Below are 56,959 nucleotides of genomic sequence, written 5' to 3'. Positions count from 1 at the left end.
CCTCGGTGACCCCGGAGATGGTCGCCGAGAAGATCTCCTGCGGCCCCGACCTGGACAAGCACGTCGCCGCCGTGAAGCAGTTCACCGACGCCGGATTCACCGACGTCGCCCTGATCCAGATCGGCGGCGACAGCCAGCGCGACTTCCTCGACTTCGCCGAGAAGCAGCTCCTGCCGGCGCTGGCCGCCGCCTGAACCGCGATCGCCGCCGACCAGGCTCATGCCTCCCATCGGCCGCGGCCCGCCCTTCCTGAGCAGCCAGCGCGCACCCGGCGCGTTAAGAAGGTGCCCTTCCGCTACGCGGAGCGTTGTGAAGGTGCCCTTCCTTTCGCGCCGGGGGCGCGGCGGGAGAGGCGGAGGATGCGCAGGACCATGGCGGGTTTGCGGAGGACGCCGGGTGGCATGAGCAGGTGCTGGACGGCGGTGAAGATGCGCCGGATCTCGGGGTCGGCCTGTGCGGCGAGCTGGATGCGGCGGGAGTAGCGGTTGCGCAAGGCGATGCCGCGCGGGCGTTCGCCCTGGGTCTGCGGGTAGGCGAAGTCGCCGCCGGCGGCGAAGCCCCAGGGGGTGGCGAGGATGTGGGCCGTCTCGCGGTAGAAGTCGGCGGCCAGGGCGGCGGTGGGTGCGCCGTGCGCGTCGAGCCGGCGGCCCAGGGCCTGGGACTCCAGGGCGGCGCAGGTCATGCCCTGGCCGTAGATGGGGTTGAAGCTGCAGACGGCGTCACCGAGGGCCAGGTAGCCGGCGGGGTGGGCGGGCAGGTCCTCGAAGTGGCGGCGGCGGTTGGACGGGAAGGTGAACGAGACCGCCTCGGTCACCGGCTCGCACCGCTCGATCAGGCCGGCGATGCCGGGGTGGGGCAGGCTGCGGGCGTGCGCGCCGAACGCGTCCTGGTCGCCCGCGGCCGGGAAGTCGCCGTGCCAGCCGCCCAGCGAGATCAGCCAGCGGTCGCCCTCGATCGGCAGGGCCAGCCCGACCCGGGTCTCGTACGGCGGCGCGGGCAGCACGAACACCGCGGTGGCGTCGGGCAGGTCGGCCGGCCCGCGCCGGTACAGCCGGGTGGTGTACCCGACGCCGACCTTGACCTCGGTGACGGCCGGTGCGGCGAAGCCCAGCTCGGCGAGCCAGCGGTCGGAGCGGCTGCCCCGCCCCGAGCAGTCGACCACCAGCCCGGACGGCAGCGTCGCGCCGTCGTCGAGCACCACGCCGGTGACGACGCCGTCGGCGCCGGCCAGCCCGGCCACCGCGACGCCGGCCCGGAACTCGACGTTCGGCAGCGCCGCCACCCGGCCGCGTACGGCGTGCTCCAGCAGCGGGCGGCTGAACGAGAGCAGGTCGATGCCGGTCGGCGACTTCGGCCAGACACTGCCGTACCGGTAGAAGATCATTTGGGTGCCCGGCTCGAACGGGGTGGCCCCCGCCGCGACCAGCTCGTCGACCAGGCCGTCGAACAGCTCGCCGAGCGCCCGCTGACCGGCCGCCAGCAGCACCGCCCCGTGGTTGCCCTGCGGCACACCGCGCCGCGGCGACGCGTCCGGCGGCAGGTGGTCCCGGTCCAGCACGATCACGCGGGCGTACCGGTCGGCCAGCACCCGGGCGGCGCACAGCCCGGCGATTCCGGCTCCGATCACGACGGCGGTGGACTCGGGCGCAGGCGGGACGTTCTCGGTCATCCGTCCATCTTCGACGCGCCTGCCCAAGATCGCCGACCCGGGTCCGGTCCACACCGCCGATGTGACTAATTCCCGCCAGCCCTAACGATCAACGTGGATCGATACTAGGGTGCTGGTGTGTCCAATTCCGCGGTGGTGCTGCTGGGCGGGCTGCCGTTCACGCTGCTCGCGGTGCTGTTCCTGGGGCTGCTCGCGCAGGCCCAGTCCCGGCGCGACGGCGTGCGCCGGGGCCGCCTCAGCGCGAACGACCGCGCGCAGCTCACCGCCGAGGCCCGCGAGCTGGAGGAGGTCGCCGCCGAAGTGCTCGAAGCGGCCCGCACCGCCGTGCTGCTGGCCGAGCGCACCGCCGCCGAGCTGGCGACGGCCGAGGCCGACCGCGACGCCGCCTGGCAGGCCCACCTGGCGGCGGCGAGACTGCTGGAAGACGCCGCCGAGACGCTGCCACCCGAACCCGCCGAGGGCACCGCGTCCACGGAGACCCTGCGCGAGGTCGCCCTGGCCGCGCGGGCGGCGTACAAACGCGGCGACCTGACCATGGAGCAACTGCGCGCCATCTGGTCGAAGGTCGACGGCTGGGACCAGTCCCGCCAGGACCGCTCGCACGAGCTGTCCCGCCTGCGCGCCGAGGACGCCGAAGCCGCCCGCCTCTACCACGTGGCCGCCTCCCGGGCCCGCAACGCCCGCCGCGCCGCCGAGGTCGCCCGCGTCTCCTCCCACGCCCTCACCCAGGAGGCCGCCGACGCCGCCTACGAGGCCCAGGCCGTCCAGACCGTCCTCCGCGACGGCCGCCGCTGACCCGCACCGCCCCCAACAGCAACAAATCAGGGCAGGACGCTTGAACCACCCCAACCCCGGGTACCCCTCCCCCATGCGCGACTACGACGAAGTGGTGGAGATCGTCTACGCCTGGCAGCAGCCCGAGCCGACCGGCGGCATACCCGCCCGCGACCTCCCCCACGAAGACCTGCTCCGCGAGCTGGCCGCAATCCACCGCACCCGGAACGAAACCCTCCGCCACGGCTCCGACCAGTCCCTCTCCCACCACACCGCCCGCCTGCTCGAACTGGAAACCGACTACCTCCGCCGCTTCCCCACCCGCGAAGTCGACCCAAACCGCCTACGCCCCAACCCCACCTGACCGCCCCGCGCCCATGATCGCGACGATCTTGCGTGAACTGTGCCGACGACACGCCCAAAACGCCCATAACGACCCCAGCTCGCGCAAGATCGTCGCGATCATGGGTGAGGGCGGGGCGGTGTGGGGTGGGTAACGGGGGTTCGGGGTGGTGGGGGTGGGCGTGAGATTGTTGGGGGCGTGACTGCGACGTTGATGTTGGGGCGGTACTCCGTTGATCCGCCTGTGGTGCTGGCGCCGATGGCGGGCATCACCAATGTCGCGTTTCGGCAGCTCTGTCGGGAGCAGGGGGCCGGGATCTACGTCTGCGAGATGATCACGACGGTCGCGCTCGCGGTGCGCAACCCGAAGACCGACAAGATGATCGAGTTCGGGCCGGATGAGCAGCCGCGCAGCATGCAGCTGTACGGCGTCGATCCGGACATCACCGCCAAGGCCGTGCGCCGGGTGGTGGACGAGAACCTGGCCGACCACATCGATCTCAACTTCGGGTGCAGCGTCAAGAAGATCACGAGTAAGGGCGGCGGGTCGGCGATCCCGTGGAAGCGCCGCCTGTTCGGGTCGATCATCAAAGCGGCGGTGGACGCGGCCGCGCCCGCCGGGATCCCGGTCACCATCAAGATGCGCAAGGGCATCGACGACGACCACCTGACGTACGTCGAGGCCGGCCTGATCGCGCAGGAGGCCGGGGCGAAGTGGGTGGCGCTGCACGCGCGCACCGCCGCCCAGCGCTACTCCGGCGAGGCCGACTGGGAGTCCATCGCCACCCTCAAGCAGGCCCTGGACGTGCCGGTGCTCGGCAACGGCGACATCTGGGAGGCCGACGACGCGCTGCGCATGGTGGCCGAGACCGGCTGCGACGGCGTCGTGGTCGGCCGGGGCTGCCTGGGCCGGCCGTGGCTGTTCGCCGACCTGGCCGCCGCGTTCGCCGGCCGCCCCGAGCGGGTGATGCCCGACCTGGGCGAGGTCGCGCAGGTCATGCGCCGCCACGCCGAGCTGCTCGTGCACTGGTGGGGGGCCGAGCGCGAAGCCGTCACCGACTTCCGCAAGCACGTCGCCTGGTATCTCAAGGGCTTCCCGGTGGGCTCGGAGCTGCGCCGCTCGATGGCCATGGCCTCGTCGCTGATGGAACTCGACGACCTGCTCGGCAAGCTGGACCACGCCGCGCCGTTCCCGGTGGCGAACCTCGGCCAGCCCCGCGGCCGTACCAACTCCCCCGCCAAGGTCGTGCTCCCCTACGGCTGGCTCGACGACCGCGACTCCGAACTCGTCCCCGAGGACGCCGAACACGACGACTCCGGCGGCTGACCCCGCCCCGCCCCGCGAAGATCGCTGTCTGCGGTCAGAACCTGCGGTCCCACCGCAGATCATGACCGTAGACAGCGATCTTCGCGGCTGACCCCCGGCTCAGCGGCGGAAGCTGTCGAGCAGGGCCCGGGTGTACGGTGCCCGGACCCGAGCGATCAGCGCGAACACCACCAGCAGCACCCCGGACATGATCGCGTTCGACGCCACTCCGGGCAGCACGAACAGGTTCATGATCGTCGCACCGGCCATCAGACCGGTCAGCCCGATCGCGGCCACCCCCGACAGCCGCGGCACCAGCAGCCCGATGCCGCCGGCCAGCTCGCAGGCGCCCACGAACCAGATGAACGCCATGCCCAGCCCGGCCTCGGCGAAGGCGGGCGGAGCCTCGAAGAACGGCAGGTACTTCGGCACCGAGACGCCGATGAAGAACAGGCCGAGCAGCACCTGCCCGATCCACACGGCGATGTTCACGGCGCGGTGGGGGCGGACGGTGGGGGCGGCGTACGTGGTCATGACGGGTTCCTTCTTCCGTGGAGTTCGGTCGTCGTGTTCATCCGTGTAGACGGATGGCGCGCGCGGAACTCATCGGTCCGGAAGGAAGGTTCCCGATCAGGATTGCAGCAGCGGGTCGACGATCACCGCGACAGCCCCGGGGAGGTTGCACTGGATGCGCAACCGCACGTGGAAGGCGTCGGTGAGGTCCGCATCGACCTTGGCGCTCCGGCCGATCTCCGCCTGCACGATGGCAGGCTTACCTTCGTTTCCTCCGTTGGGCAGCAGATCCTTCGGGGCGGGGAACACGCTCAGCTGGACGATCTGGTTGGTCGGCACCGGCGTCTGGTGTGCCGTCAGGGTCGCGGTGAACGTGGTCAGGTTGCGAGGGATCACGTAGGCGACCTCCGCCATGGTGTTGCCGGTCGTGTTGGGCGGACACTTCACCGCGAGCGCGTGGGCGTACTCAGGCAGCCCGGCCAGGTCCTTCGGCAGTGGGACCAACAGGCTCGACCCGGTCACCGCGGAGAGGGTGTCCAGATAGGTGCCGCCCTGGACGGGCGCGGGCGCGTGTGTCGTGCCCGCAGGCGCTACGGACACGGCGATCGGGCTCGTCCCGGCAGCGGGCTGTGGCGACTGCGGGGCCGCGCCGGCAGGAAAGAGGAGAGTCCAGGTCTGCGTCAACGTGCCGATGACGGTCACGACGCCGACGACGAACGCGCCGATGGTCGCCCACCGGATCTTGCGCGGTCCAGGGGGCTCGATAGGGGTGGACACGCTGCTCCTGAGGGAAGTCAAGGGGAGGAACGACGATTTTCGCACGGGGTCGGATAGATGAGAATCGGCCCAGCGGAACTGATATCCGACAACATCGGGGATCTGCCTTGGTGTTCCCCGAGGGCAGAATGCCCTTTCATGGCCGATACCCTCTCCACGCCCCCCGCTGCGCCCGAACCGCCCACCGGACCCGCCTCCACCAGCTCTTCCGCCCCGACCGCCACCCTGCGGCCCGGGGCAGCGGCACCAGCCGCTCCCGGCAAGGGCACGGCTCGCCTCGCGCTGCTCGTCGCCGCGGTGAGCCTCGTCGTGGCCCTGGTCGCGGTCGGCGTGGCCGGGGTGGCGCTGGTCCGCTCCGGTGAGGACACTCCGGACACCACGGCCGCGCCAGGAGCCACCAACAGCGCTCCGGCCTCTGCCGGCGCCGACGCGCCCGCGGCACCGGCGACCACCGAAGCGCAGGCGCAGCCGTCGCCGACCGCCGTGCTCGGCGTGCTCAACCCGCAGGCGGTGTTCTCCCCGGCGTACAAGGATCAGGAACTGATTCCGCAGGTGACCAGCCAGGCCAGCGCCTACCTGGACCTCAACGAGCCGCGCGTGGTCCAGCAGGGCAGCGACAAGGACGATGTCCGTCTGGAACTGCCCTACAACAGCACCGTGCCGGTGATCATCCTGCTGGACGGGGTCGAGGGCGCCGTGGTCCCGAAGACCATGTCCGACCCGCAGCCAGAGGACTGCGCGGACCTCATCCGCAAGAGCCCGGTGCCGCAGCGCGCCGAGACCGCAGCCCAGCGGGAGCTGATGATGTGCGTCGCGACATCGCCGGAGCAGGCCCGCGCCATCGGTCAGCCCCAGCGCATCGTGGTCCTCAAGGTGGCCGCACTGTCGAGCAACGCCAAGGTGACCCTCCAGCTGAAGGCCTGGGAAGTTCCGTCCTGACCGCCGGTCGGAGCGGCGGGGCCGGTGGACGGCCACCTGCCCCGCCGCCTTCACACCGTCAGCGGCCGCGGGCGGCGAAGTGCTCGACGATGCCCTGCAGCAGGCGGGTGTCGAAGGGCAGCGCGGCGCAGCTGTCCACCGCGGCGTCGCGGTGCTGCTCCATGAGCCGGCGCGCCTGCGCGAGCCCGTACACCCGAACCAGGTTGGCCTTGCCCACGTCGTTGCCGGAGTCCTTGCCGAGCTGCTCGCTGGACGCGGTCGCGTCGAGGATGTCGTCGCGGGCCTGGAACACGATGCCCGCGTGGTCGGCGTACCGCGTGATCAGCTCGATCTCGACACGCGGCCGGTCCAGCAGCATCAGCAGCGGCACCAGCGCGGCCTCGACCATCGTGGACGTCTTCAGCCGGTACATCTCCAGGATGTCCTCGCCGGTGACCGGCGACGCGTCCCGGGCGTAGCGCAGGTCCAGGTACTGCCCCCGGCACAGCCGCTGCGGGCCGAGCACGGTGCCGACGTACGCGACGACGTCGGTGACCCGCTGCGCCGGGTAGTGCCGGTCGAGCCGGGCCAGCATGCCGAACCCGGAGGACAGCATCGAGATCGCGGCGAGCTGCACGCTGCCCTCGTCGAACACGGTGTGCGCGGCCGGGCGGCCCCGGCGCAGCGTGGCGTCGTCCTGCGCGGGCAGGTCGTCGAAGATCAGGCTGGCGGTGTGGAACAGCTCGATCGCGCCGAGCAGCGACTCGGGCATGTCCCCGCGTACGCCGAGCCCTTCGGCCAGCATCAGGGTCAGCGCGGGCCGCAGCCGCTTGGCCGGGCCGTCCATCGTGTACGCCAGGATCGGCGCCAGCTCGGCGGCGTTGACCTCGGCGTGGCAGTTGTGCACGATCTCGTTGATGCGCGGCAGCCGGTCGAGCACGAACGTGCGCGCGTCGACGCTGTTCGGGTCGCGGCGGCCCATCACCGCGGCCGCCTCCCGCTTGAGCCGCAGGTCACCGGTGCTCAGCTGCGGCAGCACCCGCCGCGGCACCCCCGCCGCCGTACGCAGGAACGTGGCGATCTCCGGGGTGACCGGGTACTGGTCGAGCAGCCGCAGCGTGTTCTGCGGGTCCGCGCACAGGTGTATCCCCAGCTTGATCGCGCCGACGCCGGTCAGCGCGTCGCGAGCCACCGGGTCGCCGCCGTACACCTGCTCGACGACGTACGCGTCATAGGCGAACAGGTCGAGCAGCGGATTGGTGCGGCCGTCGCCGGGGTGCGTGAACGGGGTCATCCGGCCGGCCCGGCGGTCCTCGTCGCGATCGGCGAGGTCGTCCTTGAACTGGCTCAGGAAGATCGTGTTGAGGCAGCGGGCGTAGAAGCCCTCGTCGACGCTGCGCCGGCCCAGGATGTTGGCCACCACCCGGCTCAGCCCGGCCTTGAGGAAGATGTCCGGGTACGCCGACTCCAGCGGCTCGTCCGCGCCGCGGCCCGCGTCGCGGTGCTGGGCCAGGTACATCGACTCGGCCGCGTGGTAGAGGTGCCGGTGCGTGCCGAACGGGTAGACCTGCAGCGCGATGCCGTACAGCTCGTGCATCTCCTCGGCGAGCGGATGGTCGGGCACCTCCCGGGCGTCGATCGCGCCGCCGGTGGACAGGCCGCGCAGGATCAGCCGGTGCAGCCGGTCCCGCTCGCGCGGCAGCATGTGCTCGCCGGGCAGGTCCTGGAAGCTGTCGTCGATGACGGCGTACGCGGCCCCGTACGCGTACGCGCCGGGCAGGATCCGGGTGAGGTGTTCGCGCACCGCGGCCCGGCCCGCGTCGCGGGTGTCGTACCCCCCGATCGCCAGCACCCCCACCAGCGTGCGGACCACCTTGCCCATCGCCCCGGCCTGCACCACCGTCTCCGGCAGGGTGCGGTGCAGCCGGTCCAGCCGCCCGGCCAGCCAGCGCGTCTCGGCGACCTCGCGCAGCGCCGGGAAGCGCCGCTCCAGCGACTCCACCACCCCCGCCACACCGCGCCCGCGCTCGATCCCCTCGACGACCTCGCGGACCGTCCGGGCGTGCGCCCGCGCGAGCACCTCGCCCCGGGCCACGTCGGCCGGGTCGGGCACCTCGCTGAGGTTGTAGACGCCGAAGTAGTTCAGCTCCAGCAGCGCCTGCTCGCGCAGCTCCCGCCGCCGCCGCGGCGCGTACACCCCGCGCAGCAGCGCCGCCGCCGGGGTGTGCCGTCCGGCGATCGACCGCAGCTGCTCGGAGTATCGCTCCACATGCGACGCGATCGCGCCCGGCTGCGTGTCCCGCCACTGGGCGTAGTGCGCCAGCGTGTGCCGCACGCCCTGCTCGAGCCTGCCGTGCTCGAGGTCCTCCTGCCGGAACGGGAACGGCCCCAGCAGTTCCGTCACGACACCCATGAGGCCGACCACCTCCCCGCGGGCCCTTGACGACCCCGCGACCCCATGATCCCACCCCCGCGCCAGCCCCCGCCCGGACAGAAACAAGGAAGGGCACCTTCTTAACGCTCCGCGTCGCAGAAGGTGCCCTTCCTAACACGACAGACGCGCCACCAGCGCCGATGCCAGACCTGCGCGGCGCGTCGACCCCGCGCCTCGGCTGCCCTGGCCAACCGTCCTTGATCTGATCTGCCAGGATGTCCGCCATGCAGCCCCACCCCGACTTCACCGTCGTCCTGCGCGGCTTCGACCGCACCCAGGTCGACGCCCTGCTCGCCGAGGTAGACCGCGGCGAACTGAGCCTCGCCGACAATCCCCGCACCGACTTCACGGTCGTCATGCGCGGCTACGACCGCGAGCAGGTGCACGCGTACCTGGGCCTGCTGGCGGCGCAGCAGGCGGCCGAGGGCGAGCGTCCCGGAGCCGGCCCGGACGGCAGCATCCCGACCGTCCCCCTGGTCGCGCTGCGTGACCCGGCCTTCCCCCGCGCCGCGCTGTTCACCAAGGGGTACGACCCGGCCCAGGTGGACGCGCTGGTCGCCCGGATCGCCCCGGTGCTGGCGGGCGGCGGCGGCATCAGCTCCGCCGAGGTCGAGCAGGCCGCCTTCCCGCTGGTCCGCAAGGGCTACGACGTCGAGCAGGTCGACGCGTACCTGGGCGCGGTGGTGACCCGGTTGCGGGCCGAGGGGCGCTGAGGCTCGGCCCAGGATCCCGCATGACTCAGAAGGCGCGGGCGTACTGGTCCGGCCAGTGCGGCTGCCCGCCGAGCTTGGCCAGTGCCCGGCGCGGCCAGTACGGGTCACGCAGCAGCTCCCGCCCGATCAGCACCAGGTCGGCCTGGCCGTCGGCGACGATGCGCTCGGCCTGCTCGGGCTCGGTGATCAGGCCGACCGCCCCGGTGGGCACGCCGACGTCCCGGCGCACCCGCTCCGCGAGCGGAGCCTGGTAACCGGGGCCGATCGGTATGTCGGCGTGCGGGACCACTCCACCCGACGAGCAGTCGATCAGGTCGACGCCGGCCGCGAACAGGGCACGGGCCAGCTCGACGGTGTCGGCGACATCCCAGCCGCCCTCGACCCAGTCGGTGGCCGAAACCCGGGCCAGGACGGGCACGTCGGGGCCGACGGCGTCGCGCACGGCCGCCGCGACGGCCACAGCCAGGCGGGTACGCCCGGCGTGATCGCCGCCCCAGCCGTCGTCGCGGTGGTTGGTCAGCGGCGAGTAGAACTCGTGCAGCAGGTAGCCGTGCGCGGCGTGGATCTCCACGGCTTGGAAGCCGGCGTCGACCGCATACCCCGCGGCCTGCGCGAACGCGGCGATCACCGCGGCGATGCCGGCCTCCTCGAGCGCCCTGGGCGTGCGGTACGCCGGCACGAAGGGCAACTCGCCCGGCCCGACCGGCTGCCAGCCGCCGTCGGTGTCGGGCACCCCGCCCCGCTCCTGCGTGAACGGCCAGTAGGTGGAGGCCTTGAACCCGGCGTGGGCCAGCTGGATCGCGGGCACCGCCCCCTGCGCGGCGACGAACGCGGTGACCGGCCGCCAGGCGTCCACATGCGCCGGTGACCAGATGCCGGCGTCGCGTGGCGAGATCCGGCCCTCCGGCAGCACCGCGCTGGCCTCGGCGATGACGAGCCCGGCCCCGCCGACCGCGCGGGCGCCCAGGTGGGCCAGGTGCCAGTCGCCGGGCAGCCCGTCCGGGCCGGCGGAGTACTGGCACATCGGCGACATCGCGATGCGGTTGGGCAGCGTCACGCCGCGCAGTTCGAGGGGCTGGCCGAGTACCGTCACGGCGCAACAGTACGGCCGCCCGCGGGCGTCGTCCTGTGACACGGGTCGCACCATGCGAAGGGCCGCGAAGACCATGGTCTTCGCGGCCCTTCGGCTTCTGCGTTGCGTCCTACGAGAAGATGCTCACGCCCCCCGGCCCGACGAGCAGACCGATGACGATCAGCACGATGCCCCACAGGATCTGGCGTCGTGCCAGCGAGACGATCCCGGAAACGACCAGGACCACGGCGAGGATCCACAGTAAAAGCTCCATGGTTCCTTCCTGCCCCACGAACTCGGTGACGAAACCGCTACCATCCGTCGCTGATGTCAGTCCTCGGCCAGCATGCGCTCGCGCAGCTGCGCGAGGCACCGGCTGAGCAGGCGCGACACGTGCATCTGGGAGACCCCGATCTGCTCGGCGATCTGGGCCTGGTTGTGGCCCTGGACGAAGCGCAGCATGAGGATCTTCTGCTCACGTTCCGGCAGTTCCTTGACGTACTGCCGGACCGCGTGCACGTCCGGAATGGACTCCAGCACGGTGTCGGTCTCGCCGATCAGCTCACCGAGCTCCACATCGCCGTCCTCGCCGCTCACCGCGACGTTGAGGGAGTTGATGCGGTAGGCCTGCGCGCAGTGCATCCCGGCCACCACGTCCTCGACGGTGACGTTGAGATGCTCGGCCAGGTCCTCGGCGCTCGGCCACCGGCCCAGGTCCTGGCAGAGCTGCGGGGACACCCGGTTGATGTCCAGGTACAGCTCCTGCATGCGGCGACTGACCCGCATGCTCCAGCCCCGGTCACGGAAGTAGCGCTTGAGTTCGCCGACGATCGTCGGCACCGCGAAGTGCACGAACGCACTGCCGCGGGAGGGGTCGAACCGGTCCACGGCCTGGATCAGGCCGATGGTCGCCACCTGCACGAGGTCGTCGCCGTCCACGCCGCGGTGGCGGAAGCGGCGGGCCAGGCGCTCGGCCAGCGGCAGCCAGGCACAGATGGCCTCCTGCCGCACGTCCTCATGTGCGGGGTCTTGCTCGCTCAGCTCGCCGAGACGGCGCAGCAGCACATCGCCGGCAGTCGCGTCGAGAGTGTCGGTCAGGGACGAGGGGGACGCGGACACCACGGTCTCGCGAACGATCGTTGCAGTCATTGCAGGCCTCCGGCGCAGTGAACCGCGTGTGAACCCGGAGCGACGGGGGACGCCCTCGGACACGGTTCGCCTGTGACGGTCACAGCACCCGTTTCTTGAGCGCCGCAGACGGCTAGGCAGCCGGCTCGGCAAGCCGAGCACTGAAGACCTTACAAGAGGCTGACCGAAAGTACTAGTCCAAGAAGAGAAACGTACACGTTAAGGGTTCGGGTCAGTGGACTCAGAACGAGAAACCCGAGGTCACGGCCCGATGGTCGGTGCCCGGCGTACGGAGCACCCCGGCCTGCGTCGCGGTCAGTCCCCGGTACAGCACGTGATCGGGCCGCATCACCGGCAGCGACGACGGCCAGGTGAAGCCGTAACCCCAGCCCGCGTCGGCCTGCGCGTCGCGCAGCTGCGCCGACAGCGGCGCGATGGCCCGGTCGGTGGCCGCGGTGTTGAGGTCGCCCAGCACCAGCACCCGCTGCGCCTCGTCCTCGCGGACCGCCTGGGCCAGCATGTCGATGGTGTGGTCCCGGGTCGCCGTGTCGTTGATCCGGGCCGAGCCCAGGTGCACGACGTACACCGCCACGTCGCCCTGCGGCGCCTTGACCACCGCGCGCAGGGCCCGGGTCCAGTCCAGACCGGTGTCCACGTCGGTGATGCCCGTGATCGGATACCGGCTGAGCAGCCCGACCGTCGAGCGGACCGCGTAGTGCGGGTAGGTCTTCCCCAGCCGCTCGGCGACCGTCTCGATCGTCCCGCCGGAGGCCTCCTGCAGCGCGATCAGATCAGGGCCGCCCGCCGCGAGCGCCTCGACCGTGGTCTGCGGGTCGGGATTCTCGGCGTACAGGTTCTGCGTGACCACCCGCAGCTGCACCGGCCCGCCCGGGGGCGGCAGCAGCGCCCGGCCGAACATGGCGGCCCAGATCACCGCGGGCAGCAGCACCACCAGCAGCGCCTTACCGGAGCGGGCCAGCAGCGCGGCGATCGCCAGCACCGGCACGGCCAGGCCGAACAGCGGGGCGATGGTGTCGAGCACGCTGCCGATACCGTGCACATTGGGGATGAGGCGGTGACCCGCGAGCACGGCCGCCAGCAGCAGGGCGGCCGCGATGACCAGCCCCGCACGCCAAGCCGGGCGCCGGGGCGGCGTCTCGGCCGGGCCTCCGGGCGTCTTCTTCAGCTCGATGGTGGTCACTGTCCGTATGTTACCGGGGAGGACCCGAATCAAACTCGGCAAACGCGATAGTGCCGTGCCGGGAAGTCCCCAAACCACCCGGTTCGGGGACTTCCCACCACGTCAGCGTGTTCAGCAGCCGGGCAGGCGCTCGATCAGGTAGCGCTCCACCTGGTCCAGCGAGACGCGCTCCTGGACCATCGAATCACGATCACGTACGGTCACCGCGTTGTCTTCCAAGGTGTCGAAGTCGACGGTGACGCAGTACGGCGTGCCGATCTCGTCCTGGCGGCGGTAGCGCCGGCCGATCGCCTGGGCGTCGTCGAAGTCGACCACCCAGCGCTTGCGCAGGTCCGCGGCCAGACCACGGGCCTTCGGCGAGAGCTGCTCGTTGCGCGACAGCGGGAGCACGGCCACCTTCACCGGGGCGAGGCGCTTGTCGAAGCGCATCACGGTGCGCTTGTCGACGCCGCCCTTGGTGTTGGGGGCCTCGTCCTCGTCGTACGCCTCCAGCATGAACGCCAGCACGGCCCGGGTCAGACCCGCCGCCGGCTCGATGACGTACGGCACCCAGCGCTCGTTCTTCTCCTGGTCGAAGTACGACAGGTCGGTGCCCGAGTGCTTGCTGTGCGTGGTCAGGTCGAAGTCGGTGCGGTTGGCGATGCCCTCCAGCTCCGAGAACTCGGTGCCACCGAACCGGAAGCGGTACTCGATGTCGACCGTGCGCTTGGAGTAGTGCGACAGCTTCTCCTGCGGGTGCTCGAAGAAGCGCAGGTTCTCGGCCGAGATGCCCAGGTCGAGGTACCAGTTCCAGCGCTCGTTCAGCCAGTACTCGTGCCAGGTCTCGTCGGTGCCGGGCTCGACGAAGAACTCCATCTCCATCTGCTCGAACTCCCGCGTACGGAAGATGAAGTTGCCCGGGGTGATCTCGTTGCGGAAGCTCTTGCCGACCTGCGCGATGCCGAACGGCGGCTTCTTGCGCGCGGTGGTGGCGACGTTGGCGTAGTTCACGAAGATGCCCTGCGCCGTCTCCGGCCGCAGGTAGTGCACGCCCTCGGCGCTCTCGACCGGGCCGAGGAAGGTCTTCATCAGGCCGTTGAACATGCGCGGCTCGGTGAAGGTGCCCTTGTTGCCGCAGTTGGGGCAGTTCAGCTCGGACAGCACGAAGGTGGCGCCCGGCTTCTTCTCCAGGAACGCCTCCTCCAGGTGGTCGGCCCGGAAGCGCTTGTGGCAGCTGGTGCACTCGGTCAGCGGGTCGACGAACGCCTCGATGTGGCCGGAGGCCTCCCACACCTGGCGGGCCAGGATCACCGCGGAGTCCAGGCCGACGATGTCGTCGCGCTGCTGGACCATCGTCTTCCACCACTGCCGGCGGACGTTGTCCTTGAGCTCCACGCCCAGCGGACCGTAGTCCCACGCTGAACGGGTGCCGCCGTAGATCTCACTCGACGGGTAGACGAAGCCCCGGCGCTTGGCCAGGCTGACGACGGAGTCGATGCGGTCCGCGGGCATGATCAGGTCTCCATTCCGTTGGAGGTTGCCGCCGGCTGGCTGTCGGCGGAGGTCGGCGGAAGATCCGCTCGACGTGGATACGGTACGGGCCGCTCAGGCAACCCGCATGCGGTTAAACGCTACTGCACACGCAACGTGGTGAGTCCGCCGGTGCGCCGCGCCGGCAGCCCGGCTACTCGCGCCCGCAGACTTCGAGGTCGGTCGTCTTCGGGTCCTGCGCGAGGCGGTACACGACCCGCTCGGTGTCGCCGTCGGTGTAGCGCTCGGTGACCGGCAGGGTGATCCCGGACGTGCCCTGCAGCTCGACCTCGCCCAGCTCGTACGACTGGATGCGCTCCGGCCGGGACTGCTCCTGGCTGGTGAAGCGCTCCAGGTCCAGCCGCCGCTGCTCGTCCTCGCAGAGCAGCTCGTAGGCCTGGTCGTACTTCTTCTCCCTCAGCGCGTCGAGGTAGGTCCCCACCGCGACGTGGGCGCGCTCGTTGATCGCCTGGACCCCGGTGACGGCCAGGCCGACCCCGGCCACCAGGCCGCCGCCGCAGCACAGCGCCAGCAGCCCGCCCGCGATGCCGAGCGCCCAGCCCAGCCGGGTCCCGCCGCCCTCCGACGGCGCGGCCGGGAACGGCGGCGCGGCGCCCGGACCGGGCGGCACGGGCGATGGCGCGGGCGCGTGGGTCATGGCCGCGATCATATTGCGTTCTTCCCACCCGCCGCCGCCGCGCCCGAAACCGGGCGGACCGTCCACTGCCCGGCACGCTGCCAGGGACGGCGAATCAGGCCCGATCGCTGGCCCGGGTCTGCACCGCGCCGCCCGGCTCGGCCTCGGCGAGGGTCTCGAACGCGCACGGCTCCATCAGCGATTCGGCCAGCAGGGGCGTCGCCGTCATCTTCACGTCGAAACCGCCCAGCGCCCGCCGGTACGCCCCGACGCTCTCCCACTCGGTGAGCAGGCACCAGTGCTCCGGCTCGTCCAGCGAGCGGGTCAGCTCCCCGCGCAGGTAGCCGGGCCGGGCCGCGAGGGCCGCCAGCGCCGCGTGGGCGCGCTCGACGAACGCCTCCTCGTTGGCGGCGATCACGAATCGATTGAGCATCAGCACCTCACTACAGTAAGGAGGGGCACCTTCTTATCGTTTTACGGGGTAAAGGGTGCCCTTCTTAACGCCCTGTCGGAGAGGACCGCCGCCGTGCCCCAGGATGTCGCGAACAACCCCCTGCTGCGCCGGCTGGCCCGGATCCCGAAGTCCGTCGCGCTGCTCGGCACGCTCGCGCTGCTGCTGGTGGCGGTGCTGCTGCCGAACCCGTACAGCGGCGTACTGCTCCTGGCGCTGGCCGCCGCCCTGGCCGCGCTCCTGGTCACCACCTGGCCGGTTCAGCCGCCCGCGACCCGGGCCCTGCGCGTGATCGTCCTCACCCTGCTCACCGCCGCCGCCCTGACCCGCCTGTTCTGACCCGCACCCCGCACCCCGCACCCGCGCGGCCCGCGCGGCCCGCAGCGCGCGCACAAGATCGCCCGACTTGCCTGGCACCTGTGCGTATCTTGAGCCCGAATACGCCCACCTGCCAGGCAAGTCGGGTGATCCTGGCGAACGGGTGTCGCTTTTGCGACGAAAAGAACCCAGCCACGCCCGCGAAGGCGACCTTGCGCGAGGCCGCCGAAGCGCCGAGCGGCCCGGTGAGCCCGCAGAAGTCCCCGCGAGATTCCACCCCCGCGCCGCGCTGACCTGCACCTCCGCACCCCATCTGTTAACAAGGTGCCCTTCCTCTACGCAGAGCGTTAAGAAGGTGCCCTTCCTTCGCCCCCGGGCGGTGGATCATGGAGGCGGGAGGTGGGGGCGGGCAGGGATATGCACCTATGCGTTTTTGACAATCGTTCTCATTTTCAGGGAGAGTTGACGCCATGCTGAGCCGATCTCTCCAGCGCGCCGCCGTCGTCGGCGTCGCCGCGCTGCTGGCCCTGGGCACCCTCACCGCCTGCTCCGACTCCCCCGCCGACAGCTCCGGCCGTTTCAGCGTCGTCACCGGCTTCTACCCCCTGCAGTTCGTCACCGAGAAGGTCGGCGGCCCCGACGCCCACGTGGTCAACCTGGCCCAGCCGGGCGCGGAACCGCACGACATGGAACTGTCCCCCGCCCAGGTCGCGCAGGTCGCCAACGCCGGGCTGATCGTCTACCTCAAGGGCTTCCAGCCGCAGCTCGACGAGGCCGTCGCGCAGAACGCCGCGGACCGCGCGTTCGACGTGGCCACGGTCAACCCGCTGATCGGCGGCCCCAACCACGAGGGCGCGACCGAAGAGGGCGGCAACGCCCCCGACCCGCACGTCTGGCTGGACCCGACCCGCCTGGCCGCGATCGCCGGCAGCGTGTCGCACAAGCTCGCCGAACTCGACCCGGCGCACGCGGCGGGCTACGCCGAGCGCGGCGGCGCCCTGGTCGCCGAGCTGAACAAGCTGGACGCCGAGTTCACCGCCGGGCTGGCTAACTGCCAGCGGCACGAGATCGTGACCAGCCACGCCGCGTTCGGCTACCTCGCCGACCGGTACAAGCTCAAGCAGATCGCGCTGTCCGGGCTGACCCCGGAGACCGAACCCACCCCGCAGCAGGTCGCCGCGGTCGCCGCCGAGGCGCGCAAGTACGGCGCGACGACGATCTTCTTCGAGACGCTGGTCTCGCCGAAGGTCGCCGAGACGCTGGCCGAGCAGGTCGGCGCGAAGACCGCCGTGCTGGACCCGCTGGAGGGGCTCGCCGAGGGCGGTACAGGTGACTACTTCTCGGTCATGCGGGCCAATCTCGCGACCCTGCGCACCGCGTTGGGCTGTTCATGAGCCACGCCGCCGACGGACGGGACTAGGAGCAGACGTGAACTCCCCGGTTCTCGAAATCAAGCACGGGGCGGTCGCCTACGACCGTCCCGTGCTCCGCGACGTCAACCTGACCGTACGCAGCGGTGAGGTGGTCGCCGTACTGGGTGCGAACGGCAGCGGCAAGTCCACGATGATCCGGGCCGGGCTCGGCCTGGTGCCGCTGGCGGAAGGTCAAGTCGAGCTGTTCGGCGTCCCGCTGCGGCGCTTCCGCGACTGGAGACGCATCGGGTACGTGCCGCAGCGGCTGGGCGCGGGCGGCGGCGTGCCCGCCACCGTCGGCGAGGTCGTCTCCTCCGGCCGGCTCGCCCGGCGCGGCTTCCCGGGGCTGCTGCGCGCCGGTGACCGGCAGGCCGTCGCGAAGGCGCTGGCCGCGGTCGACCTGACCGACCGGGTCCACGACCCGGTCGCCGCCCTGTCCGGCGGCCAGCAGCAGCGCACCCTGATCGCGCGGGCGCTGGCCGGCGAACCCGACCTGCTGGTGCTCGACGAGCCCACGGCCGGGGTGGACGCCAAGTCGCAGGAGGCGTTCGCGCAGGCGCTGCGCGACTTCGTCCGGCACGGCGGCACGGTGCTGCTGGTCGCGCACGAGCTGGGCCCGCTGCAGCCGGTCATCACCCGTGCCGTGGTCGTGCACGACGGGGTCATCGCGCACGACGGCGCGGTGCCCCACCCCGCCGGGCACCACGCCGAACCCGGCCACGACCACGTGCACCCGCACGCACCACAGGACCCGCCGAGCATCTGGGGACGCCAGTGAACGTGAACCTCATCGAGATCATGTCCCTGCCGTTCATGCAGCGGGCCCTGCTGGGCGCGCTGATCACCGGCCTGATCGCCCCCTCGCTGGGCATCTACCTGGTGCAGCGGCGCATGTCGCTGATCGGCGACGGCATCGGCCACATCGCCCTGACCGGCGTCGGCGTCGGCCTGCTCACCGGCACGTCGCCCGTGCTCACCGCGATCATCGTGTCGGCGCTGGGCGCGGTCGCCGTCGAGCTGATCCGCGAGCGCGGCCGCACCTCGGGCGACATCGCGCTGGCGATCCTGTTCTACGGCGGCATCGCGGGCGGCGTCTTCCTGGTCGGGCTCGCCCCCGGCAAGGGCAGCGCCAACCTGACGTCGTACCTGTTCGGCTCGCTGCTCACCACGTCCGCCATGGATCTGATCACGATCGCGATCCTCGGCGCGTGCGTGCTCGCGGTCACCGTCGGGCTGCGGCCCTGGCTGTTCGCGATCTGCCAGGACGAGGAGTACGCCAAGGTCTCCGGCCTGCCGGTGCGCACCCTGAACCTGCTGCTCGCCGTGATGACCGCGGTCACCGTCACCGTGGCCATGCGCTCGGTCGGCCTACTGCTGGTCAGCGCCCTGATGGTGGTGCCCGTCGCGGCGGCGCAGCTGGTCTCGCGCGGCTTCGGCGGCACCATGACGCTGGCCATGCTCGGCGGGGTGATCAGCGCGGGAGTCGGCATCCTCACGTCCGCCGGATACGACACCGCGCCCGGCGCGACCATCGTGCTCGCCGCCATCGCACTGTTCGTCCTGGTCGCGGCGGTGGGCGCGGTGCTGCGCCGGCGACGCCGCGCCGACACGGGGCCCGCGGCGGTGTGCGATCCGCCCGAGTGCGTCCTGGACTCATGATTGGGTATGCACCGACGCGCGGGGCTACGGTGGTCGATGTGAGCCAGACGCAGTCCTACGCCCGAGCCGGAGAGCTGCTGCGGGCGCTCGCCGCGCCCGTCCGGATCGCGATCGTGACCGAGCTGGCGGCGAACGGCGAGCGCCACGTGCACGAGCTGGTGGAACGGCTGCGAGTGGCCCAGCCGCTGGTCTCCCAGCACCTGCGGGTGCTCCGGGCGGCCGGCGTGGTCCGCGCCGAACGGCACGGCCGCGAGATCGCATACTCCCTGGTGGACGAACACGTCGCGCACATCGTCGCCGACGCCGTCACCCACGCCGCGGAGCAGCGCCCGTGACCGATAGCTTCGAGGAGAAGGCATGAGCGAGCGGATCAGACTCGGTAGTCATGCCGCCGACGAGCGCAGCGAGGAGAAGGCATGACGAGCCCACAGGGCACGGCTGCCCGTAATACGCGGCAGCGTTCCGCGGTGGCGACGTTGCTGTCCGAGGTGGAGGGCTTCCACAGCGCGCAGGAGCTGCACGCCATGCTGCGCGACCGGGGCGAGCGGGTCGGCCTGACCACCGTGTACCGGACGCTGCAGGCGCTGGCCGACGCCGGGGACATCGACGTGATGCGCCCGCCGGGCGGGGAGCAGCTGTTCCGGCGGTGCTCCAACGGGCACCACCACCACCTGGTATGCCGCACCTGCGGCCGTACCGTCGAGGTGGCGGGACCGGCCGTGGAGTCCTGGGCGGACCGGGTCGCGGCGCAGCACGGGTTCGTCGACGTCAGCCATACGCTGGAGATCTTCGGCACCTGTCAGGGCTGCGCGACGACACGGGGCTGACGCGGGGCGTTTATCGATCGCGTGCGTCGATCAGAATGCTCTCATGAAGCTCTATGCGGAGAAGCCGTGGCGGTTCACCCGGCAGATCATCGCGGATCTGGCCGCCCTGGTCTGGAGCGCAGTCTGGATCTGGGCCGCGATCACGCTGTACCAGCTGGTCGAGAAGCTGGCGGTGCCCGGCCGGAAGCTGGAGAGCGCCGGGGTGAACCTGGCCGCCGACATGGCGGAGGCGCAGGCGCGGGCGGGGCGTATCCCGCTGGTCGGTGACGAGGTGGGCGCGCCGTTCGGCAGCGCCGCCAACGCGGCGAACTCGATCGCCGAGGCGGGACGCGACCAGCAGGACGCCATCGCGAACCTGGCGACGGTGCTCGCCTGGCTGACCGCGGGCATCCCGGTGCTGATGGCGCTGGCGCTGTGGCTGCCGCTGCGGCTGTCCTGGATCCGGGCGGCGAGTGTCGCCGCGAAGGTGCGCCGGTATCCGGGAGGCGGTGAGCTGCTCGCGCTGCGGGCGCTCGCCACGGCGCCGCTGCGGCGGCTCGCCTCCCTGGACAGCGGCGTGGTCGCGGGCTGGCGTACTGGTGACCCGGAGGCGGTCGAGCAGCTGGCCGCCCTGGAGCTACGCCGCCTCGGCCTACGCGGCAGCCCCCGCCGTTGACTTCGCGGCGCGGCGCTTGGGGGTGATCGTGGGCCTCGCGCGGGAAGCGTTAAGAAGGGCACCTTCCTCTACGCATACGGGGTCGACCCGCATCCGCACGTTTGTGCGGATGCGGGTCGACCGCTGTGTCGGCGTTGTCGAACGCGAATTGTTGATCTTGTCGTGCGATGATCGCCGCCTCCGCCGGGCCGTCTCCAGCCAGGGTGATCTTGATGGTTGCGGCGGTGCGGCTCGTCATGATCACTTGGAGTCGGAGTGCGTCGTAGAGCTGGCGTTGCAGCTCGATCGGCATCTCGGCGAGGTTGATCTCCGTGGTGGGGATGGTGTCGAGTAGTTCGGTGTCCTGTTGTGGGCTGTCGAGGATCTTGGCCTGTAGTGCGCCGATGCGGTCGGCGACGTCGAGGCGTTCGGTTTCGAGTTCGCGGTGGCGGTTGCGGAGTTGGTCGCGCCAGGCGCGGTCGGCCGGGTCGGCGTCTTCGAGGTCGAGGGTCAGGGACCTCTGCCGGCGTTCGATGTCGGCCAGGCGGCGTTGGGCGGCTTCGAGCGCGGCCAGGTGTTGGGCGTGCAGCGCGGCTGGTGCGGCGGCGAGCTGTTCGGCGAGGAGTTGGGCGCGTTCGGGGCCGAACACTCGGCGGTTGATGACGTCGTTGACGGCGGCGAGGATCGACTCCTCCCGGATGTAGACGGTGCCGGGGTGCTGCGGTGCGCGGTCGGTGAGCTGGTCGTCGCTGTTGCGAGGTCCGCGGCAGGTGAGGTAGCGCCGGCCGTTGTTGTCTTTGCCGACCATGCGGCGGTGGCATTCGGGGCAGCGGACGTAGCTGCGCAGGCTGTAGGTGTGCTTGGTCGCGGGATGGGTGTTGGGTTCGTTGCCGGTGCGGGATCCGGCGCGGCCGGACTCCATCATCTGGGCTTGTCGGTAGGTGTGCAGGTCGATGAGCGGCTCGTGGGTGATCTGGGGTGACCAGACCCACTGCGAGGGGTGCAGCTGCTTCTTGCGCTTCTTGCGGCGGACGGTAAGACCCTCGCGGTAGGTCGAGCGGTTCCACACCATGTGGCCGGTGTACTTGGGGTTGCCGAGCATGTCGCGCACGACCGGCCACCGCCACCGCCGCTCGCCTTCTTCCCTCGTGGCGACGGGCGGCGGGTAGCGGTCGGGGTCGGCGTTGAACCGTTCGGCGATCTGCCGGAACGTCATGCCGTCGTGCACCCGCAGGACGAACATCTCGGTGATCACCTCACCGCGTTGCGGGTCGGCGACCAGCCGGGTCTTTGTCGCGCCTTGGGCGGCCCGCGCTGGGGCGGGGTGGCGCTCGCGGGCGGGCAGGTACCCGTACGGGGCGCGGCCGATGTTGTATCCGGCCATGGTGTGCTCGCGGGTTCCTTCCCAGGCCAGTTCCATGGCCTGGATCGCGTACATCTCGCCGAAGGCCTGCTTGACCCGCCGGAGCAGGATCTTGGTGGCCTTGCGGCCGACGGAGTCTTGTGGTTCGTCGGCGGCGATCAGTTCGACGCCGCAGCGTTGCAGTTCGTGTTCGACCTTGACGTTGACGTAGGTGAGCCGCGCCAGGCGGTCGGCGCTCTCACAGATGACCATGTCGAAGCCTCGGTCCTTGCGGGCGGCTTGTTCGAGCATGTCGTGCAGGCCGCCGTCGCGTTGATAGGGCAGGTCGAGGTGGGCCAGGTCGTCGTTGGTGCCCTGGCTGCGGTCCTCGAAGTCCATGCGGCCGGATTCGATGTCGATGTAGACGTATTTGATGATCATGCCTGGCAGGAGCCGGGCTTCGCAGCTGCGGATCTGGCGTAGCAGCGAAGCTTGCAGGTTCTGCAGGTCTTTGGCCGACACGCGCAGTATCAGCGCGACGTGGACGACTTGTCCGGCGTTTATCGCCGAAAGGCTCGTCCAGGGGGTGGGTTGTGGGCCTGAGCCCGGACCGTACAGGTCCGGGCTCAGGTCTCGACGGTCTTCTGGCTGGCTATCCATGCCAGCACCTCCTTGATAGCTCGGGTTTGTTCTTGTTGTAGGTGGGCTGCTTGCGGGCCGGTGACCGTGGTGATCTCGACGGTGGCCTCGATCGTTTCGGGCCGGCGCTGGGTCTTGTCGCGGCGCGGGCGGCGCTGGTGGCGGGCCGGGCCGGGTTCTGGGGTGGTGATGTCAGCCTCCACATGCCGGTGGGATAGGTCGGGCGTGTGCGGTTGCTGCGCATCCGGTTCCTCCTTGTGGTCGGGGTGCCGTGCCGCCTTGCGCGGGCGGTGGTCTGGTGGTGAACGGGAAATAGGGCCGGTGTCGCACCGGCGGTACGCGGTGGCGGGGCCGCAATGGCCCCACCGCGCGCGGTCCATTGACGCTCTGCTTGCCGACGGGTTCAAGCCCGGCGCGGGTGCGGCAGGCAGCCGTCGTATCGCAGCGCGTGGATATGCGTCGTCGGTCGGAACGGGCTGGCCAGGTCGACGGTCGGCGATGGGCGGGGCGGTCGTTGGCGCGCGGCATCGGCCCGGTCGCGGGCATGCGCGCCGTGGCGGCGGTGCGGTCGCCCGTCGGCCGGCCAGGGCGGGGTGCTGTCCGTCACGGGCGGATCGTGCGTGGTGGTGCCACGCGGCCTGCTGCCGACCCTCGGGTGGGCGGCGGGCCTGGTGGACCTGCGCGCTCGCGCGTGTGGCGCGGTGGTGCTGCCCGGTCCGGGCGGGTGTTCCGTTGTGGTGGCAGGTGCTCCGCTCAGATCACCCGCTGGGGGTCCCTGTCGGGCCTGCGCACCCGGAACTCCCGCGCGTTGCGGGGTGGTGCCGGTGGGCTTGATGATTCAAGTGCCTCCACCATGGCTCGGCCCGCTGACAGCACAAGATCGCCGAAAACGCGCTGACCTGCACTGTCAGCGAATCGCCGATTTCTGTCAGGAATTTTGTTCAAGATTCTTTCGCGGGCGGGGTGAGGCCCGGCACAATCGCGCGATGACAGTTCGCCTCGTCGTCCTGGTGGCGGCCGTGGTGCTGGCCTTGTCCGGCTGCTCGGCACAGCCGGACCCCAATGCCGTGGCCGCCGCCAAGTGCCACCTGCCCCTGAGCCAGAAACTCGAGCTGTCCGCCGAGCAGCGGCTGTCCACGGGCCAGGTCGCGGTGAAGGACCTGGGTGACGGCCGCCGGGAGGTGTGGGGGTCGTTCTCGGTCACGCCCGGCGGCAGGGTCGGCGGCTTCGTGTGCGTCGTGGCCCCCGACGTCGGCGACAAGCTCCGCGGCCTGCGCGTGGAGTCCCTGCGCGTCGAATAGCGCCGCTCGAAGACGACCTCGGTGCCCATGCCTGTGCCGCGGGAGCCACGGCTCGGGTCGTGGCGGTGCGCGACCGTCGCGGCTGACCAACGCGGTCGGTAACCACGTCCGTCATAACCTCCAAACCTTTCCAGCCCCCGGGGAGAACTCCCGATAGGGAGTCTGACTTCCACCGGCGGACGTTGAACGCCTACGAGTGCAGGCAGGTGGGCGTGGACGACCGCGACCCTGGCAGATCTTGGGCGACGGCTGACCGACGACCAGCCCGACAGCGGACCGACATGCAACCGACAGCGGAGAACGCCGATGCCCGGTTGCTGTGAGTGAGGTCCCAGGCGGCGGCGCCGCCGAGGACCTCCATCCTCAGAGGGCTGACTCTGGCTCGGCGGCGGTGCGGTCGTGGCGGCGGTCGCGGTCGCGTTCGAAGGGCCGGTCGGCCACCGTTGCCGCGCCGTGGGTCGAGTCGTAGCCGGCGCAGCCCGCTTCGCGGTCCTTGGCGTCGTGCATGGCGAGGTCGGCCTGGATGAGGTGCGCTCCGGCTACCTGCGTTTGCGCCGCTCCAGCACCGCCGGGGCGTACTGCCACGTCGCCAAGGCATGGTCGTAGAGCGCGCGCAGTTCGATGAGCCGGTGCAGGCCGCGCCGGCCGGGGATCGACCAGATCCGGTCGGCGGGGGTTTCTGCGGGGCTGAGCCGGTCAGCGGCGATGGTCGCCACGGGCACGGGCGTGTGCAGGTCGCTGATCCGTTCGTGCAGGGCCGCTTCCCGGCGGGCGGAGTGCAGCCGGAACAGCAGCGGCCAGGGCGGGGCTTCGCTGTAGGTGATCGCCTCCTGATACCTTTCGATCTTGCCGGTGAGCACCGACAGCTGCTCGGTGCCGGTGTCGTACTCGAACAGCAGCGCCACAAACGTGTCCTGTTCGCTCCACTCGGCGTAGCCGTCGGGCTGCAGGTAAACGCTTGCGGACCGGCCGGGCTCGGGGTCCCAGCGCAGCAGCCGCGTGGGCGGGTTACGGCGGGCGTGCCCGGCCAGGTCGGTGAAGAAGCCGTTGACTCCGGCGGTGTGGGCGTGGTTGCGGCTGGTGGCCAGCCGGTGGCGGCGCGCGGCGGTTTCGGCGGGCCTCGGCGGCTTCACGCCGTAGGACGAGGCCACCAGCAGCACACCGGGATGGGCAAGGACGTAGGACCAGGGGTAGGTGCCGCCGTCGGGGCGGTGCGGCCGGAACCGGTCGATCACCTTCATCTGCATCAGCTCCAGCAGCCGCTGCTGGGCGGTACGCGGTGACGGGAACAGCGCCGTGGTGACCTGCGGGGTGGTCAGCACCCCGTGGTCGAACAGCCAGCACAGCAGCGTCCAGTCTCGGTCGGTCAACCGGGACTGCACCCGCAGGACGATGTCATCGTTTGTTTTCATGCGCCACCCCGCCCAGGGGAGAACCCACCTGGGTTATCGGGCTCATCCGGCCCGACCCGCGAAGTGGGCAAACGCTGCGGCGTCGCGCCTGTCAGAGGATTCGGCTGGGGGCTCGTCTCAAGGCGAGCCCCCAGCCGGGGCCGCACCCGAGCGCCCCAGCGGTGATCCCGCCGCGAGGACTCGGTCGCGCTGTCAGTGATCGCCGACCGGTGGGCGATGTCGTGCGGCGACGTGAGCGCGCCGGAGCGGAAGGCCGTGGTCATCAGCATCGGTGTCGTGGTCATGGTCATGTCGTTGCTCCCTGTTGTCGGAGAAGATGTGGATCCGGCCCCGGGTCGGTAGGTCCGAGAGGTTGAGCCGCCTGTGCCAGGCCGGGCCGGTGTTGATGGCTTGTGCCCGGCGGTGCTGTGGCCAACAGCACTGGCGCTGTCAGAAAATCGAGCGATTCGGACCGTGGACTGCTTGCGCTGTCAGCGCTACTCTCCGCCAGGCCCGACAACCGGCTATGAGACGACGGCCTCCGGGTTGGATGGTGCCGCCGCCCCCTTTGGGGTGGTGCCGCGCACGTGGCGCATGAGGTCGTTGGCGGTGGCGTTGGACAAGGCATGACCCTGGGCACGCAGCCGCCGGGCCACGCTCGCCCGCGACACCGCCTCGCCCGTTGCAGTCAACTCGTGTGCCGCCGCCAGCGCGGCCGGCAGCAGCGCGGCCACCTCCGGGTCGATGTCCGGGCCTGCGGGACTGGTCCCGGACCGGTCCGCCACCCCACCGGGCTCTTGGCCGGGTCCGGAACCGGGTGGGGTGCCGTCGGCGCGGCCCATCGCGATCTTCACCATGGCCAGGAACCCCACCGCTGGGAGCATCGCGGCCAGCCACCCGATGACCGACCGCTCGGCCTCCACGACCTGCGCCGCCAGCGACAGCAACACCGCCACCACCAACACCGAAGCCGGGAAGAACACGCCCAGTCCGAGTCGTTTGCGCCGCCGCAACTCCAGTCCCGACGCCACGGACATCAGCTCCAAGATGACCGCGTCCGCCCAGGCCAACCAGCCTGGCTGGCCATGCTCCTCGGCCACATCGTGAACGTGGGTGAACGACGCCGCCGCAGCGGCCAACCCGATCGCCAGCATGATCAGGATCTGGACCCGGTCCTCGGTTCGGTGCCCGACCACGGTCCGCGCGGTCCGAGTGTCCTGGCCTGCTGGGGACGGGGCCTCGGCCGGGTCACGGCCACGGGACAATGGAACAGGTTGTTGCAAGGTCATCACTGCCTCCAGAAGAGAAGAAGAGCCAGCCCGCACCGGGAACCGGTGCGGGCTGGCCACGAACACGTTCTGCGCGCCCGAAGCCCAAGGCGCGCAGCACTTCTACCTATGGGACAGGCGCGGCCTGCCCCCGGATTCGACCGCCTGTGACGCACGGCACAGGATGTCCGTTCACAGGGTGGGCTTCGGACGCCAGGCAGATGGCGTCTGATCTGGGCGCGGGCGACAACCGGGCTACGCGCACTATCCAGCGGGCATGATCAGTCGATGAAAGTCGCTCACCGGGACCTGATGTACGTCGCGGCGACCTAGCCGCGCCCATCCTTCCTGCGCCGACGACCGGTCGGCGTGGCTGGCCTGGACGCTGCCGCGCGGCATCGACGCCACCACGGCGGACCCCGCAGCCCGCGCCGCGTTTTGTGCCGCGACCGGCGCTGGGCGCGGCTGGGTGCGCTCGCGGCGGCGGACCTGCCGAGAGCGGCCGAGCTGACCGACCGTGGTTGCCCCGGCGGTGGTGGCCGGGGAGGCGATCAACGAACATGAGCGCGACTCGGCATGTCGGCTAGGTCAACGCCGATGTCAGGGCCAGAATCGAGCAGATGACTGCGGTAGATCCCGTATTCGTCCGAGACGGACCCCTGCTGGACTGGTTCGGCAACGTCTTCGACGCACTGACCTGGATCATCCCGGCAGGCAGCCTCGGCGACGGCCTGCCGCAAACCTACATGACGCCGATACAGCTCAGCGGCCATCTACTCAACCCCGCCACCAGCCTCGACGAGGTCGACCGGATCTGGGCACGCGTCGTACTGAACTCCCGCGATCCCGCGACAGGCCCGCGGACGCGGCTGCTCGCGCTCGGACTGGCCCTACCGGGGCTGATGGGCTGGCGCGCGAAGGTCAGGCCGTACGACCCCGTTCAGCGCGCCGACCTCGACGCCGACCTGGCCTACAGCTTCCTGCGTCGCCTGGCCGTCATCGACCCGGCCGCCACGAACATTCCCGGCAGGCTCCTCGACACCGCCACCGCCACCGCCGGCCGCCGACTCGCCGCCCACCAGGCACGACCCACCCCGACCGATTCTGAGCACCTACCAGCGCCGCCACCCGACCATTCCGATGCCCCGCGCCAGGCCCTGTACGAGGCCGCCGAGCAGATGCGCGCCAGCGGCAACGGCCTGGCCGCCGCAGACGTCGAACTGATCGCCGCGACCCGCCTCGACGGACACCGGCTGGCCGATGCGGCCGGAGCCTTGGGCATCGCCGTCACGACCGCCTACAAACGCCGACAGCGTGCCGAAGCCCGCCTGGCCGCCCACCTCACCGACGCGAGCGCCACGGCCCGTCCGAAGGCGGAGGCGGCGACAGCGACTCGTCCACCGGCGGCAATCCCCGCCCAGCGCGTACCAGAGCCGACACCAGCGCCTTCAGCTCCATCTGCCAGCTGAAGTCCAGATCGACCCGCAGCACGGCCGCGGTCCCGTTGATCAGCAGCAACACCGGCCCGCCCGAGCGCGCGACCACCGACCACGACGGGCCGTGCGCCAGCACGACCACACCCGCGGCACCGTTGCTGACCCGAACCAGCTCCGCCGAAGGACGCGAATAGGCCAGGTCGAATGCGTCCGCGATCACGTCGGCGGCACCAGGCTGCTTGTCGATGTCGACGGCGACCGACTCCAGCCGTCCGCGTGCGCCCTGATTCCACAACGCCGCGCTGAGGTGCGTCATCTCCGTAGCCAGCGCGCTGCCCAGCACCTCCCGCCGCGCCCGGTCCATCACCGCGCCCGACCGCTCAGCCTGCCCGCCTGTCACTCCGACAGCTTCCCACCGCTCGGCCCAGAAGCCCAAGCCTTGCTGCAGCGCGTCTGCCGAACTGTTGTGCCCAACCCGGTCTCAGCAGGCCGATCCCAGGCCAGCAGGCAGAGGTGCTGTTGCGACAACCAGCCGAAAGTGGCGGCTATCACTGCCAGCCACGACGCCGGTGGGCCATTACCGCCAGCTCCGGCGACGCCTCGAAGCCTTTACCACGAGCCCGGCCGAGCAGATCGACAACACAGACTCGGCTACGACCTAGTCCAAACTGGGCCAACGCTCAAGCACAAGCCGAGTCGGTTACATCATCATCGTGACGGCCATACGGCCAGGTCGCCGCCCGGCAAGCTCACGATGAGCATGCGGTTGGGGCCCGTCGCCGTCCACGCCTCGTAGTCCGAATCCGGGTCAACCGTCAGCTTGCGGCCGTTGGCGAAAACGATGCGCAGCGCGCCGGACTTGAACGCGACCGCCGACGTCACCTGCGTGTTGAACAGTTGGAGGCCAGCGGCGACGTCCTGACGTTCCGGCTCCAGCACGACCTTGTCAGGATGCGCAGCGATGTTGACCCACCCCAGCGTCGCGGTATTGCTGATCCTGACTGCGCCCTGGTCGTCGAGATTGAGCCCGAACGCGAAGTCGATCTGAATCTGTGTGACCGTCAAGCCCCGAAACGGCAGCACCCATCGGTCATCGTGCTCGGTCAACGCTGGCACACGGTCGATCACCGGTCCAGTCTGCCGTCCCGCGCCCGCCGGGGTCGCGCAATTGGCGGCGACATCCCACCCGCCGAGCCGCGGCTCCACTGGCCTGTCGGAACCATCGAGCCAAGCTGCGGCCGCTGCGGGCCGATGCTCAGCCATGGCCGCCGGCATCCCTGTGACAACTGGCGCTGAAAGTCACACCACCGGCTCGGAGAGCTGTCGCAGGTTAGCAGATCATCGCGGACCACTTGATCTTCCTGTAGTCACGAGCGTCCATAGATATCCCTCACGTCCATGGATGCCACCGCGATGCCCAGGCGATCTGACCAGACCTACCGCGACGCCGAGTACGTGCTCGGCCGGCACCGGCCCGTCGACGATGGGCGGCGATGCGACCAGGCACGATGCGCACACGAGGCATGGCCGTGCACGGCGACCGTGACCGCCCGCCGGGTCATGGCCGCATACGGCGGCCCGCACTTCCCCGCCGGGTCGTCAGCCGTGCACGGGGACACCGCACGGGTATGGCTGCTGACCTCGGCCGCCTACGACGTGTCGCCGACCGCTCCGCTGGTAGCCGACATGGGCGACGTGATGGAGCTGATGCACCGCATGGGCGCCGTGTCGGTCGCGCAGATCGCCGTCCGGCTCGGCCGACCACGTCCGATCATTGCACTGATCCTCCGCGCGCTGACCGCCTGTGGCTGGGCCACCAACACGGCCACTATCTGAGCCGAATACTGCCTTGCAGGTACCACTGGAGCCGGATGTTCACGAGCCGGCGAACGCCGCCAGCACCGGATGCTCGTCGGGCAGACAATGCCAGCGCAGGAGGTGGCCCCCGCCCCGGTGGCCGCCCTCGAGCGCCTCGGGATGGGCCACGAGGAACTCCACCAGGCACCGCTGCGCGGAGGTCAGCTCAGCGAACGGCACGGGCCCATCCGGCTCGCCGTCCGGATAGGCGAGGTTGAACGGGTCCACCAGCCGGTTGTGCCACATGGCGCCCTCATTCCAACGTTCCTCCAGCGCCGCCGCGACCCGTACCCGCCGCACCTGCGCCGCCATCTCCTCATCGACGGCGTCGAGCAGCGCCAGGGACCAGTCGGCCCGGTTCCACCGCCACGCCAGCCAGTAGTCCTCGTCATTGCCAGCAGACTCGCCAAGCATCCGCAGCACGGCCTTCGCGGCGTCCGGCGTATCCGACCCGGCGGTCAGCGCCCATGTCCCCGCGGCGGCCCAGCGCAGATCCTCGTCACTGTCGTGGATCAGCCGTGCCAGCAGGTCCGACAGCAGGCGCGAGTCGCGCCCCGCCATGCCTGCCGCGAGCAGCGCTGTCGCCCGGAGCCCCGGTCCCTGGGCCTCGTCGGCCGCGACCGCGGTCAGCACGGGCACGGTCAACACCGCTTGCTCGGGAAACCAGGCCAGCGCGTGGGCCGCCGCGCCCACCAGCTCGTCGTCCGCGCCGTCCAGCAGCGTGATCAGCTGGGGCACCGCATCCCGCACGTCCTCGTACACCCGCAGCTCGTCCAGGCTGGTCGCGATCGTTCGCTCGACCTCGTGCGGCGGCTCCCGATGCTCGATGTCCTGCACCCACCACACATAGCGAGCGCTCACCTCGGCCCGCCACGCGGCGCCGAACCCGCCCACAGCCGAGCGCAGCTCCTCCACGGGGAACGGGCTCACCATGTACTCGTACTGGTGGCCGACCGCCAGATCAGTCAGCAGCCCGACGATCTCGGCTCGGTCCGGGACGGTCGGCTCCAGCGCCAGCTCTACCAGGAACGGCACCGCGTAGGCGCTGGCCTCGAAACGGGTGCCCTGATGGAAGATGTTCCCGTAGAGCTCGTATCGAGCCTGATCTCGCGTTTCCGTGTCGGCCGAAGCCAGCAACCTGATCAACACCGGCACATCGGCAGCGGCGCCATAAGCGTGCGTCAGCTTGTCCCAGGGCACATCGTCCAAGGTCTCCAACATGAGCGGCATCATGCATGATCGGCCCGACACCCTGCTGTCCTACCGCACGCCGCTTGTCACTGAACACGGCCACCTGAACCGGACCCAGCACCTGCTGCCCCGCTAACGCGGTGCGGCAGCTCTCGTCTCAGGTTCGATCGGTGCTGTCGAGCAGGCGGTCGAGGACTGCAGCGCTTGTCGAAAGGGCCGATGTGAGGGCAACGTACAGCGCCGACGGAATGGATCCCCGGCCAAGCTCGCTGGCTTCCAGCGCTGCTGCGAGGTCGCGGGCCTGGTCCGGTCGCAGCCGGGAAACGCAACCGTCGTGGGCCATCACGTCGCTGATCGTGATAACGTCGCGGTCGGCCATCGCGTGCTCGATCAGATCAAGTGCGACCGCTCGGCCGGCCTTGTGATCGACACCCCCGGCGGCGTCGATCATGCAGAGGCCGAGCCGGGTGTGGAATGGCACCGTCGCCGGTGTCCGCACGACCTCCTTGTACCGGCCGAACATCGTGTCGATATGTTCCCTGGCCGGAGTGCTTCCACCGGTGCAGAGCACGCGCAGGCACGCGGTGACCGCCGCCTGCCAGGACTCGCCGGGCTCGGTCGTGTCGATGAGCGTGACGGCGGCGGGAACATCGCCTCCGGTTGCTTGGGCGATGACGGCTGTCTGCCGCCCGTCGAGCATGAGGTCGCCGACGCCCCTGTGGAGCAGCACGTGCCGGTGTGCGTCCTGCCATCGTCCGAGGCTGGTCAGGGCTCGGGTACCGTCGGACAGGTGCACGCTCCACAGCCACTGTCGCAGCTGGCGGTGATCGGCATCAGAGGTGGTGAGTTCGCCGGGAACGTCGATGCCGTCGATGACCGTGCTGGTGCGGGAGGCGACGGCCCGATAGAGGTTGTCCAGCAGCCGGAATGCTTCTTCCCCGTTGCCGCCGCGGATGTGCAGGCGGGCGAGGTTGACCAGTGGTTCCAGGGCGTGCCGCGCCACCTGTGCGCCCCGCGGGAGGGCGCGCAGGTGGAGGGCGGCATGGTCGTGGCACCACTGGCGTGCCAGGTCGGGCAGCCCGCAATCGGATGCGATGAGGGCGGCCAGGTTGAACACCGACGATGCCCCAGCCAGGTCATTGTCCAGGTCGGCCGCCTCAGCGCGGGCACTCAGGTCGGCGACCCGTACGGGCAGCGGGCCGCTGGTCGGCCTTGGCCTGGCTACGAGAGGGAAGCGGCTTACGGCCGGACCAGTGGCGTCCATGGTCATTCCCAGATGACGACGATGGGGTGCTGCGGGCGGTGGAGGACGAAGCGGCCTGCTGCCGGTTCGGCGTCGGCGGCACCGTCGGGGATCTCGAACCGGACCGTCTTGGCGCGGTGCTGCTCGTCCCAGACGCGGACCTGCTCGGCGACGTCGCTTGCCAGTGCTTCACCGGCCGGTCCGTGGCCGATGGCGCCGACCTCGTAGCTCCGGCCGCCATCGGATTCGGGCGTGGCGGGACGGACGGTGAGGTAGGCGAGGTTCGTGCCGCGGATGGTCGCCATCGAGCCCCACGGGAACATCGGCGTGACCGCGCCGCGTTCGGTGGCAGACGGCCGCACGTTCATCCGCATGATGGCGTTGGGAAGGGTGCAGGCCAGCCACAGGTCCATCCACTCGTACGAGACCATCGGGGGGAATGTCACGCCCGTCCACACCTCACGACGCGGCACGCTCAGCACGCCGGCGAGCGCGGATGCGTCGACGTCCTGGTCTTTGTGGACCTGCAGCGTGACGTCCTCGGCGAGCGCGACGGTTCGGCGTGCGTCGTCGCCGATGCCGCGCAGGGGCATGAATACGGCCAGCTCGCTGCCGTGGCTGGTCCACCGGTCGGCGTTCCGTTCGAAGGCGATGCTGCGCGATGCCGCCCCGGCCAGCCGTAGCGGTACCACCATCCGCCCGTTCGCTGCGAGCTGGTCCAGCCAGGCGCTGGGGATCTCCCAGGCGCCGACGGTGGCGATGATCCGGTCGTAGGGCGCGCCTGCCTCGTGTCCGAGAGCGCCGTCGCCGAGTACGACCTCGACGTTGCCGGCTTCGGCTGCGGCCAGGTGCTCGCGGGCGGCGTCAACGAGATCGGTGTCGACGTCGATCGTGGTGACGTGCCCGCTGTCTCCGGCGAGGGTGCCCATGAGCGCGGCATTGTAGCCGGTGCCCGCGCCGATCTCCAGGATGCGGTGGCCGGGCCGGATGTCGAGCTGGTGCAGCATCATGGCGACGATGCCCGGCTCGGATGCCGCACTGATCTGCGCGCCGTCCTGGGCGGTTTTGGTGTACACGGAGTTGTCGCCGTAGGCCTGTTCCAGCGGGAAGCCCGGCACGAACAGGTGCCGGGGAACGTCCTGGAACGCCGCCTCGATCTCAGGGCTGCGGAGCGCTCCGCGCTGGCGTAGGCGCTCGACGAGCGAGTCGCGAAGCTCTCGCGGGCTCTTCGCGTAGGCGTGCGGATCGCTGATCGTGGTCATGGTCCGTCCTTCATGTCTCGTGGGTTCGGCCGGCTCGCCGTCGGCGAACACGGTGTTCAACGCCAGCGCGGCCAGGTTGGCCTGGTCGGGCAGTGGCAGCCCGGCCCGGTTGGCGTGGAAGATCAGATGGTGGGCGAGCACGGCGCGCAACCCGCGCTGGAGCCTGCCGTGCCGGGCGTGATGGGCAAGTGCCTGTCCGGCGGCCTCGAACGCATCGATCCACTCCTCACGACCGGCCAGGGCGCCGTCGGGCGCGCAGAGGGCGCGTACGTCAGTCGTCATGAGCTTGCGCATCGACCTGATGAGCCTCGCTCGCCCCGCTGCCTCCGGCGGCAGTGAGGTGTCGACGTCGGATCGTTCTTGGGCGAATCGGCCCCATACGTCGCCCTGCTCGTACCAGTCGAGCCCGGCGGCGCGCAGCAGAGCGCTGCAGAGCAGAACGGTGGTCTCCCGGCGGCCGAGCCCGCCGTCGCCTGGTTGGTGGAGCAGGTGTCGGCTGTCGTGGTGGAACAGGGTGTGCGCGATGTCCATGCCTTCTGGACCGCCGAAGGCCGTCGTCTCCGGCTCGTAGATGCCGTTTCTCCAGCCGATGATCAGGCCGTCGGTGGTAAGCGCGTTCAGCAGGTCGCCGATGATGCTGGTACCTGGATCGGCAGGTATGTAGCGCAGCTTGAACGGGTTCTTCCGCAGGAACCACCAGGTGTGCAGGTGCCCGTCGGATTCCGCGGATCTCAGGGTTGGCGCGAGGTGCTCGATCGCAACGGCCTCGGCGCTGGCGCGGTCGGTGAACTCGATGTTGTGCTGTCGCCAGGTCGTGTGCATCAGGCGTCTTCTCCTCGAGCGTTGGTGGCGGCGGTGATGAGCAGGCAGGTGTCCCAGCCGGAGCGGGGTGTCATCCCGGAGGCGGCGAGGCACGCGAGTGCGACGCCCGCAGCGCCGTCGAGCAGTCCTGGCCCGGCTCCGGAGTGCAGGAGCGAGGCGGCGCGAGCGTCGGGCGTGCTGTCAGAGGGCAGCACGGCGTCGAGCAGCTTGGCTACGAGGGTTCCCAGGCGGGCGGTGGAGGCGGGTGCCGCGTCGGCGGCGATCCGGGTCGCCACATGTGCGATCCCAGCGTATCCGTGACACAGCGCTGGATCGCTGATCGCGTCCCGCTGTCGGGGGTCGGTGAGCGCGTGGACGAGTGCGGTCTCAGCCTGGAGCGCTCGACCGGGGTCGCCGGTTGCGCGGGCAGCGAGCTGCAGCGCGCGGGCGACTCCGGCGGTGCCGTAGCACCACGAGGGCCGCTGCTGTTCGGGCAGGCGCGCTGGCCCGGTGCGGAGCTCGGACCTGGACGCCCAGTAGGGCCAGATCGTGTGACCAGTGGCGGTGTGGGCACGAATGCGGTCGTACCAGCCGACGATGCGGCCGATCGCATCGCGTTGGTTGTCGACGACGACGCCTTCCAGCGCGGCGAGTGACAGCAGGGCGAGCGGGCCGGCGACGCCGTGCGCGAGTCCGGCGTTGGCGTGCCCGCCAGGCATGCGCTGCTCGGCGCGGCCGGACGGTCCATCCGGCGTCCACCAGCCCGGGAGGAGCTCGCCATCGGCGGTGACAGGCTCGGTCAGCCGGACCAGGTACTCCAGCACCGTGCGGATCGTGCGGCCGTCCGGGTCGTGGCGAAGCAGGTGAGACCCGACGCCGGTCAGACCGCGGATGATGTCGAACTCAGCCAGCCGGGCGGGCCGACGGGCATCGATACGGGCATGGGCGATCTCGACCCGACGCCGGGCGTCAGCCGTGACCGTCTCGTTCAGGCGGGTGAGGACGCGTTCGTACGCGCCGGGACGTACGACGGCGGCGCAGGAAAGCGTGTGGGCGATTGCGGGGGCACCGTGGAACAGGTGGCTGTCGAAGCCGCTGGTGATCTCCCCGGAGGTGGCGCAGCGCAGCCAGTCGTGGGCGCGCTGCCAAGGACGCAGCCCGGATGCCGCTAACTCGATGTGCAGCAGTGCGACCGCGGGAGCGCCGAGTGACAGCGACTGCGCCCGCCACGGCTGAGCGGTGAGCATGTCGCCGAGCGCCGCTGGGGAGGCGAGCTGGTCGGCGATGGCCAGGGCGAGGCGGGCCGCGGGGTGGTTCATGATCGGCCGGCCGTGGTACGGGCGGTCCAGGCCGTGGTACGGGCGGTCCAGGCCAGGGCCGCGGACCGGGCGAGGTACAGGCAGATCGCTTCGTCGTCGAAATCGACGCCGACGGCCCGGATGAAGTGCGCGTGCGCGAGCGAGCCGAGCACGTCGTCGGGGTCGACTCCCTCCGTGTGCGGGCCGGGCAGGTGCCTGCGGTAGGCGGCGAGCGCCTGAGCGCGTGCCTGCCAGGCATCGACGATGGCGGTGCCGCCCGGCGCGGCCCGCAAAGCGGCCCAGTTGCCGCGCGGGTCGGCGATGCGGACGGCTTCGGCGAAGACCGCGCGGTCGACAGGTCCCGGAGCTGCGGCGGGGATGTGGTCGATCAGCCACTTCATGCCGGCCTCGGTGCTGCCGGTGAACCCGACCGCGATCGCTGCGGTGTGCGCGGCGACCAGTGCCTGCCGGTGCGGACGCTTGCGCTGGCGCAGCTGGGTCACCACCGTCGCCGAGTCGGCGCGGAACACCGTCTCGGCGGCGTCCATCGCGGCTTCGGATCCCCAGCGGCCGGTCTCAGGGTAGGAGGTGGCGTACTGCACCTCACGAAGCAGGCCCGCCCGGCGGAGCTGGTCGGCCCAGGCGCTGACGATCTGCGCCGTGGGGCCGAACGCGTCGACGTCCGGCAACGCGATGCGCAGACGCAGGTGCTGGTCGGGATCGCGGAACCGTAGGAACCACCACGGCGGCGCGGTCTCCCATCGGGCGAGCAGGCGCGGCAGGTGCTCGGCGAGCAGCTCGTCCTGGCGGTCGCGGTCGCCGTACAGCTTGGCCAGCAGAACCAGCGACGTGCCGGGTGTCTTGCCCTGGTCGCGGCCGATGAGGCGGGCCGGGGTGGGCTTGGGCAGGCGCGGCCATGCCGGGGCGACGGTGGCTTTGAGCGGCACGATCACCTCGTGCGGCCGGCCGTCGCACCAGCCAGTCGAGTCCTCGTCCGGGGCCTCGACCAGCACGGCGTGCGGGTGCCTGCCGAGATGCGTACGCAGCAGCACGCGGTGTGCGGTCTCGTCGAGGTCGAGGGGAAGCCGCTGGTCGCCTTCGGCCAGGTACACGCGGCGCGGCAACCTGCGGTGGTCGCTCCAGGCGGCGAAGGCGTCATCCCACGAAGACCAGGGTCGTTCGCGTGGCGGCAGGTCCGCGGCGTGCAGCCGCCAGGTCGCTGGCGCGAGGATGACGCGCCCGTGGCGCAGCCGAGGCAGGTACGGCAACTTCGCCGCGGCGCCCCAGTCGAAGGCGGTCACCTGGGCGTACTGGGCGCGGCTCAGCTCGATCAAGAACCTGGCCAGCGACGGGGTGTGCCGGGTCGGGTTGAGCGCGTGCATGCCGGTGGCCTCAATCCGCTGCCCAAGGGTCGGAGCCGCCAGGTACATGCGGCGGCCATCGCAGGCGACCGCGATGTCCTCGACGCTCAGCACGTCTGGGTCCGGGCCGCGGTGCTCGGCCAGGCTGATCACGGTCGGCAGGACGCGCGGCGCGCGTGCGACGTGCGCGTCTGCGGGGTCGAGCGGGGCGAAGGACAGCTGGGCGGGAATCGTGTCGGCGTCGGCGGTGGGCAGGTCGGCCAGTTCGGCGGACAGCCGCTGCCGCTCGTCGGGCGTCAGCACCTGGAGGAACCGGCCGCACAGCGTGCCGACGCCACGGGAGACGGACACGACCTCGACGCGGAAGTCTCCGCGGATCAGTGCCTGCTGATCGCGCGCGTGTATCCGCACGCACAGTTCCAGGTGCGGTGGCAGGCGAGGCTGGTCGGGACCGATGTCAAGCGCGTTGAGCAGCTCGGCGTCCAGGATGACCTCGCGGTGGCCGTCGAGCGCGGCGGCCTGGGCCAGTGACAGCAACAGCTCGTCGCGGCGGGCAGCCGGAGCGTGCCGCTCGGCGGCAGCGGCGGGGTAGCCGTCGGGCCAGCCGATGCCGGCATCGGTGACGACGACGTCGCGCAGCGGCACCATCGACCCGATGCCGTAACGCTCGTAGAAGCGCATGTGGTAGTCGCGCCACGATGCGCGCCCGAACGGGTGGCCACTCAGGCAGGTCAGGAGCAGCGCGGCGCGCTCAACCTCGCGTGCGACAGGCTCCGGCAGGACCACCGTCGCGTCCAGGCGCAGGTCGAGCACGAGTGGGTGCCGGCTAAACGGCTGCGTCATGCGCATGGTGGCGGCGAGGTCGTCGCGTACCCAGGCGACGTTGCTGCCGAGTTGGCTGTTGTGGCTGCTCATGAGCGCGTGGATGTCGTGCAGCGCAGCGACAAGGTCGGCGACCTGCTGTACAGCGCCAGCGTCGGCGGCATCAACCTGCGCGAGTAGGTGGGCCAGCGGGGCGGTGGTTGTGCTGGGCGCGTGCAAGGACGTGATTAGCGCTCGCCGCGAAACCAGCTCGGCCAGGAGAACGGTGATCTTCTTAGCGGGCGCCGAGGGCAGGACCTCTCGTACCTTCGCGGCGAGTTCGCTCATCCGGATCGGCGCGCGAGCCGCTTCGACGGCGACGCGTACCGGCGTGGTCAGGCGCAACACGGCATCCACCGAGGCCACCTGTCCGGCCCGTTGTGGCTGGTCGGGGATCACGAGGCGGTCACCGCGGACCGTCATCGTCGTGTTGGTGACGACAGGCAGCCGAGCGAGCAGTTCCGGGCAGCTTTCCAGCGTCTGGATCACGTCGTCGAGCCAGGTTGCGGCCGGGCTGGCCACCGTGTGGTGGCGCGTGCCCCACCGGAGTTGGGGCTCCCTGGCGAAGGTCGCGACCGCCACTCCGGCAGCCAACCCCAGCGGAGTTGCCCGTCCGGTCATCCGCTGCAGGTATCGCATCACGGACAGCACCGCACGGTATGCATCGCGCACCGGGGGCTTTCCCGCTGAGATGAGAACGACGATCTGCCGCGCGAGGACCGGACTGGCGTGCCGCAGCGTCTCAGCGACTTCCGGCAATGCCCACACGGCGCGCAACCATTCCACCCACGACGTCGCGCAGTCCGAGGCGGCTGGGTCGGTCACGTCCGGATACGCGGGCAGTTCCAGGCCGATGTGCGCGGCGGCGCGTACGAGCGCCGTGCCGCTGGCCCGGTACGTGGCCCGGTGTTCAGCAGAACGCATACGGGGCATCTCCTGGATCGGGTTGAGGCCGGTCGGCGCGGCCACGGGAGGACGTGTGGCGGCGCCGACCGGGCCGAGGGGTACGCCGTCAGGCGGCGTTGGTGGTGCAGGCGCCGCAGGTGCTGCCGCAGCCGTCGTCGGTCGTGGCGATCAGCCCGGCGTAGTTGTCGCTCTTCTCCACCAGGCGCACGTCCAGGTCGAACTCATCGGCCTGGTCCGTGCGCGCCTGGAGCGTCGGAGTCGCGTTGGACACCTTGTTCTCCCTCTCGTGACGTCCCCGAACCGCGGTGGCTCGGGGATGGTGCTGATGGCCTGAGCCATCGCGTCCGCCCGGATGGGCGGAGCCTTGCCGTGCCGGCGCGCTTCACTGCCGCGTTGCGGCCGCGTGCCAGTCGCCGGTGGTCATCCGGTGGAGCAGGTAAGCGAGCTCGTGCGCACCCGCCGTCTGGTCGCGGATGACGCCGTGCTCGTCGGAGACCTGGACCACCGGCATGATCGGCGGAAGGTCCGGCACCGGCTGACGACTGCGCCGACCGACGACCACACCGACCTTGGCCACGCCGCGAGCCGGATGCGGCTCGCTCAGCACGCTGCGCGCTGGAAACGCGGCGAGCAGACTGTGGTGTGCGCAGCCCCGCTCGGCGGGTTTACCGAGAACGTTGTCGGCCCCGGCGATCGGGGGCTCCATGTGCTTCATGCGTATCTCATCTCCCTGGCGGTGGTCTGCACGGTGCGCGGGCAGTTGTCGGCTGGCAGCCGGACTGCGGCGCATCACGCCTGGGTCTGGCCTTGGCGGGTCATCTGTGAGAGCCGACCGCACCGGATGGTTCCGGCCGTCGTGTCGGCGTCCCGGATCCCATTGAGCAGCACGGGAAGATCGGAATCGATAGGTGCCATGCTGACAGCGGCGTTGTCAGCATGGCCGCACGTCGCCGTGCCTGATCAGGGTCGAGAAGTGGCGGTCTTCGCCTACAACGCGATCCACGGGGACATCGTGTCCCCGGCGAGAAGTGCATCGAGCCGTTGCCGGAGAGCGGCGGCGTGTCTGGGCGAGTCTGAGGCGCGGCGCATGGGGCCGGTCAGCTGCACGAGGTCGCGCATGGCCATCAACGTGGGGAAGCCATCCCAGTCGGCGAGGTCGTATCCGTAGACGGCACGGAACTCGTCCACCCAGTTCGCGCCTTTGCCGTAGCGCGCGGCTGCGTGCCAGGTGGGGATGAGGTCGACCTCCCGCGGACCCGTGCTGGCCCAGTCCCAGTCGCCCAGGATGACCGGTGCGGGACCGACTTCGGCGTGCAGTAGGTTGCCTGCCCACGCGTCGCCGTGGATCAGGCCGACACCGAGCGGCCAGTCGATGCCGCGCAGCTGTTCGCGTATCGCCGCGACCCGTTCGAGCAGCCATCCATGCTCGTGTTCGGGCAGGCACCTCGACAGGTTCGGGTCGTGCAACGTGTCGTGCAACGACACCAGCGGTTCCCAGGTCGGCAGCGCCATCGGCGGAGACTCGAGCCGGTGCAACTCGCGCAGGAGCGCGGCCAGGTGGGCAGACGTCAGCGGAGCCGGCTGTTCCGGCTGCCGGTAGAAAAGCCAGAAGCTGACCACGGTGTCGTCGGCGACGTCGATGATGTCGACGCCTGGTAGCGGCCGGGTCGCCGGGAAACGGCAGTCATCCACGAGCCACCTGGCCAGGTCGTGTGTGAGCCGCACCCGGTCATGTGAGCCCGCGCCGCTGGTGACGCGGGCCACCGCGTCCTCGGCGGGAAGGTAGAAGATGGCGTTCGAGTAGTGGTGCAGCAGCCGAGCGCCGCTCGCGTCCAGACCCGCGTCACGGCAGGCCGACAGCATCGCCGCCTCGGGGTCCAACGGCGGCACGGCGTGGGCGGGCAGGCTCACGCGGTTGCCGCGCCGTGGCGCAGGGCCTGCTCCAGCCGCTGGACCGAGGGCCGCGCGGCGTACGGCGCGAGCCGGATGCGTATGTCGTTGACGGCCGTCAGTGCGCGAACGCTGGTCAGGCTGCCGACAGTGGGCAGGACGTCATCGAGGACCCGGCACGCCTGGTCGACGTCGGCCTCACCGCGCCCGCCCGGCACCGACAGGTACGAGCCGGCGAGCGTGGCCGTGGCAAGAACGTGGCGGCGCTGCATGCTGCCGACCGCGCCGAGGGCCGTGGCCGCGTGCCGGCGGACGTGCTCGCCGCGTCCCAGATCCGCTGCAGCGTACATCGACTCGGCCGCGAGCTGCTGGGCTGTGAAGAACCTGATCCACACCGGCTCGTCGTCCGGAGCCGCATGATCGAGCGCCCGCTCGGCACGGTTCAGCGCCTCGTCGCTGCCTCTGGCATCGCCTTGCGACGCTAGAGCGCGCGAGTGCATGGCATGGCACCGGGCCAGCGTCGATGCCGACCCGGACCGCCGGGCGGTGGTGACACCGGCCTCGCTCAACGCCACAGCCTGGTGCGGCTGGCGCAGATGGTGGGCCTGCATCGCCATGTCGACGAGGATGTGCGCACCGAGGGCCACATCGCCGCTGATCTTCGCCATCCTCAGCGACTGGATGAGATAGCGCTGCCCCAGCCCTTGGTGACCCGAGTCGAAGCACATGAAGCCGGCGATGTCGCACAGCCGCGCCGCCGCAGCGAACAACCTCCTGCCCACGGACTCCGTGAAGGCGCCCTCCAGCAGCGGGGCCATCACCTGGTCGGCGAAGTGGATGAGGGTGCCGCGCGCATAGCCTCCGCCGAGCTGACGGTCGGCGTCGGCGAAGGAACCGCACATCGTCCATAGCGCATCGACGTCGGTCTGGCCGACACGGCGTCCACCGGCGCTCTGCACGTCAACGTCAACCGGATCGAGCAGCCACCGCCCGACCGGCTCGGCGAGCGCGAAGGCGAGCCAGGCGGAGCCGATCACGCTGCGCCGTCTCATGTCCGCCCTCCACAGCCCGGTTACCGAGGCAACCGTAGCCGCTGGAGTGGCGCACCAGCCAAGGCCTTCCTCTGGGACACCTGGATCGTCGGCATCTGCGCTGGCGATGTCCGTAGGTGCCGCTGGGCGAGGTTCGGCGGTCGGCAGCAGGCGCGCGAGCGCGCCACCGGTGCCCAGAACCGTGTCGAGCCGCGCTACGAGATCGGGCGTGGCACGCCGTTCGGCCTTCTCGATTCGCCCGATGAGGTGGCCGCTGCAGAAGACCTGGCCGCCGAGCTGGGCTTGGGAGAGGCCGCGCATTCGGCGCCAGTGGCGAAGCTCCGCGCCGAAGTAGTGCGAGGGCGAGGTGTACGGCGTCAGTTCCCGCTCCGCCTGCGCCATGATCGCCTCCGGTCCGCGTGGCCGTCCCTGGTCGGCACAGCTCATCCTCACTGCACTGATCGATCTACCAGCGTGTCCGGAACCGATCAAGTGGACCCCGCCCGGCCAGCGTAGGCGGGTACCGGCTCACCGGTCAGCGTACGACACGGCATGTAGACAACCACGCTGTCTACATCGACCAGCTCGACTGTATGCCGCCCGATCACGCTGAATGGAGCCATGACCTCGCCGACGTTCGCGAACAGGCAGCGGCGGTGGGCGTCGGGCTGGGCAGACGATCGCACCCGTCTCGCCCAGCCCATCCATCGCCGCCCCAACAACCTCGACTTATCGGCGACATCGAAGTCGGTTGACTGCCTTTGTTCGCACTGAGTAATTTGGACTCGACTCGGTGTGATCTCCGTGGGGCGGGGGGCGGAACGTGCGGATCATGTCGTTCAAGCCCGGCCACGACGGCACCATCGCCCTGCTGGCGGACGGCGTTCTCGCATATTCCCTGGAGGCGGAGAAGGACTCGTTCGACCGCTATGCCGACGTGACGCCAAGCCTGCTACTCGAAGCCGCGGCCAGCACGGACCAACTGCCCGACGTGGTGTGCGTCAGCGGCTGGGCCAAAGGCTTCCACTCCGCCGACCGCCGCCTCGGCGCCGGCTACTTCGGCTGGGACGGCTCACACACCCAGGTCGAGCGAAGCCGCTTCTTCGGCCACGACGTGCAGGTCTTCTCCTCGACGCACGAGCGCTCGCACCTGCTGTCGGCATACGGCATGTCGCCCTACCCCCAGGGTGAGCCCTGCTACGCCCTCATCTGGGAGGGCAACATCGGATCCTTCTACGAGATCTCGCCGGACCTGGCGATCACACGCGTCGCGGAGGTCATGGAGGACCCGGGTAACAAGTACCAGTACATCTTCGCGCTGGCCGATCCGAGCGCGCCGTCGGTCAATGGCGGGTTCCGGTTCTCCAACGCAGGCAAGCTCATGGCGCTGGCAGGCTATGCCGACGGTTCGGGGCTCGATGACGCCGGCCGCGAGGTGATCGAGTGGGTGCTGTCGCGCCGCTCGATACTGCTCACCAGCCCCAAGGAAGAGCTGGCGGACTCGCCGTTCCACGACATCGGCGTGGAGTCGCAGGCGTTGAAGAACCTCGCGGCACACCACTCCGCCGCGATCTTCGACCGCTTCTTCGCGGTGGCGACCCGCACGCTGACCAAGGGGTATCCGCTGCTGATCGCCGGCGGCTGCGGCCTGAACTGCGACTGGAACACCCGCTGGCGCGAATGCGGCCTGTTCGACGACGTGTTCGTGCCACCCTGCCCCAACGACACCGGCTCGGCGATCGGCACCGCCGTGGACGCCCAACGGCACTTCACCGGTTCCGCGAAGATCACCTGGAGCGTGTACGCCGGACAGGACTTCGACGAAGACGCCGTCGTATCGGACATGTTCACGGAACTGCCCCTGGACGCCGACACCCTCGCCGGGCTGCTTGCCGACGACCGGATCATTGCGGTCGGGCAGGGCCTCGCCGAGATTGGGCCGCGGGCCCTGGGCAACCGCTCGCTGCTGGCGGCACCGTTTCGGCAGGAGACCAGAGACCGGCTCAACAAGATTAAGTTCCGCGAGGGGTACCGCCCGGTGGCTCCGGTGTGCCGGGAGGAGGACGTGAGCCGGTACTTCGACTGGACCGGCCCGAGCCCATACATGCTCTACTTCCAGCAGGTGACCGACTCGCGGCTGGGCGCGGTGACGCACGCCGACGGCACCGCCAGGGTGCAGACCGTTCGCCGCGGCGACAACCCGCTGCTCTACGACACCCTCGGCGCCTTCGCGCGGCGCACCGGAGTCGGCGTGCTCTGCAACACGTCGCTGAACTTCCCCGGCAAGGGGTTCGTCAACCGGACCAGCGACCTGGTCGAGCTCGCCGTCGACCGCGGCCTGGACGGCTTCGTCGCCGGCGAGCGCCTGTTCGTCCGGGCCGGCAGGTGACGCGATGAGCCCGGACATGCCGGACCTGGGCGAACTGCTGCGCAGGCTGCGCCTGGAGGCCCGCCTGTCACAGCGGGACCTGGCGCTGCGCGTCGGGTTCCACGAATCAGGCGTCAGCAACATCGAACGCGGCGAGCGGGCTCCGAGCGCCCAGTACCTCACCAGCGTGATCGCCGCTCTCCGGCTCGACTCGGCGAACGCCGAACTCATCTGGCGCCTGTACCGCGCGCCTGGCATGGGTGCCGGAGGAACCGGAACGGGCGACGGAACACCATGCCCGTACCGGGGCCTGTTCGCCTTCCGGGAGGAGGACGCGGCGCTGTTCTTCGGCCGTGGCACCGCCGTGCGCCGGATCCTGAGGCGGCTGGAGGCGGGCCCGCTGGTGGCGGTCGTCGGTGCGTCCGGCAGCGGGAAGTCCTCGGTTGTGCTCGCCGGAGTCCTGCCTCGGCTCCGTGCGGCAGGTCACTGGGATGTCGCGGTGACGCGGCCTGGCACCGACCCCCAGCTGGCACTGGTGGAGGCGATCAGCCCGGGTGCGTCGAGCGTGATGGAGGCGGTCGGGCGGCGCCTGTTTGGCAGCGGGCAGCGGCTGCTGGTGGTCGTCGACCAGTTCGAGGAGGTGTTCACGCACAGCGCCGACGACAGCGCGCCGGTGCGGTTCCTCGACGATCTCGTCGCCATCGTGCAGGCAGGCGACGTGAAGCTCGTGCTGACGTTTCGCGGCGACTTCTACGGGCGGCTCGTCGCCCACCGCGCCTTCTCCGACGTCCTGCAGGACCACGTCGTTCACCTGCCGCCGATGAACCGGATCGAGCTTCTGCAGGCGGTCACCGAACCGGCCCGAGCGGCAGGGCTCACCCTGGAGCAGGGCCTGACCGAGCAGATCCTCGACGACGCCGGCCTGGAGCCGGGCAACCTTCCGCTGGTGGAGTTCGCCCTGACACGGCTGTGGGAGCGCCGCGCCGGGTCCACGCTCACTATCGCCGCGTACGAGCAGATCGGGCGGCTGGCCGGGTCGATCACCGCGCGGGCCGAAGAGGTCTACACGTCGCTGTCGCCCGAGCAGCAGTACGCCGCCCGGCAGCTGTTCGTGCGGCTCGTGCAGGTATCGCGGCCCGAGGAGGACGGCAACGACGCACGCCGCCGAACTCCGCTGGCAGAGGTGACGGCGCTACCCGGCGTCGACACCGTGGTCCGGGCGCTGGCCGACGCCAGGCTTGTCGTCACCGACGCCGACGCCGGATCAGGACCGACGGTGGAACTCGCGCACGAGGCGATCATCCGGTCATGGCAGCGGCTGCGCGGCTGGCTCGTGGAAGACAGGCAGTTCCTGCTCTGGCAGCAACGCACCCGGCAGTGGGCATCCGAATGGCGGCGAGCCCCGGACCAGGACGCCGCCGTGCTGCGCGGCGGCATCCTCGACGAAGCGCACCGATGGCTCACCCTCAAAGGCCGCGAATCGATCGCACCCGACCTGCTCGGCTACCTCGACACGAGCATCGCCCAGGCCCGCGCCGAAGAGCAGCGCCAAGCCCTCGCACGCGTCGAACAGCTGGTCACCGTGTTGCCCAGGGACGTGCCGCAGCTCGCGGCGACCTTCGCCGACGCTGATCCGCAGCTGCGCGCACAACTGCGCGGCCGTCTCGACACCGCCGCGATCCGCCAGCGCTGGCGGCTACGGCTCGCGCTGCTAACCGCCGACCGCGAGCAGGCCAAGCTCCTACTCGGCGATCTCAACCAGCTCTGGCCGGACGAACTCATCGCCGTACGGGACGCCGTCGGCCCGCACCGGGACCTGATGACTGAACACCTCTGGCAAGCCGCCCACCCTGCGTCGGCCCCGCTGCTGGCGAACTCCGTACTGCTCGCCGCCGGCGACCCCGACGACACCCGCTGGCACGACATCGCCGCGACCGTCGCCGCCGAACTCGTCCGCCAGAACCAGCTGCACCTGCGCACCTACGTCGACGCGCTGCGGCCCGTCCGGCTCCACCTGCTGGAGCCGCTGTTCACGCTCTTTGCCGACGAGTCCGAGCTACGCGCCGCCAACCGGGAGACCCGAGCGGTGGTGCTGCTCGATCTAGCGGCCGACCAGCCCGAACTACTGGCGCGGATGGCCGCCGACGCCATGCCGCAGAACTACGAGGCGATCTTCGAGGCGCTCGCGACGGCCGTCACCGACGACGCGGTACGAGTACTCAAGGTCATCGCCCACACCGAGCCCGACAACGAAGCAGCAGAGGTCGACCGGGTACGGCTTGGCCGCCGCCGTGCGGCGGCCCTGAGCACCCTGCTGCGCCTGGGCGTGCGACCCGACTTCGACGAGGTCCTGACGACCAGCGGCGACACTGAGCTGCTCACCCAGTTCACGTTCAGCGCCGCCACCCGCCTCGTGCCGCCCGAACTCCTGCTCGACCACGCGAGCGGTGCGGTCGACCAGGCGTCCCGTTACGGCCTGTTGCTGGCACTGGGCGAGTACGCCTCACATCCCGACGCCGACCGTCTCACCAGCCGCATCGACGCGCTTTCGCAGCAGCACCTCGCGACCGACGACCCTGGAGTACGAGCCGCCGCGACCTGGCTGCGTCGCCGCTGGGCACTGCCCACACAGGAGCTCCCTGCCGCGTACGACCCCACGGGCCGGCGCCGCTGGTTCACCGTGACCACGCCCCGAGGCCCGCTCAGGTTCGTGGTGTTCCGGCCCGGACGGTTCCTCATGGGCTCGCCCGGCATCGAAGCCGAACGCAGCGACTACGAATCGCCACGCCAGGACACCACCATCACACGCTCGTTTGCCATGTGCGACCGCGAGGTCACCCGCGCCGAGTTCGAGGACTTCATGGCAGCCACCGGCATACGCGGCCTGCCGAACATCGACGAGTGGAGCCCACTCGGACACGAGCCCGTCGTCGCCCCGACCTGGCACGAAGCACTGCTCTACGCCGACTGGCTCGGCTCACGGCTCACCGGGCGCGAGCAGACCTACGACGCCGTCGGGGATGCGCTCAACCAGCCGCGGGTCCAGCAAGGCCTCCAGGAGACGGACATGCGCGCGATGTTGAACGCGCCACTACGCCTGCCAACCGAGGCGGAGTGGGAGTACGCCTGCCGCGCGGGCACCACCACCGCCTACAGCTTCGGCAGCGACCGGACCCTGCTCGACCGGCACGGCTGGTTCGCCGACAACTCCGGCCTCAAGACACACGAGGCGGGGATCCTCCGCCCGAACCCCGCCGGGCTGTTCAACATCCACGGCCAGTGCTGGGAGTGGTGCCTCGACTGGTACGGCCCCTACACCGACCAGCCGGTCGTCGACCCGGTCGGGCCGGCCACCGGCGACCGCAAGGTACTGCGCGGAGGCTGCTGGAACCTCGGCGCCCGATACGCCCGATCAGCCTGCCGCAACGCGCACATCCCACCCAACCGGAACTACTACATCACCTTCCGGCTCGCCCTCACGGTGCCCGAGGTCGACCCGACCTGGCAGCCCGGCGACCTGCAGCCGCTGCCCTGGACCGGCCGATGAAGCCCCGCCGCACCGGCCTGCTACCCGCCACGGCGTTCGGCGCGGCCATCATGCTGCTCGGCGTCGGCGTCATCATCGGAGGGCACCTCCACGAGCACGGCTGGAACCCCGCCGCCCTACTCGACGACCTGTACGCCAACCTCGGGTCGGAACTGGTCGGGATGGCGATCATCATCCTGCTCGTCGACCGCTTCGCCGCCCGCCGGGAGAACCAGCGCCTGCGTCGCCAGCTCGTGCGTGAGATGGCCAGTACCGACCGCGGGCTCACCAACCGGGCCGTGCTCGAACTCGAGGTCCAGGGGTGGCTGCACGACGGCACGCTCGCCGACGCCCAGCTCAGCGGAGCGGACCTCGCCGGGGCACGGCTCGAACGCGCCGTAATGCCAGGCGCCGCCTGCGCCGGAGCGGACCTGACCGGCACCAACCTCTCCGGCGCCAGACTGACCGGCGCCAACCTGACCGACGCCACACTGGACAGGGCCAACCTTGAGATGGCCGACCTGTCGAAGGCCAACCTCCAGCAGGCCCGGCTGACCAACGCCGACGCGGCCCTGGCCGACCTCAGCGCGGCAAGCCTGATCGGAGCCGACCTCACCCGCACCGACCTGACCGGTGCGAACCTCGACCGAGCCGACCTGAGAGGCGCGGACCTCACGGACTGCCGCCTCGCGCGAGCCCGCCTGTCGGCCATACGCTGGGATGCGTCGACCAGATGGCCGTCAGGCTTCACCCCGCCCACGTCCGACGACGCGCAAGAGGAGACCTGACCATGCAGTTCCTGCTGATCGCCCACGACGGCAAGGACGACGGCGCGCTGGCACGGCGACTGGCCGCCAGAGATGCCCACATCGCGCTCGGCGACCAGCTCGTCGCCAGCGGCAACATGCTCTACGGCGGTGCCATGCTCGACGAGGCCGGACAGATGACCGGCTCCGTCCTCGTCCTCGACTTCCCGAGCCGCGAGGACGTCGGTGCTTGGTTGAAGATCGAGCCGTACGTTCTAGGTGACGTGTGGCGCGAGATCGACATTCAGCCGTTCCGGGTCGGACCGTCGTTCGTCGGGCTACACCGCTGAGCCGTCGAGAACGGCGCTGATCAGATAACGGCCGCGGGTAGCCGTCACCCCCGGCTCGATCACCGCGTGCGCCCAGCGGCCGTAGTCGGCCTCCGGCGAACCGTATGCCGACACGCGAGCACGCCAGCCCTGCGCGTCCAGCAGGCCCTCTGGATCGTCACAGCCGGACTTCCACGGGTGCCCGCTGGCAGCCATCTTCTCCCGCCATACCTGCATCCCGGTGCCGTCCAGAGACGTCTGGGTGACGTAGTCGGCGAGGAGGCGGCTGGCGGTCGCGGACAGGGTCGTGATCTCCTTGAGGAGGGTGTCGCGTTCATGAGCAGACAGGAAGTAGAACAGGCCTTCGACCAGCCAAAGCGTCGGCTCCGAATGACGGAATCCGGCCGCGGCCAACGGCGTTGTCCAGTCGCCGAGTAGGTCGACGCCTAACGGCCGGATGGTGCAGGCGGGCGTCGCGGCTGCGTCGGCGAGCAGTGACGCCTTCAGCTCCAGCAGCGCCGGCCGGTCCAGCTCGAACAGCACCGTCGACTCCGGCCACGCCAGCCGATACCCACGAGTGTCCATGCCGGCCGCTACCAGGACGAACTGCCGCACCCCGCTGCGCGCGGCGTCGATCATCGCATCGTCGAAGAACCGGGTCCGCACGGCCAGCGCGGGGTCCTCGACGCCGCGCTGCACCTCACCTTCGAAGCCACGCATGATCTTCGGGCCGTCCTCGGTGGCCAGCAGGTTAGCCAGCGGCTCGTCGAAGAGCCGGTCCGAGCGGGCATGTTCGCGCGCTCGCATCGACGCCGTCCACAGCGCTGTGCGGGCAAGCGGGTCCAAGCCGTCATCCATACATCGAATGTAGCCTGACGGCCGAGCGATCACCCCGTGTGCGCGGGGAGCCCTGGAGGCGTCTCGCACATCACCGGACCAGGCCCTGACGCACCAGCCTTGAGCGGCTTGGTGTTCACGGATGCCGGGTTTGTCGCACGGCTGCCAGCAGCTCCCTCACCCGACCGACGCAAGATGGCACAGGCGGCACATCAAGGACCTTGACCAGTAGGTCCTCGGCGTGCCCAGCATCGCCTTGGATCGCCAACAGAGCGGCGAGTTCGCAAACCGCAACAACATGCTCGGCTGATGTTGACCCGCCTGCGGTGACGAAGTCGTCGATGAGCGACTCGTACACGTCCCTAGCTTGGCGCAGCTCACCCAGGACAGCGTGGCCACGTGCCATGGACAGGCGCAGGGACGACAGCGCCGGGTGGGTCGGAGCGACCCTGCCCGCGAGGGCCTTGACCGCAACCGCACAGGCGTCAACCGCGCGCCTGGCATCGCCTGCGTCGACAAGCACGGCTGCGAGGTCGCGCCGCAGGTCGGTCACGATGCGGTCGGCGGGGTCGGCTGCAGCGATAGCATCGTCAAGGAGGCGGACGGCCAGGTTGAACCTTCCGTCGGCCGCGTACACCTCCGCACGGGCACGAGCTTGGCGCGGTGTCAACACCTCATACGAGGCGTGGACTGGGGCGCATCGCTCGCCGAGTGGGGCCGGCAGGAGCCGCAATGTCTCGTCGTACATCCGCAGGGCATCCGGTCGGCCCGAAGTGACGAACCCTGGAAGCGAGGCAAGTCGACCCAGCAACGGCTTCAGCCTGCCGAAGACCTCGGTCGCGTTCACGGGCCGCTGTTCAGGTGACACCTGCACCAACTGCTCGCTCAATGCGACAAGTGCGTCGGGCGCGGAAGGATCATCTCGGAGCATGTCCTGGATTACGCGGCCGAGTGAGAAGAGGTCGCTTTGTGGCGTCGCGAGACCCAGGAACCGCTCCGGGGCCTGGTAACGGGCGTCGCCTGCCGTCGCGCCGGGCGGCGTCAACCGCGACGACGGGTTCATGTCCGCCAGGATCGCCACGCCGAAGTCGATGACCTTCACCGTTCCGTCGACGCAGAGCATGACATTGTCCGGCTTGAGGTCACGATGGATGAGCGCCACGGCATGCGTGCAGGCCAACACAGCACTGATCTGCGCGGCGATGAACGCCGCCCAGCCGTCAGGCAGCGGCTGCACCTCGTTGAGCAGGTCGCGCAAAGTGGCGCCTTGGACGAGCTCCATCACCACGTAGTGGCGGTTCTGGTCGACGCCGATATCGAAGATCTCGGGCACCCCGGGGTGTGCCGCCTTCGCAGTAAGCCGGGCCTCCCGCCGGAAACGCCGCACCAGTTCGGTTTCCAGGTCGCCGCCGAGCAGGTCGCGATGGATCACCTTGACGGCGACCTCCCGGTCAAGGCGTGTGTCGTAGGCCCGGAAGACCTCGCCCATGCTGCCCCGGAACGGATCGTCGATCAGCTCGTAGCGGTCGGCGATAAGCGCGGGCGAGGTCACGATGGGCTCCGTTCCGTGGTTGGACCAGAGCCCATTGTGCCGGGTCACGCTGCCTGTTGCCGTACCAGCCGGTGGGTCAGGAACGGGCTGGGAGTGCCGTGCCAGAACACGGCGAGCTCGTCGCGGGCCCGGGTCGCGGCGACAAACAGCAGCGACCGGTCGCGCTGGCGCTCACGCTGGTATCGCTTCGGCTCCACGTCGCGGTATTGATTAATCATCTGTCGCGGCACGAGTCCGTCGCCGACACCAGCGATGATCATGCGTTGATACTCGAGGCCCTTGAAACGATGCATCGTGCCGACGTGCACGCCTTCGCCGCCATTGGGACCGTCAGGCCCGATCTCGATCACCTGCACACCGTCGTCCTGCAGCTTCGCCGTCACCTCGGCAACGAGGTCACGGGTGGGCACGCAGATCGCGACCGAACCGTCCACCGGGTTGCCCCAGACCCGCAGCTGTGCCGCGATCATCGCCATCTCCTGCGCCCACGTGCCTGCTCCCTGGAACACGGGGCGCCCGCCACGCAGCAGCGATCGATAACCGGCCAGGCCGTCTTCGCCCCCGTCAAGATCGTCGTACACCTCGCCGGTCATCATCTCCAGAGCCACAGCGAGGATCTCGCGCGTGGTGCGGTAGCTCAGCGTGAGTCGTGCCGAGCGGCCGCGGATGTCGATGCCCAGGTTGGACAGCGTCACGTGGTTGTCGTAGATGCGCTGGTGGGTGTCGCCGACCAGGAACATATCGTCCGAGCCGACGGCCACCATTGCTCGCAGCATCTTCCAATGCGCAGCGCTGAGGTCCTGCGCCTCGTCGACGACGACGTGGCGGTAGCGGTGTCGCACCGTCGGATCGGCGCCGGCCTCGATCCGCTTGGCCCGCTCCATCTCCAGCCTGGCCGCCTCCGCTGCTATCTGCCGCCACGTCCACACGCGTTGCTTGTCCAGCCAGGCGGTGAACCGCTCGGTCAGCCTCCAGATCTCGTCGCGCTCCTCCCGGACGATCGGACGGCCGCGCGCCGGACGTCGCGCCGTGAAGTAGTCGTTCCGCGAGTTGAGGACCTGACCGAGGATGACGTGGACCCACTCGGCGTTGAGGAATTCGGCTTCCCACTTCTTCTCGCCGATCTCAGCCAGGAATGTGCGCCAGTGGTCGACCGCCTGATTGTCATCAACGACCTGGTTACCGTAGCCTGCCTTGTATTCGGTGACGACCTGGTTGGCCAGCTTGTCGATGTTGACGATGTCGACCCGCGCCAGCAGTTCCTGCCCACCGAGCGCGATGAGCCTGGTCCGCAGGTCGGCGGCGAGGTTGCGACTGAACGTGGTCAGCAGGATCGGCTTGTCCGTGCCCGGCTTGAGCATCGCGGCCAGGTGCGCCACCCGGTGCAATGCGACAATGGTCTTGCCGGTGCCTGGTCCGCCGCCGACCTGGGTGGCGCCGGTGGTGGGCCGCTCCACCAGCCTCCGCTGGGTCGGGTGCAGGAAGATCTGCCAGCGGTCGAACGACTCGCCGAGCATCGCCTGCAGCGCCTCGTCGGCGGAGGTGACTTGTGTCGCCGGTCGGGTAAGCGCGGCGAGAAGGTCGTCGGGATCGACCTGGTCCTCGGCGCGGACAGGGTCAGTCACCTGCGCACGCACCTGGTCGTAGCTCTTGCCGTCGTAAAGCGCCAGCAGCACGTCGGTCGTCAGCTGGGGCGCCAACTCCAGCAGAGCCAGCAGCTCCTCGTCGTTGGTCACGCTTCTGACGTGTGCGAGCAGCGGCTCGGCGACGCCGAGTTCCAGCAGCTGCGCATCGGTAATCGTCGCGAACAGCGGCTCCGCCTCGGGCGGCAGGAGCCGCCCGATGATGCTGTCGCCGACGGGCTCCAGGTCGATGACCTCAATACCGCCGGTGATCCGGTTGACCTTGTAGCTGTAGCGGTCGAGATCGTCGTAGACCGCCTGCCGCGACTTGACATCGATCAGCAGATATTCGTGATCGGCGATGTGTAGCATGATGGCCCGGATGTCGGCGCTGACCCGTGCCGACCATAGCTTCAGATCGCCCTTGAGCTGTTTCAGGTGCAGGCCCGGGTTGTTCGGGTTCTGGCGGAACTTGTGCTGGAACTCGTAGACCGCGCCCTTATCGGTGCGCGACAGCTTCATGATCTCTTTCTCGGCACTGACCAGCGTACGCAGCGTGGCACCCGCGCTCATCGGTCCTCCCCAAGCCGCGATCAGCGCGGCGGTCTCGTATGTCGTCCCATTCCTCGGCGGTACGCGCCCATCAGCTGGCTGCCATGTACGCCATGCCCGGTCGGCGACCTGAACAGTCGCGCTACGGGTTCGGGCGCTGGGCGTACTGCCTGCGCAGCTGCGCCACCAGCGCGGTTAGGTCCGCCCGAGGAGCCGGGTCCGGCTTCGGCTCGGACTTCGCGGCCTCTTGTTTCGTCGGCGGCGGGTCGCTGATCAGCTCGGTCGGCCCCAGTGACCAGCCCACATCGATGATCGGATCCTCGAGATCCGTGGGCGGGTTCGGTACCGCCGCCTGCGGCGCATAGGTCGTTGTCGCAAGCTCGTGGCGGACCACCTCGAAGTCCACGCCGCCGGCAGTGGCGATGTCGGTCAGCTCGGTGCACACCTCCTGCGCCGTGGGCCTCGCCTGTGCGTCGAAGGCGAGCATCGCGCCGACGACACTCTGCAGTTCCTCGGACAGCCCGGTCAGGTCGGGGTGGTCGTTCGGATCGGTGATCCGCTTGGCGAGCACCACGGCGTGCGACGGCGGGTAGGGGTTGTGCCGCGTCGCGGCGTAGAGCAGGGTCGCGCCGAGGGCGTAGACATCCACGGCGGCAGTCAGGTTCTTCTCACCGCATGCCTGCTCCGGCGGCATGTACGCGGCGGTGCCGACGGCGAAGCCGGTCTGCGTCAGGTGTGAGTCGCTCTCCTGCAGCACCGCCAGCCCGAGATCGATGATGCAGGGGCCGTCGGGGCCGAGCATGATGTTGGCCGGTTTCAGGTCGCGGTGCAGCAGCCCTGCGCCGTGGATGGTCAGCAGACCCTCGGCGAGCATCGCGCCGAGCGCGGCGACGACCCGCGCCCGCAGCACGCCTCTGTCCTCGACATGCTGACGCAGCGTACGGCCCGGCACGTATTGGACGGCAAGCCACGGCTGCCGCTGGTTGATCTCAGAACCTCGGTACTGAGCCACCCGGATGCCGTGCGCCAGTTTGAGGCTGTCAACCTCGGCCGCGAACCGCTTCCGCACGTCGGGGTCGCTGACCAGGTGTGGCAGGATGACCTTGACGGCGACCCGCTCGGCAGTCCTCGACCTGCCCAGGTATACCCGGCCCATACCTCCGTTGCCAAGCCGTGCCAGCAGCTCGTAGTCACCGTTTCGGCCGACCCGGCGCGGGTCGTCCGACGTCAGTTCCTCCACCTGCGCCCTTCCCCGTTGAGCGACGAAACACTCATAATTCGCCCCTGAGCGTCCCGGCCACCAGACCCTCGGCGACCATTTGCGTGACCTCTTCGCCGGTCGCGGCCGCCAGACGGAGGAGGTCTGCGAACTCGCGCAACCTGCGAAACCTCTCGCCGTACTCGACCTGCCGCTCCAAGGGCAGCCTCGGCATGTGCGCCTTACGGACGTCGACGCGGGGTATGGAGCCCATGGACGTGATCCGTCGGAGGTTCGCGTCCGAGGCCATGAATCCCGCGAAGCACCAGGGGTCCACGTAGCCGAGCTTCATTCTGAGCAGGAAACACTGCGGGCCCAGAACACGTCCGTCATCTGCGGAACCGGCCACGTCGATGCGTGGCCGGGAACCGATCGCGGGCACCAGCACGTCATTCGTCCGTACGCGAATTTCGGGGTCGGTGAAGATCGTCACCAAGCCGTTCTTGACGAGTTCGCTGACGGTTATCTCGGCGGCGGGTGGCTCGCCGTCGCCGGCGACCGCTTGCGGCACCACCGCCGGGAGTCTCCCGAGCAGATCAACCAGCTCATCGCGACGCTGCAGGATCAGATCCGCCGAGAGTGACGCCTGACCGCCGGGAATGTGTCTGGCGGGCGTCAGGTCGACGTCCTCGTTGCTCAGCTTGACGGCCTCCACGATGACCGCCCGGCCGATCATGGCCTCGGGCAGCTGACGGGCCGCCTCGTGTGCCCGAACCGCAGCCTTGATCGTCGTCGCCGCTTCATCCCACTCGCCGGTGGTCTCGACCAGCAGCACGTCGCGCGCTCGATCATCCCGATCCGGACGGCGTAGCATCCACAGATGAAGACGTGTGTTAAACGGCGCGGTGGCGCCAGCGGGCAAGGTGATGACCGCGCGCAACGCGCCTCGCCTCAGCAGCTCGCGGCGCACACGACGTCCTGCCGGACGTTCGGCGACACCGGGTGGCAGCAGGAGCGCGGCCCGGCCGCCCGGACGTAGTCGGGCGAGCGCGTGTTGCACCCAGGCGAGTTCACCCTCGTTGCGGGGTGGAAGCGAATACTCCCATCGGAGGTCTCCGGCGAGTTCGTCGTAGCCCCAGTTTCCGCCGCCGGGCGGATCGCTGATCACCACGTCGGCGGCCGCGTCTGGGAACGCATCCTCCTGCAGCGTGCCCGGACGCACATCGACGCGGACGTCTGAGCAGTGGAAAAGACGGGCTCCGGCGATCGTGACGTTGTCCGGGTCGCCGTCCTGCCCTGTCAGTCGGGCAGCGCCAAGGGTCGCGGCGGCGGCGAGCAGGGAACCGGTGCGGCAGGCAGGGTCGAGCACCGACTTGCCCGCCGGTTCGACGACTTCGGCAATCAGTTCGGCAACCTGGGCGGAAGTGGCCACAGACCCACGCCGGCCGCGTATGTCGACGAATCGGTCCACAAGCGCGGCTAGAGCGTCCTCGGTGCCGATCTCGGCGGCGACGGCCAAGGCCGCCTTGAGATGTTCGCCGCCTGCTTTCGGTCGCCGCGGACTCATGACCGCCCGAGCCAGCACGGGGATATCGCGTTCGGGATCAGCGGATCCATGTTGCAAGGCAGTCCAGAGCCGCTCTGCGCCGGACTGTTCAGGCATCCGATCATGGGAGGTCAACCATTTCTCGACCTCAACGAGCCGGAACGTCGGGCTGGCCGTGGTACCGCCTACGGGCTGCGGGAAGTCGGCATACCGCTTGCGCCAGTTGCTCACCGCGGCCCGACCCACGCCCGCGAGCCGTGCAATGTCGCCGGCGGTGACCTCTGCCGTGCTCTCCATCAGGCCCTCCTAGGTCGAGGCTCAGGCTAACAGCTGCTCATGATTGTTGACAAACACTGCGCATCTAGATGCTGTTGACATACTTCACAGCCTGCTCTAGCGTAGCCACTCGTCACCGAGCGGAAGCAGGGCAACGATGAAACAGCCGTCTCTGTGATCGCCCCACGTGACCATCACGATCGGCCAGGAGTTCACCTCGGCCCGTTGCGGTCAATGGACCAACCGACTCCGAACGTCCCCTTCGCACAAATTTCGAGAGGACCCGTTTCCATGCATCGCAAGCACTTCGCCGTTGCATTCGCCGCCGCCCTCACCACCCTGACGATGCTGGCCTGCGGCGCGGGCGCCGGCGACACCTCCTCCGCGGTCTCCGGCAGCGAGGGCACGAACGTCGAGGCCGCGCCGGAGCCGACCACGGCGATCGGCAAGGTCGGCCAGACCATCACCCTCACCAGCGAGTTGCTGGGCGACAAGACGGTAGTCGAGGTCGCCGTCACCGGCCCTAAGCAGCACACCAAGGAGCCGGGCTCGTTCGGCAGCAAGCCCGAGAAGGGCATCTTTCTGGCGCTGGACGTGACAGTTGTCTGCAAGCAGGGCACCTACCATGCGAATCCGTTCAACTTTAAGTTCGTGGCCGTCGACGGCACCGTCTTCGAGCAGGCGTTCACCATTGGGTTCAAGCCCGAGCTGCACGCGGTCGACCTCGCCACGGGCCAGAAGACCGCCGGGAAGATCGTCTTCGACGTGCCGAAGGCCGCCATCAGCGGCGGTCGCGTTCAGATCGACGGGATCGGTCTCGACTCGAACAAGCCCGCCGCCTACTGGGCCCTCTGACGCTTCCGACCGGCCGGCGCCATGCCGGCCGGTCGCACCCTGACATCCGAGGATCGCCATGCCCGTCGTCTGCCCTGAGTGCGGCAAAGTCGCATACCGCTCGGCGTCTGCGGCTACGTCCGTCGCCCGCCGAAGGAGCCGCGCCCATGGAGTCTCACTGCGCGCCTATCCATGCCCTTA

At 70.1% G+C, this 56,959-nt stretch carries 52 protein-coding genes (1 of these 52 cut by a window edge); 21 read left to right on the top strand and 31 right to left on the bottom strand.

Annotated elements, in window-relative coordinates:
- Positions 1–194: the 3' end of a TIGR03557 family F420-dependent LLM class oxidoreductase gene (locus tag Cco03nite_RS23830; protein WP_203694405.1), read on the top strand. 766 nt of this gene lie to the left of the window's left edge; only the last 194 of its 960 coding nucleotides appear in the window; the start codon falls outside the window, past its left edge; it ends in the stop codon at positions 192–194.
- A 101-nt stretch (positions 195–295) separates the two neighbouring features.
- Here the strand turns inward: Cco03nite_RS23830 and Cco03nite_RS23825 are convergent, their stop codons facing one another.
- On the bottom strand, positions 296–1,669 hold the full coding sequence (locus tag Cco03nite_RS23825; RefSeq protein WP_203694404.1) for an FAD-dependent oxidoreductase: 1,374 nt from the start codon (positions 1,667–1,669) through the stop codon (positions 296–298).
- A gap of 117 nt (positions 1,670–1,786) precedes the next feature.
- On the opposite strand from Cco03nite_RS23825, the gene Cco03nite_RS23820 reads away from it, so the two are divergent.
- The 3 genes from Cco03nite_RS23820 (at position 1,787) to dusB (ending at position 4,112) form a co-directional block, all read left to right on the top strand.
- Complete coding sequence (locus tag Cco03nite_RS23820) at positions 1,787–2,464, top strand: hypothetical protein (RefSeq protein WP_203694403.1); 678 nt, start codon at positions 1,787–1,789, stop codon at positions 2,462–2,464.
- 73 nt (positions 2,465–2,537) lie between these two features.
- Positions 2,538–2,807, top strand: a complete 270-nt coding sequence (locus Cco03nite_RS23815; RefSeq protein ID WP_239167606.1) for a DUF6158 family protein — start codon at positions 2,538–2,540, stop codon at positions 2,805–2,807.
- A 192-nt stretch (positions 2,808–2,999) separates the two neighbouring features.
- Entirely contained in the window at positions 3,000–4,112 is a 1,113-nt protein-coding gene (gene dusB / locus Cco03nite_RS23810) for a tRNA dihydrouridine synthase DusB (protein ID WP_203694428.1), read from the top strand.
- Positions 4,113–4,211: 99 nt separating this feature from the next.
- Here dusB and Cco03nite_RS23805 read toward each other — a convergent pair whose 3' ends face one another.
- Both Cco03nite_RS23805 and Cco03nite_RS23800 read right to left on the bottom strand, forming a co-directional pair.
- Positions 4,212–4,625 (bottom strand): DoxX family protein, encoded by a 414-nt coding sequence (locus tag Cco03nite_RS23805; protein ID WP_203694402.1) that lies wholly within the window; start codon positions 4,623–4,625, stop codon positions 4,212–4,214.
- A 96-nt stretch (positions 4,626–4,721) separates the two neighbouring features.
- On the bottom strand, positions 4,722–5,306 hold the full coding sequence (locus Cco03nite_RS23800) for a hypothetical protein (RefSeq protein ID WP_203694401.1): 585 nt from the start codon (positions 5,304–5,306) through the stop codon (positions 4,722–4,724).
- Between the two features lie 213 nt (positions 5,307–5,519).
- Here Cco03nite_RS23800 and Cco03nite_RS23795 point away from each other — a divergent pair, with 213 nt between their 5' ends.
- Positions 5,520–6,320, top strand: coding sequence for a hypothetical protein (locus tag Cco03nite_RS23795; RefSeq protein WP_203694400.1), 801 nt, complete (start codon positions 5,520–5,522; stop codon positions 6,318–6,320).
- A 58-nt stretch (positions 6,321–6,378) separates the two neighbouring features.
- Here the strand turns inward: Cco03nite_RS23795 and Cco03nite_RS23790 are convergent, their stop codons facing one another.
- Positions 6,379–8,712 (bottom strand): polyprenyl synthetase family protein, encoded by a 2,334-nt coding sequence (locus Cco03nite_RS23790; RefSeq protein ID WP_203694399.1) that lies wholly within the window; start codon positions 8,710–8,712, stop codon positions 6,379–6,381.
- 245 nt (positions 8,713–8,957) lie between these two features.
- On the opposite strand from Cco03nite_RS23790, the gene Cco03nite_RS23785 reads away from it, so the two are divergent.
- Positions 8,958–9,446, top strand: coding sequence for a DivIVA domain-containing protein (locus Cco03nite_RS23785; RefSeq protein ID WP_203694398.1), 489 nt, complete (start codon positions 8,958–8,960; stop codon positions 9,444–9,446).
- Positions 9,447–9,471: 25 nt separating this feature from the next.
- On the opposite strand, the gene Cco03nite_RS23780 is transcribed toward Cco03nite_RS23785, so the two are convergent.
- The 7 genes from Cco03nite_RS23780 to Cco03nite_RS23750 form a co-directional block, all read right to left on the bottom strand.
- Positions 9,472–10,539, bottom strand: coding sequence for an NADH:flavin oxidoreductase/NADH oxidase (locus Cco03nite_RS23780; RefSeq protein ID WP_203694397.1), 1,068 nt, complete (start codon positions 10,537–10,539; stop codon positions 9,472–9,474).
- 109 nt (positions 10,540–10,648) lie between these two features.
- On the bottom strand, positions 10,649–10,792 hold the full coding sequence (locus Cco03nite_RS23775) for a GPGG-motif small membrane protein (RefSeq protein ID WP_170213016.1): 144 nt from the start codon (positions 10,790–10,792) through the stop codon (positions 10,649–10,651).
- A gap of 56 nt (positions 10,793–10,848) precedes the next feature.
- Positions 10,849–11,667, bottom strand: coding sequence for a SigB/SigF/SigG family RNA polymerase sigma factor (locus Cco03nite_RS23770; RefSeq protein WP_203694396.1), 819 nt, complete (start codon positions 11,665–11,667; stop codon positions 10,849–10,851).
- 220 nt (positions 11,668–11,887) lie between these two features.
- Positions 11,888–12,847 carry an endonuclease/exonuclease/phosphatase family protein gene (locus tag Cco03nite_RS23765; RefSeq protein ID WP_239167605.1) on the bottom strand — a complete coding sequence of 320 codons (960 nt, stop codon included), beginning with the start codon at positions 12,845–12,847 and terminating at the stop codon, positions 11,888–11,890.
- Positions 12,848–12,958: 111 nt separating this feature from the next.
- On the bottom strand, positions 12,959–14,338 hold the full coding sequence (locus Cco03nite_RS23760) for a glycine--tRNA ligase (RefSeq protein WP_203694395.1): 1,380 nt from the start codon (positions 14,336–14,338) through the stop codon (positions 12,959–12,961).
- 172 nt (positions 14,339–14,510) lie between these two features.
- Complete coding sequence (locus Cco03nite_RS23755) at positions 14,511–15,014, bottom strand: hypothetical protein (RefSeq protein ID WP_203694394.1); 504 nt, start codon at positions 15,012–15,014, stop codon at positions 14,511–14,513.
- 94 nt (positions 15,015–15,108) lie between these two features.
- On the bottom strand, positions 15,109–15,432 hold the full coding sequence (locus Cco03nite_RS23750) for an antibiotic biosynthesis monooxygenase family protein (RefSeq protein WP_203694393.1): 324 nt from the start codon (positions 15,430–15,432) through the stop codon (positions 15,109–15,111).
- 87 nt (positions 15,433–15,519) lie between these two features.
- Here Cco03nite_RS23750 and Cco03nite_RS23745 point away from each other — a divergent pair, with 87 nt between their 5' ends.
- The 7 genes from Cco03nite_RS23745 (at position 15,520) to Cco03nite_RS23715 (ending at position 20,315) form a co-directional block, all read left to right on the top strand.
- The gene (locus Cco03nite_RS23745; protein WP_239167604.1) at positions 15,520–15,783 is read left to right on the top strand and encodes a hypothetical protein; all 264 of its coding nucleotides are present in this window, start codon (positions 15,520–15,522) and stop codon (positions 15,781–15,783) included.
- A gap of 449 nt (positions 15,784–16,232) precedes the next feature.
- The gene (locus Cco03nite_RS23740) at positions 16,233–17,156 is read left to right on the top strand and encodes a metal ABC transporter substrate-binding protein (protein ID WP_203694392.1); all 924 of its coding nucleotides are present in this window, start codon (positions 16,233–16,235) and stop codon (positions 17,154–17,156) included.
- A 34-nt stretch (positions 17,157–17,190) separates the two neighbouring features.
- Positions 17,191–17,952, top strand: a complete 762-nt coding sequence (locus Cco03nite_RS23735; RefSeq protein WP_203694391.1) for a metal ABC transporter ATP-binding protein — start codon at positions 17,191–17,193, stop codon at positions 17,950–17,952.
- 11 nt (positions 17,953–17,963) lie between these two features.
- Entirely contained in the window at positions 17,964–18,833 is an 870-nt protein-coding gene (locus Cco03nite_RS23730; RefSeq protein ID WP_203694425.1) for a metal ABC transporter permease, read from the top strand.
- A complete protein-coding gene (locus Cco03nite_RS23725; protein WP_155374867.1) occupies positions 18,830–19,168 on the top strand; it encodes an ArsR/SmtB family transcription factor in 339 nt (112 codons plus the stop codon). Before Cco03nite_RS23730 ends, Cco03nite_RS23725 begins: the two co-directional genes overlap by 4 nt.
- An 81-nt stretch (positions 19,169–19,249) precedes the next feature.
- Positions 19,250–19,660 carry a Fur family transcriptional regulator gene (locus tag Cco03nite_RS23720; protein WP_203694390.1) on the top strand — a complete coding sequence of 137 codons (411 nt, stop codon included), beginning with the start codon at positions 19,250–19,252 and terminating at the stop codon, positions 19,658–19,660.
- Between the two features lie 43 nt (positions 19,661–19,703).
- Positions 19,704–20,315, top strand: coding sequence for a hypothetical protein (locus Cco03nite_RS23715; RefSeq protein ID WP_203694389.1), 612 nt, complete (start codon positions 19,704–19,706; stop codon positions 20,313–20,315).
- A gap of 49 nt (positions 20,316–20,364) precedes the next feature.
- Here the strand turns inward: Cco03nite_RS23715 and Cco03nite_RS23710 are convergent, their stop codons facing one another.
- The gene (locus tag Cco03nite_RS23710) at positions 20,365–22,158 is read right to left on the bottom strand and encodes a recombinase family protein (RefSeq protein ID WP_203694388.1); all 1,794 of its coding nucleotides are present in this window, start codon (positions 22,156–22,158) and stop codon (positions 20,365–20,367) included.
- Between the two features lie 104 nt (positions 22,159–22,262).
- Entirely contained in the window at positions 22,263–22,655 is a 393-nt protein-coding gene (locus Cco03nite_RS23705; protein WP_203694387.1) for a hypothetical protein, read from the bottom strand.
- A 606-nt stretch (positions 22,656–23,261) separates the two neighbouring features.
- On the opposite strand from Cco03nite_RS23705, the gene Cco03nite_RS23700 reads away from it, so the two are divergent.
- Complete coding sequence (locus tag Cco03nite_RS23700; protein ID WP_203694386.1) at positions 23,262–23,576, top strand: hypothetical protein; 315 nt, start codon at positions 23,262–23,264, stop codon at positions 23,574–23,576.
- 363 nt (positions 23,577–23,939) lie between these two features.
- On the opposite strand, the gene Cco03nite_RS23695 is transcribed toward Cco03nite_RS23700, so the two are convergent.
- The 3 genes from Cco03nite_RS23695 to Cco03nite_RS23685 form a co-directional block, all read right to left on the bottom strand.
- Positions 23,940–24,083 carry a hypothetical protein gene (locus tag Cco03nite_RS23695; protein ID WP_203694385.1) on the bottom strand — a complete coding sequence of 48 codons (144 nt, stop codon included), beginning with the start codon at positions 24,081–24,083 and terminating at the stop codon, positions 23,940–23,942.
- A gap of 32 nt (positions 24,084–24,115) precedes the next feature.
- Positions 24,116–24,988 carry a replication-relaxation family protein gene (locus tag Cco03nite_RS23690; RefSeq protein ID WP_203694384.1) on the bottom strand — a complete coding sequence of 291 codons (873 nt, stop codon included), beginning with the start codon at positions 24,986–24,988 and terminating at the stop codon, positions 24,116–24,118.
- Between the two features lie 503 nt (positions 24,989–25,491).
- Positions 25,492–26,163, bottom strand: a complete 672-nt coding sequence (locus tag Cco03nite_RS23685) for a DUF2637 domain-containing protein (protein WP_239167603.1) — start codon at positions 26,161–26,163, stop codon at positions 25,492–25,494.
- 692 nt (positions 26,164–26,855) lie between these two features.
- Between Cco03nite_RS23685 and Cco03nite_RS23680 the strand changes: the two genes are divergently transcribed.
- Positions 26,856–27,704: an RNA polymerase sigma factor gene (locus Cco03nite_RS23680; protein WP_203694383.1), complete on the top strand. Its 849-nt coding sequence runs from the start codon at positions 26,856–26,858 to the stop codon at positions 27,702–27,704.
- 675 nt (positions 27,705–28,379) lie between these two features.
- Here the strand turns inward: Cco03nite_RS23680 and Cco03nite_RS23675 are convergent.
- A complete protein-coding gene (locus Cco03nite_RS23675) occupies positions 28,380–28,799 on the bottom strand; it encodes a DUF6188 family protein (RefSeq protein ID WP_203694382.1) in 420 nt (139 codons plus the stop codon).
- A gap of 285 nt (positions 28,800–29,084) precedes the next feature.
- Between Cco03nite_RS23675 and Cco03nite_RS23670 the strand changes: the two genes are divergently transcribed.
- On the top strand, positions 29,085–29,507 hold the full coding sequence (locus Cco03nite_RS23670) for a hypothetical protein (RefSeq protein ID WP_203694381.1): 423 nt from the start codon (positions 29,085–29,087) through the stop codon (positions 29,505–29,507).
- Between the two features lie 39 nt (positions 29,508–29,546).
- Here the strand turns inward: Cco03nite_RS23670 and Cco03nite_RS23665 are convergent, their stop codons facing one another.
- The 9 genes from Cco03nite_RS23665 to Cco03nite_RS23625 all read right to left on the bottom strand — a co-directional run bounded on the left by Cco03nite_RS23665 (position 29,547) and on the right by Cco03nite_RS23625 (position 41,774).
- Positions 29,547–30,749, bottom strand: coding sequence for a HEAT repeat domain-containing protein (locus Cco03nite_RS23665; RefSeq protein WP_203694380.1), 1,203 nt, complete (start codon positions 30,747–30,749; stop codon positions 29,547–29,549).
- 127 nt (positions 30,750–30,876) lie between these two features.
- Positions 30,877–31,989 carry a hypothetical protein gene (locus Cco03nite_RS23660; RefSeq protein WP_203694379.1) on the bottom strand — a complete coding sequence of 371 codons (1,113 nt, stop codon included), beginning with the start codon at positions 31,987–31,989 and terminating at the stop codon, positions 30,877–30,879.
- Positions 31,986–34,046 (bottom strand): methyltransferase, FxLD system, encoded by a 2,061-nt coding sequence (gene fxlM / locus Cco03nite_RS23655; protein ID WP_203694378.1) that lies wholly within the window; start codon positions 34,044–34,046, stop codon positions 31,986–31,988. Before fxlM ends, Cco03nite_RS23660 begins: the two co-directional genes overlap by 4 nt.
- Positions 34,046–35,344, bottom strand: coding sequence for a lanthionine synthetase C family protein (locus tag Cco03nite_RS23650; protein ID WP_203694377.1), 1,299 nt, complete (start codon positions 35,342–35,344; stop codon positions 34,046–34,048). The genes fxlM and Cco03nite_RS23650 overlap by 1 nt, the downstream gene beginning before the upstream one ends.
- Positions 35,341–38,469, bottom strand: coding sequence for a lantibiotic dehydratase (locus Cco03nite_RS23645; RefSeq protein ID WP_203694376.1), 3,129 nt, complete (start codon positions 38,467–38,469; stop codon positions 35,341–35,343). Before Cco03nite_RS23645 ends, Cco03nite_RS23650 begins: the two co-directional genes overlap by 4 nt.
- An 88-nt stretch (positions 38,470–38,557) precedes the next feature.
- Complete coding sequence (locus Cco03nite_RS23640; RefSeq protein ID WP_203694375.1) at positions 38,558–38,722, bottom strand: FxLD family lanthipeptide; 165 nt, start codon at positions 38,720–38,722, stop codon at positions 38,558–38,560.
- A gap of 111 nt (positions 38,723–38,833) precedes the next feature.
- Positions 38,834–39,157 (bottom strand): hypothetical protein, encoded by a 324-nt coding sequence (locus tag Cco03nite_RS23635; RefSeq protein WP_203694374.1) that lies wholly within the window; start codon positions 39,155–39,157, stop codon positions 38,834–38,836.
- A 281-nt stretch (positions 39,158–39,438) separates the two neighbouring features.
- Positions 39,439–40,362, bottom strand: a complete 924-nt coding sequence (locus Cco03nite_RS23630; RefSeq protein WP_203694373.1) for an aminoglycoside phosphotransferase/kinase family protein — start codon at positions 40,360–40,362, stop codon at positions 39,439–39,441.
- The gene (locus Cco03nite_RS23625; protein WP_203694372.1) at positions 40,359–41,774 is read right to left on the bottom strand and encodes a helix-turn-helix domain-containing protein; all 1,416 of its coding nucleotides are present in this window, start codon (positions 41,772–41,774) and stop codon (positions 40,359–40,361) included. The genes Cco03nite_RS23630 and Cco03nite_RS23625 overlap by 4 nt, the downstream gene beginning before the upstream one ends.
- Before the next feature lie 430 nt (positions 41,775–42,204).
- Between Cco03nite_RS23625 and Cco03nite_RS23620 the strand changes: the two genes are divergently transcribed.
- Genes Cco03nite_RS23620 through Cco03nite_RS23605 form a run of 4 tightly spaced genes read left to right on the top strand, consistent with a single transcriptional unit; the run spans position 42,205 to position 48,362 of the window.
- On the top strand, positions 42,205–43,761 hold the full coding sequence (locus Cco03nite_RS23620) for a carbamoyltransferase C-terminal domain-containing protein (RefSeq protein ID WP_203694371.1): 1,557 nt from the start codon (positions 42,205–42,207) through the stop codon (positions 43,759–43,761).
- Positions 43,762–43,765: 4 nt separating this feature from the next.
- Entirely contained in the window at positions 43,766–47,287 is a 3,522-nt protein-coding gene (locus Cco03nite_RS23615; RefSeq protein ID WP_203694370.1) for an nSTAND1 domain-containing NTPase, read from the top strand.
- Positions 47,284–48,054, top strand: a complete 771-nt coding sequence (locus tag Cco03nite_RS42495) for a pentapeptide repeat-containing protein (RefSeq protein ID WP_239167602.1) — start codon at positions 47,284–47,286, stop codon at positions 48,052–48,054. Before Cco03nite_RS23615 ends, Cco03nite_RS42495 begins: the two co-directional genes overlap by 4 nt.
- 2 nt (positions 48,055–48,056) lie before the next feature.
- Positions 48,057–48,362: a YciI family protein gene (locus tag Cco03nite_RS23605; RefSeq protein WP_203694369.1), complete on the top strand. Its 306-nt coding sequence runs from the start codon at positions 48,057–48,059 to the stop codon at positions 48,360–48,362.
- Here the strand turns inward: Cco03nite_RS23605 and Cco03nite_RS23600 are convergent.
- From Cco03nite_RS23600 to Cco03nite_RS23580, 5 genes are all read right to left on the bottom strand, one after another.
- On the bottom strand, positions 48,351–49,199 hold the full coding sequence (locus tag Cco03nite_RS23600) for an SAM-dependent methyltransferase (RefSeq protein ID WP_203694368.1): 849 nt from the start codon (positions 49,197–49,199) through the stop codon (positions 48,351–48,353). The genes Cco03nite_RS23605 and Cco03nite_RS23600 overlap by 12 nt on opposite strands.
- A gap of 115 nt (positions 49,200–49,314) precedes the next feature.
- Complete coding sequence (locus Cco03nite_RS23595) at positions 49,315–50,730, bottom strand: serine/threonine-protein kinase (RefSeq protein WP_203694367.1); 1,416 nt, start codon at positions 50,728–50,730, stop codon at positions 49,315–49,317.
- Between the two features lie 44 nt (positions 50,731–50,774).
- Entirely contained in the window at positions 50,775–52,925 is a 2,151-nt protein-coding gene (locus Cco03nite_RS23590) for a UvrD-helicase domain-containing protein (protein ID WP_203694366.1), read from the bottom strand.
- 121 nt (positions 52,926–53,046) lie between these two features.
- Entirely contained in the window at positions 53,047–54,144 is a 1,098-nt protein-coding gene (locus tag Cco03nite_RS23585; protein ID WP_239167601.1) for a serine/threonine-protein kinase, read from the bottom strand.
- Between the two features lie 31 nt (positions 54,145–54,175).
- On the bottom strand, positions 54,176–55,945 hold the full coding sequence (locus Cco03nite_RS23580; RefSeq protein WP_203694365.1) for an HsdM family class I SAM-dependent methyltransferase: 1,770 nt from the start codon (positions 55,943–55,945) through the stop codon (positions 54,176–54,178).
- Between the two features lie 213 nt (positions 55,946–56,158).
- Between Cco03nite_RS23580 and Cco03nite_RS23575 the strand changes: the two genes are divergently transcribed.
- Positions 56,159–56,779, top strand: coding sequence for a DUF4352 domain-containing protein (locus Cco03nite_RS23575; protein ID WP_203694364.1), 621 nt, complete (start codon positions 56,159–56,161; stop codon positions 56,777–56,779).
- Positions 56,780–56,959 lie beyond the last annotated feature (180 nt).

The organism is Catellatospora coxensis (genome assembly GCF_016862635.1).
Taxonomy (GTDB): domain Bacteria; phylum Actinomycetota; class Actinomycetes; order Mycobacteriales; family Micromonosporaceae; genus Catellatospora; species Catellatospora coxensis.
Note: the sequence above shows the minus strand (reverse complement) of the source record. Positions and strands in the feature narration are given on the sequence as shown.

Bases quoted from the DNA above. Each gene is read 5' to 3' on its own strand.
- Cco03nite_RS23825 (WP_203694404.1), bottom strand. From the start codon at position 1,669: ATGACCGAGAACGTCCCGCCTGCGCCCGAGTCCACCGCCGTCGTGATC.
- Cco03nite_RS23815 (WP_239167606.1), top strand. From the start codon at position 2,538: ATGCGCGACTACGACGAAGTGGTGGAGATCGTCTACGCCTGGCAGCAG.
- dusB (WP_203694428.1), top strand. From the start codon at position 3,000: ATGTTGGGGCGGTACTCCGTTGATCCGCCTGTGGTGCTGGCGCCGATG.
- Cco03nite_RS23805 (WP_203694402.1), bottom strand. From the start codon at position 4,625: ATGACCACGTACGCCGCCCCCACCGTCCGCCCCCACCGCGCCGTGAAC.
- Cco03nite_RS23795 (WP_203694400.1), top strand. From the start codon at position 5,520: ATGGCCGATACCCTCTCCACGCCCCCCGCTGCGCCCGAACCGCCCACC.
- Cco03nite_RS23790 (WP_203694399.1), bottom strand. From the start codon at position 8,712: ATGGGTGTCGTGACGGAACTGCTGGGGCCGTTCCCGTTCCGGCAGGAG.
- Cco03nite_RS23785 (WP_203694398.1), top strand. From the start codon at position 8,958: ATGCAGCCCCACCCCGACTTCACCGTCGTCCTGCGCGGCTTCGACCGC.
- Cco03nite_RS23775 (WP_170213016.1), bottom strand. From the start codon at position 10,792: ATGGAGCTTTTACTGTGGATCCTCGCCGTGGTCCTGGTCGTTTCCGGG.
- Cco03nite_RS23770 (WP_203694396.1), bottom strand. From the start codon at position 11,667: ATGACTGCAACGATCGTTCGCGAGACCGTGGTGTCCGCGTCCCCCTCG.
- Cco03nite_RS23760 (WP_203694395.1), bottom strand. From the start codon at position 14,338: ATGCCCGCGGACCGCATCGACTCCGTCGTCAGCCTGGCCAAGCGCCGG.
- Cco03nite_RS23755 (WP_203694394.1), bottom strand. From the start codon at position 15,014: ATGACCCACGCGCCCGCGCCATCGCCCGTGCCGCCCGGTCCGGGCGCC.
- Cco03nite_RS23740 (WP_203694392.1), top strand. From the start codon at position 16,233: ATGCTGAGCCGATCTCTCCAGCGCGCCGCCGTCGTCGGCGTCGCCGCG.
- Cco03nite_RS23725 (WP_155374867.1), top strand. From the start codon at position 18,830: ATGATTGGGTATGCACCGACGCGCGGGGCTACGGTGGTCGATGTGAGC.
- Cco03nite_RS23720 (WP_203694390.1), top strand. From the start codon at position 19,250: ATGACGAGCCCACAGGGCACGGCTGCCCGTAATACGCGGCAGCGTTCC.
- Cco03nite_RS23715 (WP_203694389.1), top strand. From the start codon at position 19,704: ATGAAGCTCTATGCGGAGAAGCCGTGGCGGTTCACCCGGCAGATCATC.
- Cco03nite_RS23705 (WP_203694387.1), bottom strand. From the start codon at position 22,655: ATGGACCGCGCGCGGTGGGGCCATTGCGGCCCCGCCACCGCGTACCGC.
- Cco03nite_RS23700 (WP_203694386.1), top strand. From the start codon at position 23,262: ATGACAGTTCGCCTCGTCGTCCTGGTGGCGGCCGTGGTGCTGGCCTTG.
- Cco03nite_RS23695 (WP_203694385.1), bottom strand. From the start codon at position 24,083: ATGCACGACGCCAAGGACCGCGAAGCGGGCTGCGCCGGCTACGACTCG.
- Cco03nite_RS23690 (WP_203694384.1), bottom strand. From the start codon at position 24,988: ATGAAAACAAACGATGACATCGTCCTGCGGGTGCAGTCCCGGTTGACC.
- Cco03nite_RS23680 (WP_203694383.1), top strand. From the start codon at position 26,856: ATGACTGCGGTAGATCCCGTATTCGTCCGAGACGGACCCCTGCTGGAC.
- Cco03nite_RS23670 (WP_203694381.1), top strand. From the start codon at position 29,085: ATGCCCAGGCGATCTGACCAGACCTACCGCGACGCCGAGTACGTGCTC.
- Cco03nite_RS23665 (WP_203694380.1), bottom strand. From the start codon at position 30,749: ATGTTGGAGACCTTGGACGATGTGCCCTGGGACAAGCTGACGCACGCT.
- Cco03nite_RS23660 (WP_203694379.1), bottom strand. From the start codon at position 31,989: ATGACCATGGACGCCACTGGTCCGGCCGTAAGCCGCTTCCCTCTCGTA.
- fxlM (WP_203694378.1), bottom strand. From the start codon at position 34,046: ATGCACACGACCTGGCGACAGCACAACATCGAGTTCACCGACCGCGCC.
- Cco03nite_RS23650 (WP_203694377.1), bottom strand. From the start codon at position 35,344: ATGAACCACCCCGCGGCCCGCCTCGCCCTGGCCATCGCCGACCAGCTC.
- Cco03nite_RS23645 (WP_203694376.1), bottom strand. From the start codon at position 38,469: ATGCGTTCTGCTGAACACCGGGCCACGTACCGGGCCAGCGGCACGGCG.
- Cco03nite_RS23635 (WP_203694374.1), bottom strand. From the start codon at position 39,157: ATGGAGCCCCCGATCGCCGGGGCCGACAACGTTCTCGGTAAACCCGCC.
- Cco03nite_RS23625 (WP_203694372.1), bottom strand. From the start codon at position 41,774: ATGGCGCAGGCGGAGCGGGAACTGACGCCGTACACCTCGCCCTCGCAC.
- Cco03nite_RS23620 (WP_203694371.1), top strand. From the start codon at position 42,205: ATGTCGTTCAAGCCCGGCCACGACGGCACCATCGCCCTGCTGGCGGAC.
- Cco03nite_RS23615 (WP_203694370.1), top strand. From the start codon at position 43,766: ATGAGCCCGGACATGCCGGACCTGGGCGAACTGCTGCGCAGGCTGCGC.
- Cco03nite_RS42495 (WP_239167602.1), top strand. From the start codon at position 47,284: ATGAAGCCCCGCCGCACCGGCCTGCTACCCGCCACGGCGTTCGGCGCG.
- Cco03nite_RS23605 (WP_203694369.1), top strand. From the start codon at position 48,057: ATGCAGTTCCTGCTGATCGCCCACGACGGCAAGGACGACGGCGCGCTG.
- Cco03nite_RS23600 (WP_203694368.1), bottom strand. From the start codon at position 49,199: ATGGATGACGGCTTGGACCCGCTTGCCCGCACAGCGCTGTGGACGGCG.
- Cco03nite_RS23590 (WP_203694366.1), bottom strand. From the start codon at position 52,925: ATGAGCGCGGGTGCCACGCTGCGTACGCTGGTCAGTGCCGAGAAAGAG.
- Cco03nite_RS23580 (WP_203694365.1), bottom strand. From the start codon at position 55,945: ATGGAGAGCACGGCAGAGGTCACCGCCGGCGACATTGCACGGCTCGCG.
- Cco03nite_RS23575 (WP_203694364.1), top strand. From the start codon at position 56,159: ATGGACCAACCGACTCCGAACGTCCCCTTCGCACAAATTTCGAGAGGA.